Annotated in this window: 55 protein-coding genes and 2 pseudogenes; 34 read left to right on the top strand and 23 right to left on the bottom strand. The window is 65.6% G+C overall.

From position 1 onward, the window contains the following. Positions 1–103: 103 nt before the first annotated feature. The 5 genes from MCHLDSM_RS05285 to MCHLDSM_RS05305 form a co-directional block, all read right to left on the bottom strand. Positions 104–922: a hypothetical protein gene (locus MCHLDSM_RS05285; protein WP_048469162.1), complete on the bottom strand. Its 819-nt coding sequence runs from the start codon at positions 920–922 to the stop codon at positions 104–106. Between the two features lie 115 nt (positions 923–1,037). Next, a complete protein-coding gene (locus MCHLDSM_RS34910; protein WP_234713874.1) occupies positions 1,038–1,949 on the bottom strand; it encodes a transglycosylase SLT domain-containing protein in 912 nt (303 codons plus the stop codon). Positions 1,950–2,084: 135 nt separating this feature from the next. Then, positions 2,085–4,496, bottom strand: coding sequence for a hypothetical protein (locus MCHLDSM_RS05295; RefSeq protein WP_168440028.1), 2,412 nt, complete (start codon positions 4,494–4,496; stop codon positions 2,085–2,087). A gap of 21 nt (positions 4,497–4,517) precedes the next feature. Continuing rightward, entirely contained in the window at positions 4,518–5,546 is a 1,029-nt protein-coding gene (locus MCHLDSM_RS05300; protein ID WP_048469163.1) for a hypothetical protein, read from the bottom strand. Continuing rightward, entirely contained in the window at positions 5,546–5,854 is a 309-nt protein-coding gene (locus MCHLDSM_RS05305) for a hypothetical protein (RefSeq protein WP_015298059.1), read from the bottom strand. The genes MCHLDSM_RS05300 and MCHLDSM_RS05305 overlap by 1 nt, the downstream gene beginning before the upstream one ends. A 264-nt stretch (positions 5,855–6,118) precedes the next feature. On the opposite strand from MCHLDSM_RS05305, the gene MCHLDSM_RS05310 reads away from it, so the two are divergent. The 3 genes from MCHLDSM_RS05310 to MCHLDSM_RS05320 all read left to right on the top strand — a co-directional run bounded on the left by MCHLDSM_RS05310 (position 6,119) and on the right by MCHLDSM_RS05320 (position 7,347). Then, the gene (locus MCHLDSM_RS05310) at positions 6,119–6,430 is read left to right on the top strand and encodes a hypothetical protein (RefSeq protein WP_048469164.1); all 312 of its coding nucleotides are present in this window, start codon (positions 6,119–6,121) and stop codon (positions 6,428–6,430) included. A gap of 46 nt (positions 6,431–6,476) precedes the next feature. Then, a complete protein-coding gene (locus tag MCHLDSM_RS05315) occupies positions 6,477–6,770 on the top strand; it encodes a hypothetical protein (protein ID WP_048469165.1) in 294 nt (97 codons plus the stop codon). 220 nt (positions 6,771–6,990) lie between these two features. Further along, positions 6,991–7,347 carry a hypothetical protein gene (locus tag MCHLDSM_RS05320; RefSeq protein WP_048469166.1) on the top strand — a complete coding sequence of 119 codons (357 nt, stop codon included), beginning with the start codon at positions 6,991–6,993 and terminating at the stop codon, positions 7,345–7,347. A gap of 191 nt (positions 7,348–7,538) precedes the next feature. On the opposite strand, the gene MCHLDSM_RS34915 is transcribed toward MCHLDSM_RS05320, so the two are convergent. The 5 genes from MCHLDSM_RS34915 to MCHLDSM_RS34925 form a co-directional block, all read right to left on the bottom strand. Further along, positions 7,539–8,369, bottom strand: coding sequence for a DUF2637 domain-containing protein (locus tag MCHLDSM_RS34915; protein ID WP_053082901.1), 831 nt, complete (start codon positions 8,367–8,369; stop codon positions 7,539–7,541). 146 nt (positions 8,370–8,515) lie between these two features. Continuing rightward, a complete protein-coding gene (locus MCHLDSM_RS05330; RefSeq protein WP_048469167.1) occupies positions 8,516–8,911 on the bottom strand; it encodes a hypothetical protein in 396 nt (131 codons plus the stop codon). An 8-nt stretch (positions 8,912–8,919) separates the two neighbouring features. Continuing rightward, positions 8,920–9,714 (bottom strand): ParA family protein, encoded by a 795-nt coding sequence (locus tag MCHLDSM_RS05335; protein ID WP_048469168.1) that lies wholly within the window; start codon positions 9,712–9,714, stop codon positions 8,920–8,922. 811 nt (positions 9,715–10,525) lie between these two features. Beyond that, entirely contained in the window at positions 10,526–11,425 is a 900-nt protein-coding gene (locus MCHLDSM_RS34920) for a helix-turn-helix domain-containing protein (protein ID WP_234713875.1), read from the bottom strand. Next, positions 11,392–12,666, bottom strand: a complete 1,275-nt coding sequence (locus MCHLDSM_RS34925) for a helix-turn-helix transcriptional regulator (protein ID WP_234713876.1) — start codon at positions 12,664–12,666, stop codon at positions 11,392–11,394. Before MCHLDSM_RS34925 ends, MCHLDSM_RS34920 begins: the two co-directional genes overlap by 34 nt. A gap of 858 nt (positions 12,667–13,524) precedes the next feature. On the opposite strand from MCHLDSM_RS34925, the pseudogene MCHLDSM_RS39040 reads away from it, so the two are divergent. Both MCHLDSM_RS39040 and MCHLDSM_RS05355 read left to right on the top strand, forming a co-directional pair. Continuing rightward, positions 13,525–13,821: pseudogene (locus MCHLDSM_RS39040) on the top strand (WhiB family transcriptional regulator); the annotation flags it as partial. 1,168 nt (positions 13,822–14,989) lie between these two features. Then, positions 14,990–15,343 (top strand): DUF4031 domain-containing protein, encoded by a 354-nt coding sequence (locus MCHLDSM_RS05355; protein WP_048469169.1) that lies wholly within the window; start codon positions 14,990–14,992, stop codon positions 15,341–15,343. 146 nt (positions 15,344–15,489) lie between these two features. Here the strand turns inward: MCHLDSM_RS05355 and MCHLDSM_RS38050 are convergent, their stop codons facing one another. Then, entirely contained in the window at positions 15,490–15,636 is a 147-nt protein-coding gene (locus MCHLDSM_RS38050) for a hypothetical protein (protein WP_156455031.1), read from the bottom strand. 509 nt (positions 15,637–16,145) lie between these two features. Here MCHLDSM_RS38050 and MCHLDSM_RS39045 point away from each other — a divergent pair. From MCHLDSM_RS39045 to MCHLDSM_RS05380, 5 genes are all read left to right on the top strand, one after another. After that, a complete protein-coding gene (locus tag MCHLDSM_RS39045) occupies positions 16,146–16,595 on the top strand; it encodes a DUF1643 domain-containing protein (RefSeq protein WP_234713877.1) in 450 nt (149 codons plus the stop codon). A gap of 110 nt (positions 16,596–16,705) precedes the next feature. Further along, a complete protein-coding gene (locus MCHLDSM_RS05365; protein WP_234713878.1) occupies positions 16,706–17,068 on the top strand; it encodes a hypothetical protein in 363 nt (120 codons plus the stop codon). 623 nt (positions 17,069–17,691) lie between these two features. After that, the gene (locus MCHLDSM_RS05370; RefSeq protein WP_053082914.1) at positions 17,692–19,014 is read left to right on the top strand and encodes a hypothetical protein; all 1,323 of its coding nucleotides are present in this window, start codon (positions 17,692–17,694) and stop codon (positions 19,012–19,014) included. Beyond that, positions 19,011–20,411: a replicative DNA helicase gene (gene dnaB / locus MCHLDSM_RS05375; RefSeq protein ID WP_048469172.1), complete on the top strand. Its 1,401-nt coding sequence runs from the start codon at positions 19,011–19,013 to the stop codon at positions 20,409–20,411. The genes MCHLDSM_RS05370 and dnaB overlap by 4 nt, the downstream gene beginning before the upstream one ends. A gap of 335 nt (positions 20,412–20,746) precedes the next feature. Next, positions 20,747–21,553, top strand: coding sequence for a hypothetical protein (locus MCHLDSM_RS05380; protein ID WP_234713879.1), 807 nt, complete (start codon positions 20,747–20,749; stop codon positions 21,551–21,553). Positions 21,554–21,653: 100 nt separating this feature from the next. Here the strand turns inward: MCHLDSM_RS05380 and MCHLDSM_RS35735 are convergent, their stop codons facing one another. Together MCHLDSM_RS35735 and MCHLDSM_RS05390 are read right to left on the bottom strand one after the other, a co-directional pair. Next, positions 21,654–21,947: a hypothetical protein gene (locus MCHLDSM_RS35735; protein WP_082168726.1), complete on the bottom strand. Its 294-nt coding sequence runs from the start codon at positions 21,945–21,947 to the stop codon at positions 21,654–21,656. Positions 21,948–22,520: 573 nt separating this feature from the next. Beyond that, entirely contained in the window at positions 22,521–22,991 is a 471-nt protein-coding gene (locus MCHLDSM_RS05390) for a hypothetical protein (protein WP_082168727.1), read from the bottom strand. 337 nt (positions 22,992–23,328) lie between these two features. Here MCHLDSM_RS05390 and MCHLDSM_RS05395 point away from each other — a divergent pair, with 337 nt between their 5' ends. The 3 genes from MCHLDSM_RS05395 (at position 23,329) to MCHLDSM_RS05405 (ending at position 24,522) form a co-directional block, all read left to right on the top strand. Next, positions 23,329–23,568: a hypothetical protein gene (locus MCHLDSM_RS05395; protein ID WP_048469175.1), complete on the top strand. Its 240-nt coding sequence runs from the start codon at positions 23,329–23,331 to the stop codon at positions 23,566–23,568. 176 nt (positions 23,569–23,744) lie between these two features. Continuing rightward, complete coding sequence (locus MCHLDSM_RS05400; RefSeq protein WP_234713880.1) at positions 23,745–24,134, top strand: hypothetical protein; 390 nt, start codon at positions 23,745–23,747, stop codon at positions 24,132–24,134. Between the two features lie 148 nt (positions 24,135–24,282). Further along, positions 24,283–24,522 carry a hypothetical protein gene (locus MCHLDSM_RS05405; RefSeq protein WP_048469177.1) on the top strand — a complete coding sequence of 80 codons (240 nt, stop codon included), beginning with the start codon at positions 24,283–24,285 and terminating at the stop codon, positions 24,520–24,522. Between the two features lie 447 nt (positions 24,523–24,969). Here MCHLDSM_RS05405 and MCHLDSM_RS37675 read toward each other — a convergent pair whose 3' ends face one another. Next, positions 24,970–25,203: a hypothetical protein gene (locus MCHLDSM_RS37675; protein ID WP_131722600.1), complete on the bottom strand. Its 234-nt coding sequence runs from the start codon at positions 25,201–25,203 to the stop codon at positions 24,970–24,972. A 343-nt stretch (positions 25,204–25,546) separates the two neighbouring features. On the opposite strand from MCHLDSM_RS37675, the gene MCHLDSM_RS05410 reads away from it, so the two are divergent. From MCHLDSM_RS05410 to MCHLDSM_RS05430, 5 genes are all read left to right on the top strand, one after another. Further along, a complete protein-coding gene (locus tag MCHLDSM_RS05410) occupies positions 25,547–25,864 on the top strand; it encodes a hypothetical protein (RefSeq protein WP_234713881.1) in 318 nt (105 codons plus the stop codon). Positions 25,865–26,027: 163 nt separating this feature from the next. Next, the gene (locus MCHLDSM_RS05415) at positions 26,028–26,297 is read left to right on the top strand and encodes a hypothetical protein (protein WP_048469178.1); all 270 of its coding nucleotides are present in this window, start codon (positions 26,028–26,030) and stop codon (positions 26,295–26,297) included. 171 nt (positions 26,298–26,468) lie between these two features. After that, the gene (locus MCHLDSM_RS05420) at positions 26,469–26,702 is read left to right on the top strand and encodes a hypothetical protein (RefSeq protein ID WP_048469179.1); all 234 of its coding nucleotides are present in this window, start codon (positions 26,469–26,471) and stop codon (positions 26,700–26,702) included. Between the two features lie 231 nt (positions 26,703–26,933). Beyond that, positions 26,934–27,173: a hypothetical protein gene (locus tag MCHLDSM_RS05425; RefSeq protein WP_060937633.1), complete on the top strand. Its 240-nt coding sequence runs from the start codon at positions 26,934–26,936 to the stop codon at positions 27,171–27,173. Between the two features lie 30 nt (positions 27,174–27,203). Then, positions 27,204–27,425, top strand: a complete 222-nt coding sequence (locus MCHLDSM_RS05430) for a hypothetical protein (protein ID WP_060937634.1) — start codon at positions 27,204–27,206, stop codon at positions 27,423–27,425. 55 nt (positions 27,426–27,480) lie between these two features. Here MCHLDSM_RS05430 and MCHLDSM_RS35745 read toward each other — a convergent pair whose 3' ends face one another. Next, positions 27,481–27,726, bottom strand: coding sequence for a hypothetical protein (locus tag MCHLDSM_RS35745; protein WP_082168728.1), 246 nt, complete (start codon positions 27,724–27,726; stop codon positions 27,481–27,483). A 775-nt stretch (positions 27,727–28,501) separates the two neighbouring features. Next, positions 28,502–28,573: pseudogene (locus tag MCHLDSM_RS40305) on the bottom strand (hypothetical protein); the annotation flags it as partial. Positions 28,574–30,426: 1,853 nt separating this feature from the next. On the opposite strand from MCHLDSM_RS40305, the gene MCHLDSM_RS39055 reads away from it, so the two are divergent. Then, positions 30,427–30,810 (top strand): helix-turn-helix domain-containing protein, encoded by a 384-nt coding sequence (locus MCHLDSM_RS39055; protein ID WP_234713882.1) that lies wholly within the window; start codon positions 30,427–30,429, stop codon positions 30,808–30,810. A 358-nt stretch (positions 30,811–31,168) separates the two neighbouring features. On the opposite strand, the gene MCHLDSM_RS05445 is transcribed toward MCHLDSM_RS39055, so the two are convergent. Continuing rightward, positions 31,169–31,450, bottom strand: a complete 282-nt coding sequence (locus MCHLDSM_RS05445) for a hypothetical protein (protein WP_234713883.1) — start codon at positions 31,448–31,450, stop codon at positions 31,169–31,171. 313 nt (positions 31,451–31,763) lie between these two features. Between MCHLDSM_RS05445 and MCHLDSM_RS05450 the strand changes: the two genes are divergently transcribed. The 6 genes from MCHLDSM_RS05450 (at position 31,764) to MCHLDSM_RS05480 (ending at position 35,980) form a co-directional block, all read left to right on the top strand. Beyond that, positions 31,764–32,108: a hypothetical protein gene (locus MCHLDSM_RS05450; RefSeq protein ID WP_048469184.1), complete on the top strand. Its 345-nt coding sequence runs from the start codon at positions 31,764–31,766 to the stop codon at positions 32,106–32,108. Between the two features lie 1,606 nt (positions 32,109–33,714). Continuing rightward, complete coding sequence (locus MCHLDSM_RS05460) at positions 33,715–33,996, top strand: hypothetical protein (RefSeq protein WP_048469186.1); 282 nt, start codon at positions 33,715–33,717, stop codon at positions 33,994–33,996. A 52-nt stretch (positions 33,997–34,048) separates the two neighbouring features. Next, on the top strand, positions 34,049–34,435 hold the full coding sequence (locus tag MCHLDSM_RS05465; protein WP_048469187.1) for a hypothetical protein: 387 nt from the start codon (positions 34,049–34,051) through the stop codon (positions 34,433–34,435). A gap of 109 nt (positions 34,436–34,544) precedes the next feature. Then, positions 34,545–34,889, top strand: a complete 345-nt coding sequence (locus tag MCHLDSM_RS05470) for a hypothetical protein (protein ID WP_048469188.1) — start codon at positions 34,545–34,547, stop codon at positions 34,887–34,889. Positions 34,890–34,891: 2 nt separating this feature from the next. Continuing rightward, the gene (locus MCHLDSM_RS05475; protein ID WP_048469189.1) at positions 34,892–35,128 is read left to right on the top strand and encodes a hypothetical protein; all 237 of its coding nucleotides are present in this window, start codon (positions 34,892–34,894) and stop codon (positions 35,126–35,128) included. 81 nt (positions 35,129–35,209) lie between these two features. Continuing rightward, complete coding sequence (locus MCHLDSM_RS05480; protein WP_048469190.1) at positions 35,210–35,980, top strand: helix-turn-helix transcriptional regulator; 771 nt, start codon at positions 35,210–35,212, stop codon at positions 35,978–35,980. Positions 35,981–36,026: 46 nt separating this feature from the next. On the opposite strand, the gene MCHLDSM_RS05485 is transcribed toward MCHLDSM_RS05480, so the two are convergent. From MCHLDSM_RS05485 to MCHLDSM_RS05510, 6 genes are all read right to left on the bottom strand, one after another. Then, a complete protein-coding gene (locus MCHLDSM_RS05485) occupies positions 36,027–36,305 on the bottom strand; it encodes a hypothetical protein (RefSeq protein ID WP_048469191.1) in 279 nt (92 codons plus the stop codon). 86 nt (positions 36,306–36,391) lie between these two features. Further along, entirely contained in the window at positions 36,392–36,661 is a 270-nt protein-coding gene (locus tag MCHLDSM_RS05490) for a hypothetical protein (protein ID WP_048469192.1), read from the bottom strand. A gap of 222 nt (positions 36,662–36,883) precedes the next feature. Beyond that, entirely contained in the window at positions 36,884–37,612 is a 729-nt protein-coding gene (locus MCHLDSM_RS05495; protein ID WP_048469193.1) for a hypothetical protein, read from the bottom strand. Position 37,613: 1 nt separating this feature from the next. Continuing rightward, a complete protein-coding gene (locus MCHLDSM_RS05500) occupies positions 37,614–38,480 on the bottom strand; it encodes an RAMP superfamily CRISPR-associated protein (RefSeq protein WP_048469194.1) in 867 nt (288 codons plus the stop codon). After that, positions 38,477–38,965, bottom strand: coding sequence for a hypothetical protein (locus MCHLDSM_RS05505; RefSeq protein ID WP_048469246.1), 489 nt, complete (start codon positions 38,963–38,965; stop codon positions 38,477–38,479). The genes MCHLDSM_RS05500 and MCHLDSM_RS05505 overlap by 4 nt, the downstream gene beginning before the upstream one ends. Before the next feature lie 5 nt (positions 38,966–38,970). Next, positions 38,971–39,657 carry a hypothetical protein gene (locus MCHLDSM_RS05510; RefSeq protein ID WP_048469195.1) on the bottom strand — a complete coding sequence of 229 codons (687 nt, stop codon included), beginning with the start codon at positions 39,655–39,657 and terminating at the stop codon, positions 38,971–38,973. Positions 39,658–39,857: 200 nt separating this feature from the next. Here MCHLDSM_RS05510 and MCHLDSM_RS05515 point away from each other — a divergent pair, with 200 nt between their 5' ends. The 9 genes from MCHLDSM_RS05515 (at position 39,858) to MCHLDSM_RS05555 (ending at position 51,389) form a co-directional block, all read left to right on the top strand. Next, the gene (locus MCHLDSM_RS05515) at positions 39,858–40,742 is read left to right on the top strand and encodes a hypothetical protein (RefSeq protein ID WP_048469196.1); all 885 of its coding nucleotides are present in this window, start codon (positions 39,858–39,860) and stop codon (positions 40,740–40,742) included. Beyond that, entirely contained in the window at positions 40,742–41,164 is a 423-nt protein-coding gene (locus MCHLDSM_RS05520) for a hypothetical protein (protein WP_048469197.1), read from the top strand. Before MCHLDSM_RS05515 ends, MCHLDSM_RS05520 begins: the two co-directional genes overlap by 1 nt. Further along, entirely contained in the window at positions 41,161–42,003 is an 843-nt protein-coding gene (locus tag MCHLDSM_RS05525) for a phosphoadenosine phosphosulfate reductase domain-containing protein (RefSeq protein ID WP_048469198.1), read from the top strand. The genes MCHLDSM_RS05520 and MCHLDSM_RS05525 overlap by 4 nt, the downstream gene beginning before the upstream one ends. A gap of 237 nt (positions 42,004–42,240) precedes the next feature. Beyond that, entirely contained in the window at positions 42,241–43,098 is an 858-nt protein-coding gene (locus MCHLDSM_RS05530) for a hypothetical protein (protein ID WP_053082906.1), read from the top strand. A 254-nt stretch (positions 43,099–43,352) separates the two neighbouring features. Further along, positions 43,353–43,961, top strand: a complete 609-nt coding sequence (locus MCHLDSM_RS05535) for a hypothetical protein (protein WP_234713884.1) — start codon at positions 43,353–43,355, stop codon at positions 43,959–43,961. 452 nt (positions 43,962–44,413) lie between these two features. Beyond that, positions 44,414–48,991: a helicase-like domain-containing protein gene (locus MCHLDSM_RS05540; RefSeq protein WP_201780358.1), complete on the top strand. Its 4,578-nt coding sequence runs from the start codon at positions 44,414–44,416 to the stop codon at positions 48,989–48,991. Between the two features lie 290 nt (positions 48,992–49,281). Beyond that, positions 49,282–50,175, top strand: coding sequence for an amidoligase enzyme (locus tag MCHLDSM_RS05545; protein ID WP_082168732.1), 894 nt, complete (start codon positions 49,282–49,284; stop codon positions 50,173–50,175). A gap of 84 nt (positions 50,176–50,259) precedes the next feature. Beyond that, positions 50,260–51,030 (top strand): class II glutamine amidotransferase domain-containing protein, encoded by a 771-nt coding sequence (locus MCHLDSM_RS05550; protein ID WP_060937636.1) that lies wholly within the window; start codon positions 50,260–50,262, stop codon positions 51,028–51,030. Positions 51,031–51,149: 119 nt separating this feature from the next. Further along, positions 51,150–51,389, top strand: a complete 240-nt coding sequence (locus tag MCHLDSM_RS05555) for a hypothetical protein (protein WP_048469200.1) — start codon at positions 51,150–51,152, stop codon at positions 51,387–51,389. Positions 51,390–51,690: the final 301 nt, after the last annotated feature.

Consider the following 51,690-nt stretch of genomic DNA (forward strand, 5'->3'; position numbering starts at 1 on the left):
GGGCCGCCGTACTTCGACGGCGCCTGGGCGGGCTGGGCGCCCGAGCCACTTCGGGCGGCCGGGCGCGGCCGGATGGCACCCCCGTTGGCTTGTGCCCGAGCCCTTACGGGGTGGGTGTCGCCGGCGACGATCCAGTGGTGGTGGGCGTGCCGGCCGGCGGTGCTGGTGGTGCGGGGGCGGTGAGGGTCCAGCCTCCGGCCGCGGTGCGTGAGAGCGGCGCGCCGGGGCCGTGGTCGGCGCCAAGTTGGGTTGCGGCGGCCAGGACGTCGGGCGGTTGTGCCGCGGTCACGTCGACGTCGACGTCGTTGACCGAGTAGTGCGTGATGTCGGAGGCGTTGGTGATGGTCGCCGAGTTGGGTCCGGCGGTGTAGCGGCTGCCGTCTAGGCGGGCGGCTGGCGTCGGTGTGAGCGCAGCCGTCCACTTCGCCGGTGGGTAGAACAGCTTGCCTTGCAGCAGATCACCGATGTTGACCCAGCCCGGCGGGGGTGGTGGCGTACCGGTGACACCGAGGGCTGACCAGAAGTCGGTGTCACCGCGGAGGTAGACCGTGCCTTGGTCGAGCAGGGCGTCGCCGCGAGTGCCCCCGGCGGTCATCACACCGGATCCGGCGGTGTTGTCGTCGAGGTAGGTCAGTTGTACGCCGAAGGTGTGTCCGTTGACGACGATCGTCCCGGACGCCTTGTGCGCACCGGAGCGCTGTCGAGCCAGCAGCGTGGTGATGCCGGTGATCTCCAGCTGGCTGAGGGGGTGTTCGGTGGGCAGGGTTGGCGGCGGAGGCGGGGGCGGCGGGTCAGTGCGGGTCAGGGCCCAGGTCACGCCTGCCGTGGCGGCGACGAGGGCGACGAGGAGGACGGGGATGATGACGTTGCGCCATTGGAACGCCTTCGGGGCACGCCAGTTGGTGTTGCCGGTGGTCGTCATCGCGGTGTCTTCACCGTCGTCGGGTACATAAACCGGAGTTTACGGTTCAGGTAGGGGGGTGAGTCGCGGCGACACTGGTTGAGGGGCCCGGAATCCGGGGTTGGAGCGTGAGTGGTCAGTAGCCGCCGTACCCGGCGGCGACCCGGCGGGCATGGAACTGCTGGAGGCCGGTTCCGTCGGCGCTCACCTTGTATTCGCTCATCATGTAGGCGACGCCTGCTGAGCCGCTGGCTACGGGGTCGAACATGTTTCTCGATGTTCCTGCGACGTGGTAGGCGGCGAAGGTGGATGGTTTCATCTGCGCGATGCCGCGGGTCGCTTCGGCGGGGGCGCCGTCGCTGCGGGGCGGCCCTGGAATGCGCGCATTGTCGTCGTCTCGATTGACTGCGTCGGGGACGTAGCTGCTTTCCTTCCACCACTGGTTGAGCAGGATCTCGCGCCAGCGCGCTCTCACCTCGGGGTTGGTGCTCACGCCGTTGTTGTCCAGCGACCGCTCGATGACCTCCATGACCTGCGGTCTGGTCAGCGTCATCCCGGTGGGCTCGGTGACGATTTCGTTGTTGCGCAGCGGTTCCCGGCCACCTGGCGCGCGGGCAGCCGAGGTGCTACCGGAGAGCGATTCCGATCCCTCGGCGCCGGCGAGGAGCTTGGCCAGCGCAGCGGGGGCAACGTTGAACATTCCCGGTGCGGCCGTGGGCATTTGGGGAGCCATGGCGGGCATCGGGGGTGGTGGTGCAGGCATTGGCGCAGGTGCGGGCATCATCGGTGCTGAGTTGGCGAACGGATTAGAGGCACCAGCGGGGCGGGACAGGGCGTCACGCAGGGCAGCCAGTCCCCCGGGTTCTGTTGCGCGGCTGGTACGTTCGGCGCTTCCCTTATCAGTGTCATCGAGAGCGTTCGCCGCGCCCTTACCCTTGCTCAGCGACGTGTCGGCATCGTCGATGTTGCCTTTGGTCTTGTCGTTGTGGTCTTTGAGCGCCTGGGAGATCGCCGGATCTTCCAGTCCGCGCCCGCTGGGGTCGGGCACACCGCCGCGGTGATCCCGTAGCGCCGTCTGCGACTGACTGTAGGTCTGCTCGGCCGTGGGTTGATCGACGGCGATCTGATTGGGTTCCGGTGCCATGGTTGAGGATGCCTGCCAGGTCCAATACTGCTGCGCTGGTTAGTTGTTCGGCGGGACGGTGCGCGGGTTGAGCCCTTGCACGCCCGTGTTCTGCCCTGGGATCACACCAGGATCGGTGGCCCCTGTGGTCGGCGGCAACTGCGTGGGCGGCGCGACGGGCGGTGCCGGTGGCGGTGCTGCGCCGGTGTCGGCCACGGGTTGCGCCACTGGCGTCGCCGGGGCGCCGTCGTCGGCGAGGCGGAAGAAACCCTGGTGTGGACCGTCGAACTGCGCGATGTCCGACAGGGGAACCACCTTGCCGGCCTCGTTGATCGCCATCGCTTGGTTGTCAACGACCCCGAGAAAAACCCCGTTGTGGTTGTTGGCTCCCATGACGACGTCGCCTGGCTTGAGCTGATTGACCGGCACGTTCTGGCCGATGTCCTGTCCCGGGGGCGGCATCTTGAACCCAGCCTCTTCGGCGGCCTGGTAGATGCTCTTGTGGCCTGGCCCGTCGGTACCCGTAAGCCCGTGAGCGAGGTTCGCGAGCTTGGGATTATCGAACGTCCACTTACGGCCGCCGATCTCGGTGGTATTCGACGCAGGGTTCACCGGCGGTGCCCCTTGCGGCCCGTTGTCGCCGTGCCCGGCGGGCGTCGCCTTGACCGCGGCAGGTCCGGCCACCGCCGGGGCGCCCGGAGGCGTGTGATCGCCGGGACCGTTGTCTGCGGGGGCCTTCTTGGCGTCGTCGCCGTCCTTGTTCTTGAGGCGGTCGTCGAGAGCCTTCTGCAGCGACGCCTTGTCGATGGGCTTGTCGGCCAAGTCCATCGGTTTCGGTCCGCCGGCACCGAGGCCGGGGATCTGCGGCATGCCGCCCATACCCGGCACCTGCGGCATCCCACCCATGCCGGGCATGGGCATGCCACCGGCAGGCATGTTGTTGCGCAGCAGCGATGCCAGGTCCTTGGCCGGGTTGTCGGCCGCATTGGGCTCAGAGGCAGCGGGTCCACCGAAAGCGGCCGGAGGAGTCGCCGGCAGCGGAGTCGTCACCGGCGGTGCAGTGTCGGCCGGGGCCTCGGACTGCGGTGTGCCACCGGTGCCACCTGACGGGTCGGTGGTCGACCGATTGGGTTTCACCGCGAAGTTGTCCGCGGCCGCGGTAAGCGACTGCGCGATGCGCTGCATGTCGTCGACGGCAGTCTTGAGTTCGCCCGTCGAATCCGACATGTGGGCTTCGTTGACGTGGTTGGCCCGAAACGGGATCAACCCTGACGTCGAGTTGTTGATCTCCTGTCGGTTCTTGAGGTTGACCCCGCGGAACGCCTGGTAGGCGTTGTTGGCGCTGTTGGCTCCAGCCATCAGTTGCGAGGCGATGGTCGGCAGCATCGTCGACTGGAAGTCCCCGAGCGCCTCGACGCCGGGCTTGGTGTTCGCCCAGCTCTGCACGACGTACGGCTCGTTGGTCTGAGACTGGTAGATCGAGGTCACCGAGTCGACGAGGTGGGTCAGTTTCGCGTTGAGGGCGTTGACCTTGTTCGCGACGTCGGCGAAGTTGCTCGTCGTCTCGATGTTGGGTGCGCTAGTGGGCCAGACGTCGTCAGGGTGGTAGCGGAAGGCCGCGTCGTTGGTGCGGCTCATCCCCTGGTCTTTGCCCTCGATGATGCCGTCGCGGTTGCCGTCGTTAGTCAAGGGCAGGAAGTGGGTGCGCGGCGGGGACGGCGGCGCGTCGATCGCCGGCGCCTCGCTGCCCCCACCGAAGACCGATGCGATGAGGTTGTTGAACGCCTTCCGCCCGTCGGTGTCGACCATCCACAGCACGACGGTGATCGCCGTGCCGAGACCGGGCACCGACAGTGCGCCCAGACGCAGAAGCGACATCGCGGCCAGTCGGCCTCCCAGAGCAGCTCCGCGCTGCGCCGCGAGCACGGCACCTTCTCGTGCCGCAGCGCCGGCACCGCGCTCAGCGAAGGCCCGAGCCATCGACCGCTGCGCGGCCTTGGCCGCATCGGCCCCGGCGTCCTTGGCCGCCTGCCGGCCCGCGGTGGCGGTGGCATCCGACGCCGCGGTGGCCACCGGGCCCGCCGGCTTGGGTACCGCGGCGGGGTCGACGGTGGGCCTCGGCGCGCTTGCCGGGGTCTTGACCTCTGCGGTCTTGCCGTCCATCGGACTGGGGGCCGAGTGATCCAGTGAGGTCTGCGGAGCGTCCTGCGCCGGCGGTACAGCTGCGTCAGGTGCCCCTTCCGGGGTGCGCCCGGCGAACCTGTTCAGCGTGTCGTTGACGCGGTCGTTTCCCACGACTCGGTTCAAGGCGAAGGCCGCGCCGAACGCGCCCGCGGGATCGAGGCCGGCACGAAGAACGTCACTGAGTACGTCGGACTGGCCACCGGAAACGGATGGCAACGAGATGAGGTCGGGGGCGAGCATCGGCGATGCTCCTGACCCATTGCCGGGTGTCGGTGTCGGTGTCGTCACGGTTGGCTCATTTCCCCCTCGCTAGCGGTGTCGCTCACCGCGACCCACGATTCCGCTGGTGGCGATATCGGCGTCGATGTCGGCTCCGGTGAGATCGGGATCTCGTCTGATGATAGTTTTCTCGCCTTTTCCCTTCCCGGAGGAAACGCCAGATCCGCCCATTGGTGCCATGGGGGCCATCGGCGCCATGGGCATCCCGCCGCCAGTTCCGGGAGCGCCCGCCCCCAGTGCGGGGGATCCCGAGGCGGCGACGGTGAAGGGGTTGGCGGGCCGGCCTGAGACGTCGGCGGCCGTCTGGGCACCGGACAACGTCGGCATCTGCGGGGGAAGCTCGTCAGCTGAGGTGTGTGTCTGGCCGGCGCCGGGTGCGAAGTTCGGGTCCGTCAGCCCTGACGGGCCGCTGCTGTTGCCGTCCGGGCCTGGTTGCAGGGAGTCCAGCAGGGAGGCGACGTCGGGGTCAACGGAGTCCTCGGGAACGCCTACGGGGGCCGTGGCGGCGTCCCCGGCGGCCGGCGACCCGGTCATCGGGGCCGTCGGTGGCCGCAGCTGGCTCAGGGTGGACAGTAGGACCGGCAACACACTGGCCGAGCCCAGGGGCGACGATGCAGGGTCGGTAGGCAAATCGGTGGTGGCGTTGTCGAGTTTTTGCGCTGAGGTGGCTTCGCCGGTGGAGAACTTCTCCTGTGCGTCCTTCTTCTGGGCCAACAGGTCAGATAGGCGGTCGGTAGCGGCCCGAACGTCGTCGGGACTGCCAGTGCCGTCGGCAGCGGCTGATGCGGCGAGGATGACCGCTTCCTGTGCAGCGCGGATCTCGTCGTCGGTCGGTGTTTCGGCGTCGCGGGTGGCGACGAGGTTGGCGCGATCATTGGCGGCCTGCGCGACCGCGCGGGCAGCGTCGCCGATGGCGTCGAGGTGACGTCCGTGTTGAGCCAGGGCGCGGCGCACGGCGTCTGCGGCATCGCCACTGGCGGTGTCGTCGAGGCCGATACCGGCAAGGGTCTCGCGGATCGCGGCCAGGTCGGCGGCCACGTTGTCGGGATCTGTGGGCATTAGAAGGCGGGTCCTGCGGTGACTGTCGGGGGCAGTGCCCTGCGGGTGTAATCCATGTGCCAGGCGTTGAAGGCGTTGATCAGTACGGCGTTGATGAGTTGGGCGGCAGTGGGCGGCGGGAGCTGGCAGACCTCGTCGGCGATCTTGAGGTCGGCGAGGCGGCCGCGCCAGACCAGGGCCATGACCGACGGCGATACGGGGTCGTCGGAGTAGATGCCGACCGCTTCGGAGAATGCTGAGTCCTGTTGGGCGTCGACGGCCTCGAGAGCGGCGATACTTGCTCGGATGTCTTCGAGTTCCGGGTACATATGTCGGGCCCCCGCCTGTGGTCTGCGCTTGCTCGGATGGTCGTTTCCAGGGTAGGCCGGTGGCAGTGCCGGTGCCGACGTACCGCGCCGCGTGCGGGCGTCTCGTTTGCCAGCAGCATGTTCCAGTCTCGAATTGGTGGGAAACGACGCGCAGATAGCCTTTGCGGGTGCGCCAATCCACGTTTAAACTTGCGGGCACAAGGGGGTGTCCGGGGTACTCAAGAACCCCTCCCACCACATAACGAGGAAAAGGGGTTCACACTCATGCCTGCAGGTGTCATCAAACTCACGAACGAGGAAATGCTGCAGATCGCCCAGCAGGGCCAGTCGCACTGCGACAGCTACTCCGCCCAGACCCGGGCGCTGGTGAACGTGGCCAACGAGTTCGCCACCATGCACATGCGCGGCGCTGCCGGTCTGGCCGTGTTGAACAAGACCACGGAGCTGCAGCAGACCGTGGACCGCATGACGCAGACGTCCAGCGAGAAGTACCAGGGCGTCGGACAGTTCGCGCAGGCCGGGCTCAACTCCACTCAGGAAGCCCAGTCGCGCATCATGGCGATCGCCTCGGCCTGACCACCAGCACACGACCTCACTTTTACGATTCAAGGGAGCACACACGATGAGCGGCGAAATCAATTACGACCTGGTCGGCATCCAGGGTGGCCTGGCGACCGTCATGGGCATCCACGCACAGAAGCAGGACATCGGCAATCAGATGGTTCAGCAGTACACCCATCTCGATTCGATCGCTTCGGGCCGGGCTACCGACGCCGGCATGGAGTTCTCCAACATGGCGAGCCACGCCCGCGCCCAGGAGGCCGAGGTCATCCAGGCGCTGCACCAGGGCGCGTCGCAGGCTTCGGATGACCTGCAGCATGTCGACAGCACCTTCATGGGACTGATGGGCACCTAGCCCACGATTCGACGTCGACCCCCTTCGGGATTCGGTGATCAGCCCCCGGCTTCTCAGCCGGGGGCTGATCCGCGTCTGGGTGCCACCTGGCTCACGACCGCCGGGGCGCAACGCCCAGAAGTTTCCCTACCTGGAGAAGTGTCACGCTCCGCGCGTCGTGAGTCCGCTGCTAACGTTGCAACTTGACTTTAAGAATACGAATTTGCTGGAGGAAACGGTCATGGCGATCCCGGTACTGCTCACCGTCGAATTGTTCCCTTGGAACGACCTGAAGGGGAACGCCTTCGAGGAGTCCGTGCGCGACTTCAACGACGAGGTCCGCGAGTACTTCGTCGACAAGGTGGAATTGCTCGACGTTCCGCATGACATGTCCAACCTGACGGGAACCGACACCGTGTACGGGACCGGGACAGAGAACGTTCCCTACGTCGCGGCGACCATCGTCGTGGGCTTCAAGGGCGTCGCAGTCGAGCAAGCCAAGGAGTTGGCAGGCCAGTTCACCACGGCGAAGTTCAACCACGTCTCGGTCGAGGTACTCGATCCCGGCAACCTTTCCGCCGCCGACGCTCAGGCCTAACACCTGACGCCTCCCCCGCGCTCGACAGATGTGAGGCCCGTTCGGCGGCGCACGCTATCGATCGATGATGTGGCCGGAGAACCCACCCCTGGGTTCTCCGGCCTCATCGGTTTTCGGCGTTCAGCGCTCTTGTCGTGCGCCTCGATGCGCTGGCAGGTGTACGCATTGCTCGGCGCCGCTTGCCACTACCGCTATGCAGGGCTGGCAACGAGCTCCATCGAGTCCACCTTTGTTTCGTCACGTGATGGTGCGGCCGCGTTCGGCTGCGGCTGCGGGCATGACGGGCAGTAGTCCCGCCGCTGTGCGCCACGATTATCCGAGCGCCAACCGCGTCGCCGCCGCGCTTCGGCGTCGCGGCGAGGGTCGGCCTCGTCGGTGACCTCGGCGGTGGCGCATCCATCGCATTCGATGATTGTCACGGCGTCGTCGTCTCCCCCTTCCACCACAGGGTTCCTCTCCCCCGCTACCTCACCGTCCTGAAGTTCGGCCTCACTTAACGGGTCGCCGTCGACGGCGCCCCCGGATTCGACGGGCACCGGATGGACGGCGGAGGGGTGCTGTTGGCCGTCGTCTCGGGCAGTGCCCGGGGCGGCGGGGTCGCGGCGGGTCAACGCCAGGAGCGCCCACGTGGATTGAGCGATGGACAGATCGATGATGAGCGGCCAGATCCATGCGAGAGTGCTGCGGATACCCGCAGTCTCGGCCAGAGCGCGCAGCGCATCAAACGACAATGCGAACGCGCCGCAGGCAAGCAAGACGGTCATGACCATCGCCGCCCAGTAGGCGGGACCCGAGCCCCTGCTGGCCCGAGCGAGAGTGCCCAGGCCGTGGATGCCCGCCAACAGGATGATCGGAGGGACGGCTGCGACGGCCGCGGAGACCGCCGCGGTGCCGGGCGCGGCGTTCAGTAGGGCGTGGGCGACGTTGCCGCTGACCGAGGCGAGAGTCGCAATCGACAGCACGGTCCAGAAGAACCGCTTGGCCTTGCGGGTGTCGTGGGAGGGCATGGTCGAGTGGGGCACGGGGGTGCCAACACCCGATCGTCGATCGTCGATCGTGATCACTGGTTGTCCATTTCGCGGAGATGGAGAGGGTTGGGCGGCGGCGTGGCGTTGTGGCGCATGAGGCCTGGTCGGGCGCCGGTGAGGCTCTTCGAGCTGCAGATGGTTCAGAGGTCGAACGGTCCGTTGGCATCCAGCCACTCGCGCAGTGCTGTCTCGACGATCTGGTTCTGACTGATCTGCCGACCCTGGCGGTAGCTGTGCACCAGGCTCGCCTTTTTCAGTTCGCTGATCAGGGCGGGGTCGAGGCGGTAGTTGACCTGCTTTTTGGAGGCGTGCTCTTCCGCCGTCTCGGCAGCGAGGGGCGTCCGTGGTGCCGGTGGCGCGGTGGGGGCCGGCGCGGCCGGCGCCGGGGCTGGGGCGGCCGGGGCCGGATCGGGTGTGGCGACGTTGTCGGCGGGCGGCGTGGCGGTGCCGTCGGCCTGATCGATCAGCCCGATTACGGGGTGCTGTTCGCCGGCGGCTCGCAGAACGCGTTGGCGTGTGATCTTCGTCGTGCTCATGGCGGGGACTACCTTCCTGCGGTGACGGGCTCGGTGATGGGAAGTTCGAGGAACAGATCGGTGAAGGCCGTGCTCAGCGCGCGGGCGCCGGCGCTCCCCCGCATCGAATGGATCGGCGTGGCGAGGCCGTTGGCGTCTTTCCACGCCGCCCGCTTCGGAATGACGGTCTTGGCCACCAACTCGCCGTAGGCGTCGCGGATCTCCGCCTCTCGGAATTCCTCCTCGCCGTTGTTCTCGCGCTTGGTGATGACGATGCCGGCGATCTCGATGGCGGGGTTCACGCGTTTCTTGACGAAAGAGGTGGTGTCCTGCACGTTCTTGATGCCACCGAGGCTGTCAATGCTGGCTTCGGTGACGTAGATGACCTGGTCGGCGGCGACCAGCGCTCCGACGAGGAGACGGCCCACGCTGGGTGGGCAGTCGAAGAGGACCGCGTCGTAGGCGCTCAGGTCGCACCCCTCGAAAGCTGCCCGGAGGCGGAAGATGACGTCGTTGGCGCCGTCGAGGTCTCGATTGGCGAGGTCGAGCGTGGCGGGGATGACGTCGATCCCGGGCCAGGGCGTGGCCACGGCGGCATCCAGGGCGGTCCCCTCTTGGAGTTCGAGGAGCAGTTCGTTGGCTGTGGCGGTGTCGTCGCCGAGCTGGCTGGCGTCCACGCCGAGCCCGCGAGTCAGGTTTCCCTGCGGGTCGAGGTCGACGGCGAGGATCCTGTGGCCGAGGGCAGTCGCTGCGCTGCATAGACCCAGGACGGTGGCGGTTTTGCCGACGCCGCCCTTCTGGTTGGCGATGGCTGTTTTCTTCATTGGTTGCTCCTCCGTGTCGAGCGTCTAGCAGTGGTCGCGGCGCTTTCGCCGCTATCAGGTCTTCCACTGATTTATATGCTTGCGTTCCTAGGGATGCTATACATGCGGTGTATAGCACCCCTAGCGGTGCATCGCGATTGTTAGTGTCGCATCGTGGTGCACCAATCCGCAGTACGACGCGGCGTGTCGCATTGCATTTCGACGCACCGCAGAACTACGCGATAACGTGCACCGTGGTGCGGAACTATCGGATGCATTCGCATGCAGCGTGCTGCGATCTGCTGCATCCGGCAGCACTGCATTGTTGTGCGACGTGTGGTACTGCGGTGCATTGCTCTATACAGCGGTACTTTCGTAGTACTGCACCGTAACGCGCAGCACCGTGTTGCACAGCTGTCCTGCTCATCGCTGAGCGATGCACCGCACAGTCCAGCTCTGCAGTGGGTCGCTGGATATAGCGCCGCAGTACTCAGGGGCGCACTCGACAGCGCTGCACTGCGGGACATCGCGGGGCGATCCTTTCCACGCGGGGGAGGTATACGCACAGCATCACTCCGCAAGGCACCCCACACAGGGCAAGACACACGTTTGCGATGCGGTTACTTAGTGCGCACTGCGCAGTTTCTCGCAGGTCAGCATGCAGAATCAGGGCATCGCTTTACGTCATAGCGATGCTATACATCGTTGCATGTAACGCGGGAGGACCCCACAAAGCGCCGCTTGCAGCGCTATACGCGCTGGTAACCAGCTGGAGCAGGGCGGCGTGGGTGCCGAGCGCGGTGGGGGAGGGGGGAAGCTGTTGCTGCGCGACCTACCCGGAACCCCACGATCCCAGCTCGGGGAGCTTCAGGGCCGGCCGCGGTTGCACGTTGTCGCGGGCCAGTTTCTCGAACACTTCCCGGGAGGTTGATTCGTCGCGCGCGAGCACGCACCAGCCGGACACCACCGAGTTGTTCGCCGCGACCCCGGTCCACCGGCCGTATAGATACTCTTCGCTGGCGGGTAACCAGAGGAACACGGCCTGGCGGCTGCGAGTGCTCATTCCTGGCGGCCGGTACCAACCGATGAGGACCTCGTTGGAGAAGATGCGCAACTCGCCTCTCCATGCGTTGTCCAGCAGCAGGGTGTCGCCGGCGCGGAGCGCGTCGACGGTGTGCAGGTCGGCCTGGTCGTGGTGGCCGAATCCTCCTTGCCAGGTCGCCCACCATTTCCCGTTGAGTTCGATGGGCCGTGGGTCAACACCGGCGAGGGTGGGCAGGCTGATGTCGAGGGCGGAGCAGATAGCCGCTGCGGCAGCGAGCGACGGCTCTTGATCGCCGGATTCGTACCGCTGGTAGGCCTCCAAGGCCAGCCCTGCGGTGTTTGCAACACGGGTCTGGGTCAGCCCGAGCTCGCGACGACGGGCCTGCATGACCTCGCCGACAACGGAGAGCCCAGGCGTCTCCACTGGGTCCTCACCGGCGGGTACCTGACCTGCGAGTTCGGCGAGCGACACGTCGAGGGCTTCGGCGATGGCGCGTGCGACGGACAGTGGCGGCTCGCGGTCGCCGGTCTCATAGCGCTGGAAGGTGCCCTTGGGAACGCCGGCCAGGCGCGCGAGTTGAGCTTGTGAAATGCCCAGCTGGTCGCGGCGGGCCTGAATGACTGCCGCCCAGGTGGGTGGATTCGTGTTGGCGCTCATGCTGTTATCGCCGTGACGGTCGTGTTCCACTGAGAGAGGCGGTCATCAAGTTCGTGCACCGCGGTGCTATCAGCCCATTCGTCGAGCATCGTGCGGACCGTGTGAATGCGGCGGCTCAATGCGGCCGAGGATGAGGGTCCCATCTCGTCGAGTGCGGTGGTGAGTAGGGCTGCGGCTTGTTCAGGTTCTCGCCCGACGGCGTGGACGGCGGCCAGGTCGCACAACGTCAGTGCTCGCGTCTTCACATCGTGGGTGGGTAGTTCGTTGAGTGCACGATCCAATGCCATCCGGGCATCGGTGAGCCGGCCGGCCGACAACAGCGTGTTGGCTTTGGCTATCGCCATCCGATGTGTGGTGAACCAGTCGAGCCAGGGGGGCTGCCCGTCGGCTCCACGCAAGGACTGCTCGGCGTGTGCGATGAGTGTGGCGGCGTGTCCATGGTCGCCGGCGCGTGAGGCTATGTCGGCCTCGATGGTGTCCAGCCATGCTTGCAGTCGCTGCGGGTTTCCTCCGCGCCGTGAGAAGGATCGGGCGGATCTGATGAGTTCTCGTGCTTGGGGTAGGTCGCCGTCGTTGTCACGCGTGGTCGCTAGCGCGAGGTGACCGAGGGCGGCCGCGCCCAGCGACTCGTCTTCGGTCAGGCGGGCGCATTCGAGCGCTTCGGTGAAGCAGGCCCGAGAGTCGCCGGGTCGATGTAGGTCGAAGAGCAGTACGCGGCCGGCGAGCATCCAGGCCAGGGCAACAGGGGTTGCCAGCTCAGTGGTATCGGTGCCGGTGGCCGCAAGTAGCGACGCCCCGAGTTCCGCGTGTCGAAATATGGGCTGCTGCAGCATCTTTGCTGGGACGTGCCAGTACATGTCGCTGTAGAGGGTCGTCATCTGCGCGTACCGGGCGGTGGCCTGAGCGGATCCCATCTCGTGGAAGTGCGGCGGGGGAGCGGGGCCGTCCGGGGCTGGGGGAAGTGTCGGGCCCGAGGGTCGACCACCGCGTTCTGCTGCGGACAGTGCCGTGCGCTCCGAGCGTGGCGTGAAGCCCAGATCTGTGATGGGCAGTCCGAACAGCGCCTCGAGCGCCTCGATGTGCGGTCGGTGAGGCCAACCTGGATTGTCGGACTCCCACCGCCGGACGGTGCGCGTGGTGACCGAGAGCGGGACGAGGCCGAGTTCGGCAGCCTTCGCGGTGAGAGCGCCGACGAAGTCCGCTTGTGAGGTGAGGCCGCGTTCACGACGGGCGGCGCGTAGCCGGACATTTCCGCCGGGCGGTGCGGTCATGGCCAACATCATACGTCCTGGTCAGCGGCGGACCTAGCCCGATGAGAGGACATAACTCCGGCGCAGAGCATCGTATTTTGTCCGCTTCTCGCGTCGTGATGGCCGCGCTCCTCCGCCACTGTGGATGAAATGCGTCCAAATGACTCCGTTCAGCTGTTGACGGCGTCTCTATTCGGGGTTTACAGTCAGTCCCATACGGAGACGCCGAGCGGACCCATTCGGAGTCATCAAAAGCGGAATCGAAGGAGGCGGCCCCACACGCGAACCTCAGAGCGAGCCGGCGAATGGCCACAGACACGCACCCGCGGGTGGTGGAGGAAGGTCCGGCGCGCGGCCCCGAAATGCGACAGCCCTCGGTGACCGGGGGGTCGTCACCGAGGGCTAGTCCTTGCTATCGCCGATCGAGCCACGAACTGGATCGGCATCCACCCGAAGGGGGAGATCGCTTTGAACGACGTCCAAGAGTTTACCGCAGCACCAGTCACCATCACAGCCACGACACTGCCGCCGCACGACCTCGTGATGGGTGTGGCCAACGTCCTCGACGGTGCACGCACCATTGCGCTGCGCAAATGGGACAAAGACCGCTGCGACCTGTACCACGTGGCCGAGCGCGCCTGGCGCGCACAAGCAATGGTTGTGCCTCTCGCTGCCGTCACGGCGCAACTGCGCCGCGTCGTCCCTGACGGCAAGCTGCTCACCTACCAGGATCAGGAAGGGCGCACCCGCGCCGACGTCGCGGCCAAGTTCACCGAAGCACGCGAAGCGCTACTCGCCGGCAACACCGCCCTCGCGCGTCAGACCGGTGACGTGCAGGCCCCTCAGCGAGAAGACTCCGCTCGCGCCGCGGCGCCACTCATCGTCGGCGACAACGAAGACGAGCCCCCCACCACCGCAGTGACCAACATTTCCCTAGCCCACCTCCTGGGCTTGGACCTCTCCGACGACCAGTGGCAGCGCAAGAGCTTGTGCGCCCAAACCGACCCGGAGGCCTTCTTCCCCGAAAAGGGCGGATCAACCCGCGACGCGAAGCGCATCTGCCAGCGCTGCCCCGTCATCGGAGATTGCCTCAACGCCGCACTCGCCAACGACGAACGGTTCGGGATCTGGGGCGGCCTGAGCGAGCGCGAGCGTCGGCGCCTCAAGCGCAATCTCGAGGCCGCCGCCAATGGCGCCGCCGCCCCTTCCGACGTCGACGAAGACCTCGACGAGCTCGACGAGGACGGTCTCGACGTCGATGACGACAGCGATGATCTCGACGACGTCGATGACGACGCCCTGGGCCTGGACTTCGACCTCGACTCGCTCAACGACTTCGACGACGACATCAGGAAAGCCGGATGACCGCGGCGAGGCGACCCCAAGTCGGGCCGGCGACACGCACAACATCAGCTGCCCGCCAGGCCAACGCCATATCGGTGGCCGCCAGCCACGTGGCGGGGCATCACGCATTCGCACACCGGGTGAGGGGTTCGGTGAGCGGAGGGTCCCGGTGGCGGTACCGGCATGAGATCGGCGCGGACCCGCGCCGCATCGCCGGTGATCACCACCGCGACGGGCATCAGGCCGTCACGTCACCGCACCGGGGGACGGCGACGAAGGGGAGACGGTTCTGATGTCTCGTCACAGCTATCCCGGATCGGGGCGGACGTGGCGTAACGCAGAGTCTCTCGGTGCCGCCAACGAGAACCGGCGGCGAGATGCCGCGTCGCGACAGTCAGCGCGCGCCCGGGCCGCCCTGGAAGTCCTTACCTCGGTCAACCTCTCCACGTCACCGGTCTGGCGACGGCGCTGGTTGGAGGTACTCCAGCGGCGCGCCGCAGATGACCAGGCATCTTTGGCCGACCTCGCCGCGAGGATGTCTCCACCGATGACGAAGAGCGCATTTAGTTGCCAGCTCGACCGAGCCTGTCTTTTCGCCGAAGACCTTGCCGCTGCCGCGAATCGGGTTCCCAACGACAGTTCGTCGACGGCGTCGATCGCTGTCCACTCATCCGCTCACCATTCACTCGCAGCCGCAGCGCCGGTGAGTGCGTCGGTCGCCGCGGCCTCGCCGATCGGAGGCGGCCGATGACTACATCGCGATCTCGAGTTCCCGCCTGGCGCGTAGTGCAGGTGCGAGCCACCCACCACGGAAGGGCAGCTGATGGCATCTCCTGAGATCTCCGATGCGGTCGGTGGCGGGAAGTTCGTCATGGCCACCTTCGTGCCGCGGCCGCCTGCCCGCTGCTCCATCTGTCGACATCCGGCTCCCGCTGGGGTCGACACCTGCACGACATGCCTGGCCGACTACGGCTTACCTCTGCCTGGGGTGGCGTAGCGCATGACCGTCTATGTCGACAACATGCGGCTATCGGCACAGGTGGGCACCATCTCGGGCAGGTGGTCACACCTGATGGCCGACTCCGACGATGAACTCGATGAGTTCGCCGCCAAGCTGGGCCTCAAGAAGGCCTGGGCGCAGCATCCCGGGACGGCCCTTTCGCACTATGACGTGACCGAATCCAAGCGGCAGCAGGCGATCGCCCTAGGCGCGGTACCCATCGACTACGGCGGGGACATATCGATAGCCCTCATCCGCCGTGAGAGCGCGGCTTCACTTGTCGCGCAGCAGCTTACGTTGGCGTTGGACGCGGACGAAGTTGCCGAGGCGTCGATCTCGGAGGGGCACCCATGACCTCGATGTTGGAGCGCGCGCCCTCGGCTCACCCTTTCGTGAGTCAAACCGTGCGTGTCGGCGAACAGTGCGTTGACCTCACGGCGCAACGGACGACCTGCCCTGATTTGGTCATCACTCCGCGCATCGACGCGTCTGAATTGGGTTCACTGCGCCTTGTCGACGGACTGGCCCTGGTTCATCGCTGCACCGGGACGATGATTGCGGCGGGACGGGCCGAGGTTCTTCACGACCTTGCCGAGCGCCTCAGCACCGTCGACTGGGTCTCCGTTGGTGGCGACGTTGCCGACCACGCGCGTCGGCTCTTTTCAGACCTGACACCTGCGCAGGCAGTTTCGTCGGAGGTGGTGGGCGTGGCCTTCTGCGATATGGCCCTGCTCGAGTATCGGTCACCAACACAGACCGCAGAGCTATCCGGATCAATCCCCGCCGAGGCCATGTGGTCCGACCACACTCAGCTGCCTCACCGCGCTCCCGCGGCCGCCCCGGGACACCTGCCGAACGGTGACCATAGCCACGCTCACGCCTCCTCGTGGAGGCGTCCGTGAGGAACGACGCGGCATGGATGAGCCGGCGCAGGCCGGGGCCTGGCGTCCGAGTCACGCCAGCATCGCAAGGTGGAGCGCTTGTTTGGGACACCGTCACCCCGCCGCCGGACCAGGACGGGCACGTGCAAGCTGTGACCCTGCAGCGTGCCCGCCGGCAGGTCTGGCCCATGTGCGGAGTGTCGTCCCGCGACAGGAGCGGTCCTCAGCGGCGGATGGTGCGCTGCTGGGACTCCCGGCAGCCACTGCTTGGGTGGGTGCTGTCGGCGCAGAATAGCCCCCATCACCGCGCCGCGGCGGTTCATCGTCGATGTGCGCTGATTGCGCGCGGCCTGGGTTACGGCGGAATCGACATCGGCTTCATCAGCCCGCCGGCGGAACCTGCTGGCGGTGGGCCGAGCGCCAGTGCTGGCCGACTGGACCCGACCGCGCTCCGTTCACTGGCTCACGATCGCGATCTGGTGGTTCTGGCGTGGGGGAACGCCATTGACGTCCATTGCGGCGCAGCTGCGGCCCGGCTTCTACAGCAGGAGTTGGCCCGCCACTGCGGCTCGTTGGCGGTATTGGGCTGGACGACGGACGGCCGGCCGCTGGACGTCGACGGCGCGAGCCGGGCGCCGACGCTGAGCTGTTTGTGCTGTGCGCCAACTGGCTCTTATGACCATGACGCCCGGTTCGACCGTTTAGTGATGGGGGCGGTGTCGTGACTCTCGATGGCTTGGTGTCGGCATCTGAGTTCGCGTCGGTGACCGATATCGCCCGGCATCGGCGTCAGCGCGGGGCCAGTCGCGATGTATCCGCTGACGGAGTGGCGGTAATGGCCGCACTGCGCGATCACGAGTTGGTCGGTGAGGCGAAGTTGCTCGTCGTCTGTTGGATCACCACACACACGGATCGGGCGCGCGTCGATGACGTTGTGGAGCCGCCAACGATTTTGGATGCGGCGCGAATGGCCACGGGGCTACGGGGGACGGCGGCGTTGCGCTGGGTGGCCTCCGTGGTGGCAGCGGAGGCCAAGCGCTCCGACCCGGCGCTTGCGCGCTACATCGACGTCGACTGGCCGCGGTTGTGCCAGTGGGCAGTGCGATACCTCGCCGAGGCTCAACGGGGCCCTGAGCAGCCTGTTGGCGCGCTCCATCGTGTCGTTCCACAAGTTTCCCGCGGTGACATGTTGCGATGAACCGGTGGCGCGCGTACGCGCGCATCCACGGGAGTGTCATCCGCGGCGGCAATGAGGAGGTGCAACAACTACATCGCGCGACACTGCGCGCCCTGGGAACGGGGCGCTGCTGAGTCGACCTCACAACTAAATCAGTAGGGGCACATACGGCAGTCCCCCCGTAGGGGGAGTTGGACGCTTGAAGCATGCCACCGGAGCGGTAACTCCGGGCCGTTTGAGAGCGAAGCGTCAACTTCGATCTCGTGCCCCTCGCGAAGCGAAGGGACTTTCACCGTGCCAGGTGAGTTCCAGGGTAGAACACGCCCTGATAGCAGTGCAAGCACTCCAAGCACATTCCTTCGATGCATTAGCCAGAACCGCGCCCATGGCGCCGGTTCGAGGTTGATGTCGTCGCAAAACGTCGCGCTGATCGAGGTCGGTGGCGGGTGTCTGCGTCGGGCACCGGCAGGATCACTGACCTCGCAGCGAGTCGCTCGTACACGTCGTGAGCGGGGCCAGGCCGCGCCAGCAGACTGTCGGCCGGTCGGCAAGCTCTGCCTCAATGGCGTGCACTTTGCCACCCGCGCACTGGCCTCGGCGATCGAAGCCCAGCCGTGGACCTCGCCGAGGCGGGGTGCGCAGCGATGACCCGCCTGACGACTTCCTTGCCGTCGTCGCGTCGCCGGCGCGCTGCCACCGTCGGTCCGCGTCCGCGCGTCGAATTCTCCGACGCCGCAGCCGTACGGGAACGCGTCGAATCCAGCGCAGCTGAACTCCGTCTGCGTGGCGCACGTCGACATGCCCTGACAGCCGTGCTCAAGCTGCTCTGCGGCTACAGCAGGCTTACCGACGACCGTATCGGACTGTCGCAGATCGTCGACCTGATCGCAGCGGCCGGGCGGCGTCGTTACGACGTCAAGACAGTCGGACGCGCACTGGCATCCCTGGCGGCCGACGAGTTGATCCTCTACCGGCCCGCACAAGGCCGCGGGAAGCACGCCTTGGTCGCCATCCATACCCGGTTCACCGAAGGCATCGAGGTCCTTCAACGGGACCGCTCTGGGCGCGTAATCGTCGATTACACCGGCCATTCCAAGACCGATTCCGTCACCTTTTCCGAGCCGCTTCCTTATATAGACCAAAAGAATTACCTCCCTACCCTCCGGAACGACAGGCGGCGCGAGACTTCTCGACCGATTGGGGTGAAGGTTCCCCGAGGAGAACTCAAGACCGTCATGGACGGACTGCCTGAGCCGATGGCTCAGCTGCCCAAGCACCTGCGGTGGAAGCTCGGAAGCGAGATCCTGCAACGACTCAAGCGGGGCTGGCGCGCCGACCAGATCCTTGATGTCCTCAACGCTGAAATGCCTGCTCAGGTGCTGCGCCCATACAAACTCGCCATCTGGCGGCTGCAGAAAAATGTAGTGGGTTCGGGTCCTCGGCTGCGCCCGCTGCAAGCCGCGTGGGACGCCCGCGCCGCAGCCGCGGCACGCGCCGAAGCCGAGGACACCAAAGAACGCCGCTTCGCCGATCTGGCGGCGATGACCAGCCCAGAGCTGCGCGAGCAGGTGCTTCTCGCTGACGAAGCGAGGTTCGGGCGGCGATCGAAGGACCCGTTGGCTGCGTTGGGGGTGGCCGCCCGCCTGGTGACCTTCATGTTCCCGGAAATGCCGCTGGCGGAGGCGTTAGCGCGCTGGGCAAGCGACGTCCTTGCCGAACACGAGCCGCAACCTGTTGCAGTTCAACCTGTTTCGGCGGTGCCGTCGTTGAGCGAGGAACTCCTGATGGACCTGGCGATCACCGGTGGTTGCAACTGCGTGGTGTGCGGATCCGACCACGGCACCTACCGCCCGGAGCTGCCGCTGAAGGCCATGGCAACGGTGTGTGACCAGTGCTGGCCCGACATCGCTGCCGATCTCGCTGGCGGTGGCGAAGAGGACGAATTCGAGGAGGTGATCTCGGCATGACCGATCTTGACGACGCACCGACACGCACCTCTCGTCGCCGGCAGGTGGAGCCCTATGCCGACCTCGACAACGACCGGCAGCCGCCGCAGGATCTAGCCGCTGAGCAGTCGGTGCTGGGCGGGATGATGCTCAGCAAGGACGCGATCGCCGACGTTCTCGAACGGTTGCGGCCCAAGGACTTTTACCGGCCCAACCATCAGCAGATTTACGACGCGATCCTGGACCTGTTCGGGCAGGGCGAGCCGGCCGACGCGGTGACTGTCGCCGCCGAACTCGACCGGCGCGGGGTGCTGCAGCGCATCGGTGGGGCGCCGTATCTGCACACCCTGATCGCCACGGTGCCCACCGCCGCCAACGCGGGCTACTACGCCGGCATCGTCGCGGAGAAGGCCGTGCTGCGCCGCCTGGTGGAGGCCGGCACCCGCGTCGTGCAGTACGGCTACGCCGGCGCCGAGGGAGCCGACATCGCCGAGGTCGTCGACCGCGCCCAGGCCGAGATCTACGACGTCACCGAGGACCGCGGCAGCGAGGACATGGTGGCGCTGGAGGACCTGCTTCAGCCGACCATGGACGAGATCGACGCCATCCAAGCAGGCGGCGGCCAAGGCCAAGGAATCCCGACCGGGTTCGCCGAGCTCGATGAGGTGACCACCGGCCTGCACGGAGGCCAGATGATCATCGTCGCGGGCAGGCCAGGTCAAGGAAAGTCCACTCTGGCATTGGATTTCATGCGGTCATGCTCGATCAAACACAGACGGGGCAGCGTGATCTTCAGCCTGGAGATGAGCAAGTCGGAGATCGTGATGCGGCTGCTGTCCGCGGAGGCGCGCATCAAGCTGGCCGACATGCGCGCCGGCCGGATGAGTGATGACGACTGGACCCAGATGGCCCGGAGGATGGGCGAGATCAGCGACGCCCCGCTCTACATCGACGACTCGCCGAACCTCACCATGATGGAGATCCGCGCCAAAGCACGCCGGCTCAAACAGAAGGCGGATGTGCAGCTGATCGTCGTTGACTACCTGCAGCTGATGACGTCGGGCAAGAAGGTGGAGTCCCGGCAAACGGAAGTAGCGGAGTTCTCTCGCAGCCTGAAGCTGATGGCCAAGGAACTCGACGTCCCGGTGGTCGCGGTCTGTCAGCTCAACCGCGGTCCGGAACAACGCGTCGACAAGGTTCCGCAACTCTCTGACCTACGCGAGACCGGCCAGCTGGAACAAGACGCGGATCTGGTGATTCTCATCAACCGGCCCGACGGGTACGACCGAGACAGTCCGCGCGCCGGCGAGGCTGACCTGATCCTGGCCAAGCACCGCAACGGCCCGATTAAGACGTGCACCGTCGCGTCCACTCTTCACATGTCCTCGTTCCGCGACCTTGCGCGCGGCTATTCATGAATTGTGGAGGCTCATTTCACGTGGCCAAATCTCAACCGAGATGGCCACTGTCTGGCCAACTGGTAGTCGCCACGGCCAACGCCGGATAACTCGCTTGGTTGGCAGAACCCGCAAGAGAGGAAGTATCCAGTCGGACAGTTGACTTCCCGTCGCACGCGAGGCTGGCGGTGTGATTGTCGAATCCAGAAACTAGAAACTAGAAACTAGTATCCCGGCAGCAGCGTGTAGGTTCTGGTGAGAGTCCTGCGGCCTCACATTCCGGGGGGGGGGCGGGCGAGTAGATCTCTGGGGGCTGTCCGGTGGGGAGCTATCACTGCGTCTGCATGTTGACGGGAATGAGTCTTCGCCCGTCTGATGCCGTCGCGGTGATATTGCGCCAGTGCCGCGACAGGTCCTATGCGCCGATCGCGTTACCGGTTTTCGGAACCTTTGATCAGATGGGCGGAGTGGACTGCATCGTCGAGGACGCCAACGCAGCGTTGATCGTCGAATTCTTTGTGGCGCAGCTGGACACGGGACGCCTCGTCGCGAACAACTACTTCGCCGGCGACTCGATCTGGCCGGAACCCGGGTGGCATTCCTCCGCGATTGATGCGTTGATCGCGCTCGTAGAACGCAACACCACGATGTGGCGCTTCTGGGGTGAACACGGCGATCCCGCTGCGCAACCGGTGGTGCCGCCCGCGCCGTTGGTGTCGATCGATGCAGATCCCGTGGTGTTCGCCTTGCTGGCTCGGTCGACATGGGACGCGATCGTCGTAGCCGCCGGTGAACCGGACGGGTCCATTGAAGCGGTGTTGGACCGTGCCTTCGGCGGTGACGTCGTCGCGCGTCAGATCTATGACGGGCACCTCGATGCGGTCGGGTCGGCTATGCGGTCTCTCGCTGCCGTGAGCGACTTCTTGGGCGCGCACAACCGGTCGTGGACACCACCTGGGGCCGGTCCGTACAGCGGTGATTACGACCAGCACTACGCCGAGGAGATGGTGGCGTACCTGAACCGCGCACGCGCCGACTGGCGGCACAATGCCTCCATCCAGGCGGCGATCGATCGCCAGGCAGAGCCGACCATGGAGTTGATCGCGGAGTGGGAGCGCGACGAACGCGCTGCGCTCAACCGAGGAGATCCGGATCCGAACTGATCTGTGCGTCCGGTGCCCTTCCGCGTATGCCTATACCGCAATGCACCGCTTGCATTGCATGCGTGTATAGCACCGCATGCCTCGTTGACGAGGGCGGAGATCAGATGTGTTCGTTGAGTGCACGCGCGTAGATTTCTCGAGCCGCCTCTACGGCGGCTTCGACGGAGCTCGCGTGATGAAACTGAGTTTCTCCTGCGGCATGCCGAATCGCCGAAGCATGTTGCGGCGCTGGGAAGTACGTGGTCCTGTGACCGTCGTGCTCGGGGGTTCCGGTGAACTGCCAGACGTATCGGTGCGGTTCGGGGTTGGGGAAGTCATCGGGGATGTCCAAGGGGGTGGCGTGAACCCAGACGCCTTCGGCGATCTGCACTGGATCGTGTTCTGGTGCGCGCATGTGGGCGTTTCCCCCTGGTGTTAGCCGTCGTGTGCGAACCAGCCCGCGCAGCCTGCGCAGCCGGCCCAGTTGACGTACCGGTGCACGTCGATCTGGGCCAAGAGACTAGGCCGCCGCGAGTGAGGCAGCGGTAGGCGCAGCTCGTGTCGGCAATCTTTTGATTCGCGGGGCGAAATGGCATGGGCCGACGCCCGGGGGTGCTGGTGCGGTAGGCGAATCGCGTCGCCGGTTAGGCGCCGATGGAATAGGGAAGTATGGGGCGCTCGGGGGGATTGGCGCACTGTGCCTGATCAAGGAGTTCCTGCACCGCGCCGGCGAGAAGGGAAGCCTCGTACTCGCGATTGCCGCTGGCTGATTGGAAGTTTCTCAGCTCGCGGCGAACGTCGACGAGTGTCTCATCGTCTATGTGGGCCATCGCGCCAATCCCCTCCACCCGCCGGTCAGTGGCTCGCCAGCTCGCAGGCGTGAGCAAGACGCGCTCTCGCGGGTCTGGCGGCATCGTGTCGTCGAGGGTATCGACGCGTCTCAGACGTGTCCACCGTTGCAGCGCGTGTTTGTCGGCGTCGGTGGTGGTCAGGGCTCGGTCAGAGCACTCGCATCGTTCGGGGTGAAAAACTGGCTGACGATATCGCGGTAGTTCTCCAGGATGTCGGCGAAGCTGTCGGCGGAATCCCGGTAACGTTGCGCCGCGCCGGCATGGCGCTCGATGATGCCGCGATAGTCCTCGATGACGGCGCGGTAATCGTCGGAGATCGCGTTGATCTCGTTACTGGCGTTCCGATACTGGCTGAGCGCCGTGAGCAGCATCGCTTGGCTGGCCAGGATCAATCGGTTGGATTCGATTGCCTGAGCGGCTTGTGCCTTGGCGGCCGCGACTTCCTCCCGCAGTTCCCTGATCTCCGACGACGCTGAAGCATCGACCGGGGGTGATGTATCTGCGGGTCGGCGAATCGGCGCGGAGAGCTGGTCGGAGTAGACGTACCACCGGGCCCGCTGCTGAGCGGAGGATTCGTAACCGCCCTCGAGTTCGCCGTCGCGGACCATCCGCTGAACGGTGCGCGGGTCTCGGCGCAGAAGACGCGCCGCCTGACGCAGAGATACGGTGGGCCGTCCAGGCTGAGGTGCCCGCTGGATGCTCGTCAACGGCTCACCTCCGCCCCTCCTCGCTCGACTAAACCCGAGCGCATCACCCTAGCGAACTGCTGGCTCGCAATACAGTCTGAACTGCGTTGATGATACAAAATGTAACACGCGCGTACGCGCGACACGCCCCGCTGATAGACACGCGTTGTGCCGCACCCGCCAGTATGATGGTGACACTGCTGCAAAACGCCGCAACGCCGCTGGTAAACGACTACAAATCATAACTCGGAGGACCGCCATGACCGCCGTGATGGAACAGATGATCGATCAGCCCGTCGCCGCCGGTGCTCCCAAGCGGAAGGGGCGCAGCGGTTCGGCCAAGCGGCAGCGCACCGAGCAGGTCAAGCTGAACCTGTTGCCGGGCGAGCGGGCGGCGCTGGAACGTGCGGCCGCCGACGAAGGACTCGAGGGCGCCGGCATGCTGCAGGCCTTCATCCTCAAGAGACTCGCGGGCGATCTCGCAGCCACCGCCGTCTGACCACCGAATTCCACGGCACGGACAGTCCTCCCACCAAGCCGAGGGGTAAGAAAGCGCCGCGACACGCACCGCAACGCGTGCGTCTGAGGGCATAGCCGTCACCCTTGACTTCCAAGTCGCCTGGGCGTGGCGTCACGGTGAGGCCGGAAGTGCCGGCGATTCGAAGGGGCAAGCGGGTGGTTGACACGGGTGCCGAATCGGGTCGCCAGGGGCGCGAAGGCACACCGACGTGTGACGCGGAAGTGGTGCCAGCGGTCGAGCAACGCTACGTCGTCGGTATCGATCTGCACGGCGATTGTGCCTCTGTGGAGCTGGCCTTGACCCTGGCTCAGTCCCTGGCGTACGACAACGGAGATCACTCGCGGGCAGTCGCGCTTGCGCGCATGAGCATCCATCAGGAGTTTGCGCGGGTTTCCGTCAACTTCCTCGCCGGGCCCGCGCCGACGCGCATGGTCGCGGTCGAGAATTTGCGAACCGACCTCGGACAGGCCGCACTCGACCTTGACGGCCGGCGCTGGAGTGAACAGGCCCAATTACTGCGCACTCTCTCCGCTGCCGCAACGTAGAGCCGCGGAGCGGAAATGGGGGCCGTCCAATGGTGTCGGTCACGACCGTTATGCCGGCGGTTGCCTAATGTCGGCCTGTCAGACGGATCGATGCTGCGGCATGGACACAGGGCGCCTGGCGAAACTGCTTGCATGGTAAGGAGAGTCAGTGTCTGATCGGTACAACTACCTTCACACCGATGCTAAGAGCGCGCTCTATCAAGGTCTGTCCACAGTTGAAGCGCGCACGGAGTGGGGAACGACCGAGATCGCGGGGACCCACGCCCTGGGCCTGTTCAACGCCGGCGGCGACGGACTGATCATCGACGGAAGGCCAGAAGACCTACTCCACTTCGTGGACCTCCTTTACGCCCACGCGCACGCGGTGTTCGACAGCGCCGGCCGTTAGCCGAGCTGTTCGGGCGTGAGTGGCGACCTCGTTGTCCGAAAACGGCCTTCGAGTCGCTACATGCAGGTGCCCCCGGTAATGCAAACCAGATGGGTACACAACGCGGTACGCCAGAGCCCCTCCGGCACAACAAGAGTCACCTGAACTAGACGAGTGGCGTCATCCCATACCGGGGGAAGGAAACGACAGCGAGGAACGGGTATGAAGCTGAAGCCATTGGAACGGGTTGTGGTCCAACTCTCGCCGGGCAAGTTCATCATTGGTCACTACCTCAGCGACAACAGCCAGGGCGATCCGCTGATTTCCTATCATGACCACCCAGCCGGAGAAAGCTGGGGACGCCACGCACCCTACGAGGTCACCGCCAGCAGTGAGACATGCACGTGCGATTCGGCTCGCGCCCGAGGTTAAGGTGGCGGTGACGGGGCGACTGGTCGTCGGCGCTGATCAACACCAGGGCGAGTCGGCTGGCGGTTCATCGACACGCTCGAGCACCTCGGCGACCTCGTCGAGACCAACCAGATGGTCCTCAGAGCTCCCAACCCACACGAAGTGACGATGGGCGCCGTCCCAGCGGGCGAACCTGTGACTCCGCGGATGGCGCAGCAGGATCGAATACCATTGACCATCAACCAACTTGGTGCGGTCGTCTACTGACAGGCCGTTCCGATTCTCCGTCACGGTGAGGATTGTGGTCCCCAGGAGAAGCAGCGGACGGTTTCGGCGCGACTGAGCGACAACAATTAGTTGATCTCCGCCCGGACGCCACCGCCCTGGGATGAGCGACGCGGATTGTCGCGTCGAGATGCCCGGCCAGGGCGTGCGTCGCGCGGTCGAGACACCGCGGTGCTGAGTTTGGAGGAGACGGCGCCAAATCACAGATCGGTTGCGTACTAAACCCGCGGCCTGCCAGAAATGTAGGCGACACCGGGGCACGTCCCCGCCGAGGCGCCTAGCGGCGGTGAGAATCGCGACAATGACGCACCAGCCCGGGCATCGACGGGCGGTGAATACACCCCTGGGAGTGATCGTGATCAGTGTCTACGCGTGGCGAATCGACGAAGACCACCTGGTTTCGGCGCCGCCGAACGCCGTCGGCGTTGCGGGACCACGCGACGCCCGCCTGGATGATCAGGGCAATCCGACGGGCTACGCCCACCGCCACCAGTTCCGGATGTATGACGACGACAACATCCTGTACGTCACCGGGACCCTGTTCTGGAACGGGGAGAGTGAACCTGCGGAAGAGTTCGCGTACGCACCGTTGCGGGACTACGGGACGCCAGGCCTGGGATGCGTGCTCGTCCGCTACACCGGACGACCGGACTGGGATTGTGGCTAGACAGAGCCCGGCGCCGGGCCCGGCGATCAGAGTTCACCTCAGAACCGGAGGGGCTCCGCGGAATTCCCCGCCGTCGGAGCCACGGACCGCGACGTCCGGTCCCAGATCCGACCGAACACAGTTCTGAGCGACAGCACGGCGACGAGACCGATGAAACAGCACCGTGACGGTGTGGAACAACATGCGCGGATTGGCACAACATCACCTCGATCACTCGGAGGAACTCATGAAAACCATCACACGGCAGGCAAACCAGCTCAGCACCGGCGACGTCATCATCGACCCCAACGGCATCCGGCATGAAGTCACAGCGATCACCATCCACGGGCTGAGCGCAGCCTGGCTGACGTTCACCACCGACACCGGCTTAACCATCGACAAGACCCAAGACGCGGCACGTCTCGATACGTACGACGTCATCGCCGAGGAGTGACGGGCCCGCTGTGATGGCCGAAACCAGCCGGGCCTGGCAGTCCCGGTCATGGACGGTTACAAGAAATCCGGCCGGCAAAAGTGTCGGTCGTCCACAGTCGGCTCGCCACGCGTGAACATGACCCGCGAACCGCCTCCCAATCCGCGAGCGGCCACCGCAAGGGGGAAGACCATGTCCGCTGACATCGCGACCATCGCAACGCAGATCCCGTCGAGCGCCGCCCAACACGCGGTCGCCAAGATCATGGCCGCCTTGGGGTCTCAGAGTAGATGGAACTACGACACGCTCGACAGCGTCGCCGAGGCCGTGCGACCGGTGATGAAGGACATGGAGGGTTTGGTGCCTAGCGTCTTCGATCAGAGCCCGGCCGCAGTCGAGTTCTGGGAAGCCGTCAACTCGCGCTGAGTCGGTGACTGGCTACGGCTTGCTGCCGAGGTGAACGACCACGCCTGCGTTACTTCGGGTAGTCGATCCGAGTGTTGCGGCTGGGATCAGAAAAGTCCTTCCTGATTCGTGTCGTTCGGCGGGCTGGCGCGGCCATTGAGGTGTGGTGGCACCACACGCCACCAGGGCACGCTCCCAACTGCGCCAGCGGGCCCGTCTGGTCCCGACGAATGGAAAGGGAGTGGTTTGGCCATGGGGATGACGATTCGGGTCGACAACGCATACTCCGACGGACATGAGTCCCAGCAGACGATCACCGACGTTGATGAGTTCACCGGTGACCCAACCGACGAGGACGCCCTGCGTGATCACCTCTTCGAGTTCACCGGTGACGGTCACGGCGACACACATCGGGTCGACGGGTTCCACGAGGTCACGATTCTGGCCACGGCGAATGAGGCCCTGATCGGGCGCACCGTGGAGTTCGGGTGAGGTGGGCACCGTGGGAGAAGGGGTGCGGCGATGACTGAGGTAGACCCGTTCGCGGGATGGGAGATGCGGTCGGTCGGTTGCTATTGGACCCGGCCGATCGGCGATGGGCGCACGGCGACATTGTCGACGTGGAGCCGCGGGGGCGAGAGTGGTTACGCGCTGACCGTCGACCGCGTGGAGACGCAGTTCCCTGGTCTCGACGAGGCACTGGCGGCATACGACGAGCTTGCCGCCGCGGCCGCAGCTCGTTGAGCGGGGCGATCACTTAAACCCCACCCGCCCGTTGCCGCGGGGCCTGGGGAGGTTCTCAGGTGACGGGGGGAAGCGGGAAGCGGCGCATCGCGTCGGCGTAGTGCTCGAGCAGGAGTGGAGTCACCTCGTCGACCATGGGCGTCTTGGTCGCGGTGGCCTGCATACGCATGGCGTGGTGCAAGTTCGCGGGAATGTCGAGGGTGAGCCGACTCTCGCGCGGTGCGGACGGTTGTGTAGGAGCAGCCTGATTGGCGCCACGCGCCCGCGCGGTCTTGCTCTTGTCGGGACGACTGTTTGTCATCGAACGAGCCTTTCCTGTCAGCGACGTTCCCCGAGGGGGCCGTGGCGCTAACGTCATGCGAGTCATATGGTTTGGCGCCGCGCTCGGGGCTGAGTGTAACCACAACGAGCTGTCATACGGGTATGTGAGTATGTGGGCGTGTTGCTGCACGACTATACGGGCGCACGTGTGATGATCTGTACGTCAGTATGGCTGTGGATACAGAAAGGATGGTGTCGTGGCCGAGCATCTGATCACCTCCGGAGGGCAGACGTACCGGGTGTCCGCCGACGGCCACGACGGGGCCGATATCGACGGCATCATCGAGTGGCTATGCCAATTCCACGGCGAACCGACGACACTCAACGCGCTCTCCCGCCCGCAGGTGATCAGCCGCATCGGCCGAAGCTCCATTCCTAGTGACTTCCCCGAGCCCGGAGTCGTCATCGGCGACGAAGGCCGGCAAAGCGGCGGCAGAACCCGGGGCTGGCTGCCGGAGGCCGTTCAGCAGTGGGAAGAAGGCGCGAACGCACAGCGAGCGACGACCGCCCAGTCGGAGCGGCCCGCTGAGGTCGCGTCGTCTGGCGGGACGGAATCCGCCGGCGTCGATGCCGACGAGACCACCGAAGGAGGCAGTCGTCGCACCGACGCTGATGTCGAAACCGGGAAGTGGGAGCTCGGCCAGCGCCAATGGTCGGACACCCCCGCCAGTGGCGACCGCATGGTGGTCATCTTGAGCAGCCGCGGCGCCCTCACCCCGTCCGGACTCGCTATCAGCCGCGGACCGCTGCGCACCGCCGCCGACCTCGTAGTCCTTGCCCACCATGTAGCCGGTGGTGTTGTGCAGGAACAACAGTGGCGTGTCGGANCCGACGAGACCACCGAAGGAGGCAGTCGTCGCACCGACGCTGATGTCGAAACCGGGAAGTGGGAGCTCGGCCAGCGCCAATGGTCGGACCCCCCCGCCAGTGGCGACCGCATGGTGGTCATCTTGAGCAGCCGCGGCGCCCTCACCCCGTCCGGACTCGCTATCAGCCGCGGACCGCTGCGCACCGCCGCCGACCTCGCCCGGTTCGTCTGGCATCGCTGGCCGAACAAGCCCGATGCTCGCGGAGCACGCGGCGCTGCGGCACACCCGCAGATCTGGATCACCGCGCCCGCCTTGCAGGCGGCGGGAATGACGCCCCCGAAGAAGGCCATCGAGCGTTCCGAGGATCTGTCGCCCACGATCGCAGCGCTGTTCGACTGCGAGATCACCAGCGCCAAAGCCGGATGGTTCACCGCCGCGTTCCGGTCGCCGAAAGGCGACGGCGAAAGCCGCCGCGTTCAGCTCGTCTTACTGCCGTTCCTCTGGCTCGACCCCGCCCCGCAGCGGCCCAAAGACGAGGGCCTGGCCGGAACACGGGGTACCGAGACCGAATTGCCCGACGATGAAGACCAGGCCGTCGAAACGCTCGGGCGCCGCATCGCGTGGCTCACCAGCATCTCCGAGGGCGTGCTGCCGGCGGCGCGACCGGCCTCGATTGGGGCCGCGCTGTTGGACTCGGTGCGTGCGCGGGCCCGTGATAAGAAGCGCGTTGAAGCGTGTCCTTTGCCCGACACGTTGCACGCCGAGACCCCGAGGCTGGATCCCAACCTCGAGGCCTGGAAGAACATGCCGCACAACGCGAAGGGCGATTCGGTCGACGTCGAAGTCGACCAGCGAGCGGCCTATCTGGCCAGCGCTGGCCAGGTCGACCTCGGATATGGCGTGCCCGTCGAAATGGAGAAGGTGGATCCGGAGGTGTTCGTCGAACGCAATCCCTTCGGACTGTGGCGCATCACCACCCCGCCGGCGGGAATGATCGACGGGTTGACGCAGAAGCTACCTCTTCCCCACGAGCACATGCACTGGACGGAATCGCGGACGTTCTGGGCGACGACGCGTGCGGTGACGCATCTGATGGAACCGGCCGAAGAGGGTGGAGGGGGTCTGGGCCTAGCTGAATTGCAGTTCAGCCGAGCGTGGGTGTGGCCTCAGAAATCCCGGTTGTTGCGCGGGTGGGCCGACATCCTGCGCAGCAGGCTGATAGAGGCGATTGCCGAGGGGCGCAAGGACCAAGAAGACCTGATCAAGAACATCTACAAGTCGTTCATCGGGCGCATAGTGGGTAGCCAGCATCCCGCCGGCCAGCGCCACTACCAGCAACCGGCGTGGGCGGCCACCATCCATGCCGACACCCGGCGCCGGGCCTTGCGTTACGCCGCGACGATCGTCGCCGATCATGGGCTATACCCCATCGCCGCCCGCGACATCGACACCTTCGTCTACCGGCTTCCCGCCGACGCCGACCCCTACAAGCTTCTCGAGGAGAAATCCCCCGACAACGGAAAGTACCGCGTCAAAGCCATCCGCTCCGGTGAAGGCTGATGGAGCGCTGGGGTGTTCCGGATCCGCCGGCCCAACCGCCACGACGCCCTTCGGCGGGCTCGCCGAGGGCCACCAATTTCACGGCGTCACTGCCGTCCCCGGGCTTCAGTGCAGCGTTCCAAGCGCTCACCGGCCGCAAGCTGCGTGAACTGGGAGGGAGGTGGCTGCAGCGGCCTCAACGCGAACGGCAAGCCGAAGCCGCCCGCCGAGCCACCACCGAGATGGCCAACCGAATCGAGAAGCAATCAGGGCGGCGCCCCGCCGATTCCACCATCCGACGCAGCGCACGCACCAACCGGACACCGCGTGGCTTGGACCCCACAGTCAGCGATCGCCAGACGAGGATCGACGCGGCCGGCGGAGTCAAGGCCCTCGCCCAGCTGCTAGGTGTGAGCCAGTACGCGGTGCGGCGATGGCGAGACCTCGGGCGACCACTCGTTCCCGGCGCCCTGACCGTCATCGCCGACGTCGAAGGAGTGCTGGTAGTGAACGGGGAGGAATACCCGCGCGACTTATCCGTGACGATCGACATCTACCCGCCGGCGGCCGACGACATCCGCATCGCCTACGCCCTGGGCGACCTCGACTACATCGCCGAGCTGCTCGGCCCCGAGATCGCTGAACAAGTCGACTGGGAAGGTGAAGCCGATCGCGAGTACGTCGTCACCGGCATCACCGACATCACCCTGCACTGAGACGAGATGCGGCGCCTGAAAATCCGGGCCGAGTGGACGTGTCGGTCACCGCTACCGAGAGAACGGCGCCGATAGCATCGGCCCCCTCACGCGACAGGTGATCGGGGGAACGTGGCGGCGGTATGCGGATGGAATGGATGCACTGCACCCGGGGATGAGGACTACTTCGGCCGGTGCGAAGACCACGAATGGTCGCAGTGTCGAACCGAAGGGTGTACCGAAGACGCCGACGACGGTGAAGGTTTCGACGGATTCTGCGGGAACTGCGCCGATCGCGAAGAAAGAGCCAAGCGGTGGGGCTGACAGCTTGCACCCGCGAGGGGCTGACCCCAGCGATGGTGCGTCGTGATTGTTGCGATCAGCGCGGAATCAGTGTGAACGGCACGCCCGCGGCGGCATGCGCGCGACGAAGTTGCGCGGCAAACGCTTCCTTCGTCATGGGCGGTGACATTGCGGCGGACAACTCGGCCAGGGACGCCGACGTGTCCAACATGCGGGCGCGCAGAACGTCCAGGTAAAGGCGATAGGAGGCCTCACCGAGGTTTGATGGTCTGCTCTGTTCAAGGGCTGCGTATGCCCGCCGCGCGTCGTTGGCTTGCTCCTTCGGGCCCCGCCGTTGATATTGCAGCGGGCCGCGCAAGGAATCCCATCGTTGCATTGGTCAACCCCATCACTCAGACCTTGGCAAGGTGCGAACGCCGGAATAATGCCACCATCTGTGCCCGTCCGGTCGAAACTGGCAGTCGTGGCGGCCAGATTCGTCCCCACGAAGGAACCTAGGTCACCCTTCAGCGGAACTCGCCGACCGCGAGCCGGGCGCGCGCATTTCGGACACATCCGCGGCTACGGCAGTGCGGTGCTCAAAAACGTTGGCCGCCAACGTGTCGGAAACTCCCACCGCCGAAGCCGCTTCATAGCATCTGGCCCGACGTCGAGAAAAGGGGAGCGTAACGATGTCGGACGATCAGACACTCGAAGAGCTTGTGAAGCAGCGCGAAATGAGTTCCGTGATAGACCTGCCACAGCTCAACCGCGCCATCCATCGACAGGCGGTCCTCACCGTTCGATGGTGCATACTCTTCCATCGCCTCAACGGAGTGGTGGACGTCGACCCGGACAACGAGCCGCCCACCCACGCGATCAGCGTGGACGATCGAGGTCTTGACTATGCGCTGCGGTGGCTACCCCCAGAGCTGATCAGGGCAGAGGCCCCCCGAACTCGCCGGGTGCACCTGGCGGATCTCGACAAATACCTTGCCGAGCAAAGAAATTCGGACGCGTCACCGATGGGCGGGTGATCGCGATGGGCGCTTATCTGCAGAATTGCACGTCGTCTCCAAGCATCGTCGCGAGCAACGTTGCGACGCTTCACCTCCAATGTCGTCACCGAGCCGAAGCCGAATGTTGATCGGCCTGCCCACCTCAGGATGACCACCTGGGCTCACTTGGCTCCCCCGAGGTGGTTAGCAAGAGCGGCGAGGGCCGCGAGCTTGGCGTTGCGTGCCCGTACTCCTGACCACAGGCGATCGGGCCGACGCGGTTGTCGTCGTACACAGCCCAGTCGCGCTCGTTGATGCCGGTGGTCCACGTCGCCAGCATCCGCCCGCCGCCGCCGCCTATCCATCTCTTGAGACAGCACAGCAAAGCCATTAGTGGGCGGCGGCAAAATGTGCTGAAGGTGCGAGCAAGGCGTCGACGACCTGGGCTAGTGGAGCTAGCCGCGTTCGACGCTAGATGCCTGCAGCGCAGCGAGAGGCTTCGGTCTAGCTTGCGGTGGAGTGCTTACGACTACTGAAGATCCACCCTATGACGGTCGGGCACAGCACGGACTCAATCTCCCGTGAGTCCGAGAACTTGAGTTCGCAGTTCATGTCGTGCAGATGCGTCGGGTCCGGCGAGGGTCCAGTGAGACCTAACGGATTGTCTTTCGGGAACTTCGTGTTCGGGGCAAGCTCGGCGGTAAACAAGCACTTCGCGGCGTAGGGGAGTGATTCTTCGGAGCTCGGTCCGGTCTCGGAGCAGTAGACGCTCGCCACCGACACGTACGGGTAGGTGTTGTCCGCGAGCCAGGACGTAAACCTGCTCGCCGTCTCGTCCGCGCTGAGCACGGTCGAAGGGGTGGCGGGCACTGCCTGACCCCCACATGCAGACAGCAAGGCTGCCACTACCGTGGCGACGGCCGATCGGCCCGCGATGGACGTGCCCTTCATCGAAGGGTTGCAACGATTCATACGACGAAGTTGTCGCAGGATCGAACACCACGGCACCGTAGCGTCAGCCTAGGCCTACGCATCCGCGTAGGCCGTACGGGGATCGCCATAACCTTCTCCTCCAGCAAATCGTATTCTTAAAGTCCGATTGCAACGTTATCAGCGCGCTATCAGTGCGCCCCCCACGACACTTTTCGCGGCCGGGAAAGTTCTAAGACCGACAGATGACGAACTCGACTGGAGAAGGGGTGGACCAGCAAGGCGGCGTTCACGGGGCACTGATGGGAGGCCATAGCTGGAAGTACGAAGCGGTTCGCCTAGCCTCGGCATCCGGCGCTGTCTTCGTGGCCGGGCACCCCACCGTTGCCAACGATGAACCAGCGGAGGACCGTGGAAGCCGGCGAGCCCGCATTTCGTGTCACCAATGTCCTGAGAAACCACACTCTCCAATGGAAGCTGGGTGTACCGCAGGCGGACGTGGGTGCGCGGCCCCTACTGGGCCCCAACGACGAACGAACTCTTGTCGCTGCACGAGGTGGTCGGGCGGATGCGACGCTGATCGTCGGTCCTGGCCCAACGGACGCGCCTCCTGCATGGCTAAAACGTGGCGATCCGAACGTGTCGGTCCATGCCAGCCCCGCGGCTCACGGGTAAGGGTGACCGCAGGCGCCCCGTCGACTGAAAGGAGGTCCTGGTGTCTAGGACCTACGAGAGCATCTCGCCGCACGACTTCAAGCTCGGAGACGTCATCTCGCACTACGGCATGCGCCTTCGGATCGCGACCGAGCCGAGGGAGAGCACCATTCACCCGATCGACGAGGCCAGCCCGACGATCTCCGCCCAAGCGGTAATCGAGAATTGGGATGAGGTAAAGGATTTCGTCGGCAACCTCGCCGAGGTCGACGCCAACGGCAATCGGATGGTCACCGTTCAGGGGAACGGTCGGGCCCGGTACTCGAGGGAAGTGCCGGCCTGAGCCGTCGGTCAAAGACCACCTCGACCGGTTCGGAGAAACAGATCATCCAAACGTGTCGGTCGACGTCGGGCACCGGGATCACGATGACCATGACGGCATGCAATCAGACGACGCGACCTGGCCGATCCCCCACGGACTCTCCCCACTCGGCGTCCGAGCAGCCGAGGTGATTCGCAGCTTCCTGCACGACAGGGGCATCCAGGATCACGGCGGCGGGGGGCGCTTCTACACGCCCGAAGAATGGGTCGACAGGGGAGAGCTGTACGGGCGCACCTCCCTGCTGCTCGTCACCCACGACGGCGGTAACCACGCCGGCGCGTTCAATCTCGACTACGAGCAGTACGCGCTGCACGACGAACTCGAAAAGGCTCTCGAAGCCAACGGGCTGTGGATGGAACTTTGCACGAACTGGTACACCGCCGTCTACCCGCGCCCCTGACACACCCAGCTCGCGTGCGGATGCGTCGGTGGCCCTGAAAGCCGTAGCCACACAGTACGTTCGCGCCGCTGCAGTCGAGATCTCGCACTTCGAAAGGTTGCATCAAGACATGTCGCTCTACCGTTGCACCATCGCCTACGACGGGGCCAACCGCCAGATCGTCGTCCACTGGGACGACAACGACCCCAACCGCCACATCGTCGCCCCCGTCACCATCCCGGCGAGTGAGACCACTGAGGATCGGCTCGTCCACGAACTGGGGCGCATGGGATTTCGCGTGGTGTCGACCGATTCGGACAACATCGGCCGCGGATGGGCCGTCGTGGCGCACACCCGCGCCGACTGGCCCTTCTACAACCCGCTGACGCAAGGGTGGTGCGCCCACCTCGACGACACGGCCAAACAGGGCATTCGAGCCAGGTGGCCCGAAGCTGACGTCCCCGGGGTGCGGTAGCGATGGCCACCAAGTTCACCCGCGGAGATCTCGTCCAGCTGAAGCACGAGTACGAGGTCGGCGGTAATCCCAGCCTGTTCCGGATCCGGTCCATTCGCAATGGTGAAGCCGTACTCGGGCAGCTGGGAACCGACGACGATCACTATCACGGAGTCGACACCTTGGTAGCGCTCGACGACCCCGAACTCATCGAGCCACACCCGGAGATCCTGGCCATGTATTCGCGACACGTGCGATAACGCTGCGGCTCAGAGATCGCCGGAGGGTCGATTCGACCGCACACATTCGTATTTACACTCGAATGTGGCACACTGGCTGGTGTGGAGCGCTTCCTGTCAGTTACCGACATCGCCGACCTGATGCAGGTCTCGGTCAACACCGTCAACGGACGTATCCGGGCCGGCACCTTCCCCGCTCCGGACGCCATGATCGGGTCGCGCTACCAAGGGTGGAAGGCATCGACCATTGACAGCCTGTTGCCACCGCACGCCCACCAAGCCCCTGATGGCGAGCCGTATGAATTTGCGCGTGGCGCAACGATGTTGAGGCGTATTGCCGAGGAGATGAGCGCGTACTCCTACGGGTGGCGCAATCTGGCAGGAGAGTCGAGGCGAACCGACCGGATCGACGCCGAGAACCGGCTACACGCGCTGGCGTCCAAACTTGACCGTTGGGCCCGGTTGCTCACCGTTGCCGGGGCCTGGCACGTTCGACTCATTGCTGATGTGGCCGATGGATCGCCGGCCAGGGGGGACGCGTCAAGCAGCGCCTTCGGCAAGCCGGTCAACCACACGGAGGTCGGTGGCGACGACGGATCAGCCACGCTGGAAACGCTAGATATACCGGGGCTGGAAGTTGTCGCGGCCCTGCTGCCGCCCCAGAACCTGACCGTGGCCGACGCCGCGGACGCGTATCGGCGGCTAGCCGATGAACTTGAAGCGGGTTCCGCTCGACTCTGCGACGCCTGCCGCGACCAGCAGACGCGTGACAAGATCCGCACCGAAATGCAGAGCGTCGCGACGGTGCTGCGCACGCTCGCCGAATCTGCCGTTGCCACAGACGTGAGTTCCGCCGGCGGCTTGACGCGATAGCCGACGGCGTAAGTAGTTGCGTCGTCGAGCCCGATCTGAGAGATGGCTAGGCGCGGAATCTCAGAACGGTGTCGATGGGGATGGGGCGTGGATCGTCCTCGCCGTCGATCAATACGGTCAGGGTCTCGCCGTCTGCGGCGAGCAGGGTACCGATGATCGGCGTGGTGGGCTCGCTCGTAGTGATCGACACGGGACCCCATTCGCGGCCGTCGCTGAGGATGTCGGTCGCTGTGGTGCGGACCGTGGTGGCGAAGGTGCCCAGCCATCCGTTTCCGGAGGACATGAGGTCGATGTCGTAGTCGTCGTCGCGTGGGTAATTCGGCATGGGAGTCTCTTTCTCGACTGGTGAAGTGCGGCTTGGCGGCTAAATTGGGATTGCGGGGCAGGAGCTTTCGCGTGCGGGCCGTTGCTCTACAGCGGCTCCTGCAACCACGTTTGGACGTCGAGCAGGCCCACCGCACCCTGCGTGCGTATCTCGTTCGCGTTGTGAGGGTTTTTCACGACTGAGGCGGCGCCGCCCTGCGGTGTCCATTCGACGAGGATCTGAGTCGCGAATCGTTCGTATGCGACTATCTGGTCGCCGTTCGGTCGTTGTCCACCGTGGAACGCGGAGCAGCCGGGAGTGACTGTCCAGCCGTTCTTTTCGGCGATTCTGTCGAGCTGGCGAGGATGGTCAGTCATGGGGCGTAGCCATTCCTTCAGGTGAGCGAGTCGAGGGGCCGCACGGTGATGGGACGGCCTTCGCTTGGCGACCGAGTATGTCCGGCGCTGCAACCGCCCCTGGCGTATCGACACGATGGGGAGGGAACTTTTTGGGATGGACGTGTGTGATGACGCTGGACCTAATGCGGAATGGCGGCGGTCATGGCCGATTGTGGGATCAGTGGTGGCCGGTGCGCCCAGCTAGCGATGAGGTTGGTACGTCGGTGAGACGCGGCTGGTGGGATGCAGGTATGGCGGCCGGATGGCGTGGGAGCCGGCAGGTCCGGTAAGGGTGTGATGGTCGGTGAGGCAGCGTTGGGGAGTCGGTCGGCCGAGGACGCCGGGTTCGTGTTCGTGGGCTGCCGACCAGTCGGTCACCTCGGGGGTTGAGGTGACCTCCCAGTGGGTCACGATGCCCTCTCCCACTCCGCGGTGCTTCCCGATCGCCGTCAGGTCGGAGAGTAGGTCGCGGATCTGGTTGCCGTCTCCGACGGCCCGCCAGGTCAGGGAGGTGGTGGGGGTGGCCATGACGGGTACGACGCGGCGTTGGTAGCGGCCGATGCTGTCGTGAACTATTCCGCGGCCGATGACTGGGCTGAGGTGTTGTAGTCGGGCTCGGTCGGTGCGGGAGAACCGCCAGCGGATGTCCGGTTCGGCGGCGTCGACGCGGAGGGGTTGTTGGTCTGAGAACGTGGCCATCCAATGCCAATCGGCGTCGACGGTGGGGTCGCCGCAGGTGGCCAGCGGTAAGGCGATGACGTCGGGGTCATCGGGGGGCGAGGAGGACACGTGCCTGCCTTCGGCGCGGGCGGCCCATTTGTGGCGATGCCATAGAACCGATGCCAGCAGACCGTCCAAGGCGATGCCGTGGGGCCGAGACAGCACGATCCCGTGTGGCGTGGTTGCCGTGATGAGGAGGGGCTCGTGCACGTCAGCTGAGTCGGGTCAACGCGGCGATGGCTGCGTCGCGGTCGTTGCTCAACTGGTCTGCCCAGTCCACGGTGGCGCGGGGGAGGTTGCCGCGTAGGGCGGTGGCAGTGAGGGTGGCGGTGACCTGTCCGTGGCCTGCGGCGCTTCGGCCGCCGAGGTGGCCGTGTGTGGCGAAGGTGGCCAGGACGTTGTCGAAGAACGCCGCCTGATGCTCAGTGGCGTTGTCCAGTCGAGCCCACGTCTGTAGACGGGTGCCGGCCGGCAGCGTCTCTACGGCGAACCTGCCGAGCGGGCTGCCGTCAGCATGGTCGGTACGTGGGGCGCTCCCGGTCGTGGGCCGGTGGTCGGGCAGGTGGGTGAAGGATTCGTCGGCGACGCTGAGCACGGCCGGGAGCAGAGGCGTCGAGTGCGGCGGTCGGGGTAGCAGGTGAGCCAGTTCGGCGACCTCGGGGAGAACCTTGCTTACCGACAGCAGTCCGGACATGACGCGTCCGGAGGCGGCTCCGCCGAAGACCGCGATCTGCGGGAGCAGCGTTTTGAGGTGGCGTTCTTCTTCGTCGGTGAGTGGGTGCGCCGACTTGGCGAGGCGGCCTCCGTTGGTGAGCAGATGGGCGGCGGGCACCGGTAGTGCGATGTCTTCATAGCCGAGCACGTCGGCGGTCAGGGCTTCCCCGATGCGGCGCAGGACTCCTCGGAAGCTGCTTCCCGAAATGAGGGGAATCTGCATGATCTGGCCGTCGGGTCCGATGACCTTCTCGCGGCGAAACAGCGTGAAGGTGTCACTACCGACGGACGTGTACTCGTCGCGGTGCACGATCGATGACTGGGCGACGATGTCGACGTCCCAACGAATGGTCGATAGCGTCATGCTGGTCCGTCGGGGCCGGCGGCATCCGTCGCGCTGGAGCCATTCATGCGTTGTGCTGCAACAGCTTCAGCGATAATCCGGACCCTTAGGAGTAGTGCGGGCAGGCTATCGCGCAACACGGTGATGACCGGTACGGCCGGTTCGCGAAGCAGGGTGGCGAGTTCGAGCCGGCGGTCGCGGTGTCGCGGCGCCGGCGCGCCGAGTTGTCCGGCAACCTCCGACCACCAGCGATCCAGCGTGTCGGCGCGGTAGGCGGCACGGCGGACGCGGCCGGGCAGCAGCTCATCCCAGTAGGTTTTGCGGTGCTTCGGATCGGCGACCCAACTGGACTCCCAGTCGATGCTGTAGTGCAGCAGAAGCAGGAGTCGTTCAGCTGTGTCGGCCGCGCGGGCGGTAGTGGTCCCGGTGTCGCCGGCCTCGTCGACCAGCGGCGGAAGTTCGGGAACAGTGGCCCGCCACACCTGGGTGGGTGTCGGCGTCGTCATGAGCGTCACAGTAACGACTGGTCGTCGCCACGCCGTGGAGACGCCGCTGTGGGGGTGTCGGATGTGACGGGGGCGGTGAGCAGGCGTGCGCACGCCCACAGTGGTGGTATGCGCCGCCAGGGTTGAACGTCGCTCCACGCGGCCAGAAGCTGCGGCCAGGTGTGTGATGGTTGGGCTTTGAGGGCCTTGGCCGGAGGAGCGGGGTTGCTCAATTGCGGCCAGGTGAATCCGAGGTCGAGGCGCAGCATTCGGATCGACCGCAGGCGCTTCGCCGCGGCGTCATCCCAGCGCATGACGAGTCCGTCGGTGGCCAGGTGTGCCCATTGGGCCGTGGGCAGGATGTGCCGGCGGCGAGTGGTGGGGACGACCGCGGATGCGGTGTCGCTCAGTGCGCCGGCGGCGAGGAACTCGGCGATGGGAGAGGTCGTGGGGTATTCGGTGACACCGTTGGCGGTGATGAGCATCGTGGGTTGGGAAGTGGGCCGGCGGCTGTAGGCCCAGGCGCATGCTGCGCACAGACGGCGTGAGCCATAGGGCCAGGTGTCGAAGTCGGTGAATCGGTTGGAGATGATGCGCGAACTGGCTGTCGTCGGGCCGTCGTCACCGCAGCGGCCACATCTGCCGGGGCCGGCCACCTGGATGCCAGGGGTGCCGGCAGCTCGCCAGGCAGCAGCGGCAGGATCGGTGAGCATCGTGGCCGCAAGACTACGACCGATGTGGACGCGGGCTGTCATATACTGGCGACACGAAACACGTGCAAGGGTTGGGTGAAGGCTTGCCCAGGGGCGGCGTCGGACCGATTGATCGGTTCGGGGCCGCCCCTCCCGCGTTTTTCGCCCGAGCACGGCTGTCAATGCGCGGGCCGTGACGTGCTGGCTCATACACTCCGGGGGTGGGGGCTAGATCGGCGCGACCCAACCGGGAACGGGTGGTCCTCGACATCGAGGGCGGCGCGATCACCGCACGCGACATCAAGACAGCCCGCGAGGTCGCCGAATCGGCGATGAGCGACCGGGACTTCCGGCGGTTGGCCAATCGGATCATCGACGAGGCGCGGGACTCCGATAGGTCGCTCACCCGGGCCAGGCGTGATCGCGATCGCGCCTCACCTCGAGACGCCAGCCACGTCGACTCCGACCGGCTACGCAGAGCCCTCCCTCCTCCGGCCGAGTTCCGGCGATCCGTCAGCGGTCGGCAGCGCAAAGTGCGTTCCGCGGTGAAGAACGAGGTCCTGGCCGCCGCGCCCGAGTCGCAGCGGGTCGCGGCGCGTGAGTTGCTCATCGACGAGGACGCCGGCAAGTGGAACCGGGTGAATGCCGCGTTGCATCGGGGTGCTGGTGACGTGCAAACCCTCGATGACGGTGACCGGGCGACGGTGCAGCGTCTGGACCGTCTCATCCAGTCCTATGAACGCCGTAACGACCGGATGCACAAGGTGTACGTTGCCGTGAAATTGCCGGACAACCAGCCCAACGTGATCAGAGTCGAGGACATGCCGCCCAATCTGCGGCCGGGAGCGGTACTCGAGTTCGATCAGTTCACCCTGGCTCGACACGACCTGAGCGAGGCCCCGGGCCACGACAGCTACCGATACGTGATGTTCGAGCTCGTGACCAGCCGGGGGATGTATCTCGGCCAGTCCGGCAGCGGCACGGACACCACGCACGTTCTGCCTCGGGGCACATCGTATGAGGTGGTATCGGCGGAGTTCGTTACGTACCAGACTCGGCCGCGCGGATTCGGTGAGCGCCTCGTCGTGCAACTAAGGGAGCGGTGATGACGGCGAAGAAGTGGGTGGTGCACCCGAACCGTTCACAGATCGGTGTCGACGAACCCGGTCGCAACGGCCACTACCGCCCTGGGCCACGCCGCCGGCGTCCGGTGACCGAGTCGACGTGCACTGCCCGAGTGGTGCTGCCCCGTCGACTCCGTCCACTTGCCGACCCGGATGGTTCCCTGACCTTCGGTGGGCAGGACTGGTGGTTCGTCGTCGGATCCGCCCGGGCGTTCGCCCGTGCCTACACCAACATCGAGGTCCCGCCACCCTTCGGTTTCATGGACCGTGGCCGGTGGTGGTGGTGGGATGACACCACCACCGAGGTGTCGATCCTTGAAGGCCCCGAGGCACTTGGTCACGTCGAGGCGTATCTGAAGCGCCTGTTCCCACGCCGCTCGATCACATTGGCCGATCGCCGGTGACAGCGTCGCAGCCGGGGCTGGATCTGCAGCAGTTGAGGGCGATCGCCGGCCGCCGCCGGACAGCGACGGCACTTCCGGGCCTGCTGGATCGGGTCGCCGAACACCTCGACGATCACGACGGCTACGTCTCCTGGAGCGGCGGCAAGGATTCCACTGTCGTCGTCGATTTAGCGCGCCAGGTCGACCCGCACGTACCGGTGGTGTTCTTCGACAGTGGCTTGCAGTTCCCCGAGACCTATCAGTACCTCGAAGACCGGGCCCTGCAGTGGCGCCTGAACTACCACGTGATCGCCGCAGAACCAGATCTTCTGACCGTCTTGATTGCTCTCGGCGGGTTTGACCATGACGCGCCGGACCGTCGCCTCGGTGGTGTTGAGCTCGCAGACTTGATGATCAAAGGGCCTGCGGCGCAGGCGCATCGGTTGCACGGGCCGGGCGCACTGTGGGGTGTGCGCGCCGAGGAATCCTCAGGGCGGCGGGCCCTGTATCGGCAGCAACTGGCGGCCCGCAGCGCCCGCCATCCTGATCTCGGGCGTGGGGCGGCTCGCGCGTCGTTGGGTGGAGTCATCGAACGCGCTGATGGCACCGTGACCTACGGGCCGATCTGGGACTGGCAGAGAGCCCAGGTGTTCGGGTATCTGGCCGCGCGCAGTATCGAGCCGAACCCGCTGTACGAGAAATTCGCCAGGTTGGGGATGCCGGACGCCCAAATCCGGGTCGACTCCATCATCGACGCCTCGAAACTGTCCAACGGGCACGTGGCGTGGCTGCAAAGGGGGTGGCCGGACCTCTTCGACCGACTAGCTTTCGCGCTACCGCGGCTGCGCGAATACACCTGATCGCGTCGCGACGCTGATAGGCTGAGAGTACGCGCGGAACATGCTCGGAGCCGAAAGGCGTCTCAGCAGAACCAAGCAGTGCGGGCACCACCACCCCTGGCGGACCCGAATCTCCACGGAAGGGAGCTACCTGCGATGAGCGTTGGACTTCTACGCCGAGACACCGGTGCCAACCACCTCGGGGTGGTGGGGTGCCCGAATCGGTCGTCCGCTAGGCGCCGTCAGTACGGTGAAGCTGTGGACAACGACGATGCCATCGTGACGGCAGCCCGCTCGGCGGAGTTGGGCGACTCCGTTGTGGAGCAGCTCGTCAACAGCTGGTACAGCGGTGCGGACCTCGCGGCCGCACGTAATGCAGTGGGGCTGTCCATCCACGAGCTGACCACGGTCGTGCGTGTCGACGGGGAGAATTACAAAGCCCGTGAGGCCGACACCAAGGACGTACAAGCACACCTGGTCGCCGAACTCACCGCGATGAATGCCTTTGTCACGGGCTTGGCCGATCAGTTAGCCGCGGCGGTCCCCGCGGCCGGGGTCGTCGTGTTAGAGGCCGTGCCCGACCAGGCGTCCTTCGAAGCAGTCTTCCCCCTGGCGAAGACTCGCCGTGATGGGGTGCCGTACCCAGTGGGGCTGCAGCACAACGCCGTTGGACGAGTGGCCTGTGAGTTGCAACGGCAAGGTCGGACTGTAGAGGTCCACCGCGGTAGTCGCCGCGCCGACCTGCTAGTGCGTCGCCGCGCGGTTGGGTTGTCAGGCAAGGAAGCGGCGCTGCTATTCGGCCTCAACGAGAAGACCTATCTGCTAGGTGAGCAAGGAAAGAAGCCCCTCAGCCGCGTGCTCGCAGAGTTACAGGCCGTTGAGGACTTCATCGCCGCCGAGGCCGCCAACGTTCGCGTCGTCGATGTCGGGAACATCAAAGCCGTTCTGATGGGCGGTGGGGACGCCGGAACCCGGGCTCGACGCGCCGCGGCCGCGGTCACTCTGCGCGATCAGAAGCCCTATCCGGCCAGCGTCCATTACGCCGCCGCCGGCCGCGCCGCACAAGGGCTCCGAGACGCCGGCCACGACGTCCGCGTCGTCATACCGGCGCGCTGACAGCACCGCCGAACGCACGCACAACCAATGAACCCCAGCCTCCACCCCACCCTGCTCGGTGCAGGGTGGGGTGGAGGCTGTCCTCGATGATCGTCAGCACCGAGCAGCAGCAGCAGCACCACCACCGAGCGAGCACCGGCGGCGGCGCTCGGTGATCACGAAGACGTGTTTGTCCGTGTCGCAGAGTAGAATTGAGATCGAGAGTCAACCAATTCGGCAGACTCCGAACACCCATCGAAAGGGGTGCATTCCTTATGGCACAGACCAGGGTTAAGCAATCGGGCGCGACCGCCGCGGTGTTGGGTTCGCGGGTGGTGGAGCGCATGCCCATTCCGGCGGGTTTGGTGACACGCACGATGGTGTTGGTGCGGCCAGTGGCGGGGCATGTGTCGGTGCAGGATGCCCGCACCGACTTGGCCGTGGTGTCGGTGCAATGGGGGGACATCTTCATGCGTTTCACCTCAGCTGCGCAGGTGTCGGCCGTGCTGGCGGCGTTCGGGGCGGTCCGGGAGGCATTACGGGGGGCGGCAGGAAGCGCGACGTTGGAGGCGGTGAGGGGGGATGAGTGGCCAGGCGTATCGGTGGTGTCGGTGACGTGGACCAGGCCGCCGGAGTGGTCGGTGGTGAACCAGGCCTGCTATGACGAGCGGCGCCGCCGCACGGTGTGCTGGGTGGATGTGCACATGGGGCCGGTGCAATGGCGGGTGGTGGATTGGGCGGGGTATGAGGCGGCGTTGACGTTGCTGCGCAACGTGCACCGTACGGCGGTTGCAGTCTTTCCGGATGGACCCAAGTTCCGCGCCGATCCGTCGAAAACAGACTCCTTCACCGAGACAGCGTTCAAGGGCGCGGCATCGGCGTAAGTCAGTGCCCGCGGTGCTGCCTGGCAAGCGGCACCGTGGGCTGCCATCCTTCACGACACCCCACCCTGCTCGGTGCAGGGTGGGGTGTCGGCTAATCCGGTTGACCATCGGCGCCGGCCGCCGCCGCCGCGGCCACCGTCTGCTCCTCCGCTGCGTGCCAACAATCGTGCAACACAATCGGATTGGCGCGCCTGAATGTGCAGATCTGTCGGGCGTCTCGGGTAATATCAGTCTGGTAGGGCCAACCACATCCGGCAGGCCCCGGTATCCCATGGAGAGGGGATTCATTCGTGTTGTCCATCCATTCTGCGACCGATCCGGCTTCATCTGAGCGTTCGGCAACACCAGCCCGACGTGCCATCGCCGCAATCCGCACTCTGACAGCCCTCGGGTCCGCAGCCGCTGACGAGCGACAGCGCCACGTGTTGGCCGGCTTCCCAGGTTGGGGACCCTTGGCCAAGGCGTTCGATCCTCGCCCCGAGGGGGTGTGGGCGGATCTCGCCGACGAGCTCGACGACCTGATCGGCGACCTGATGGGGCAGGCGGCGCGCGTCGTGGACACGTCATTCTTCACCCCACCGGCGTTGGTCGCTCACGTCTACGACCTGCTGCGGGCTGCAGGATTCGCGGGCGGGTCAGTCCTGGACCTGGGATGCGGGGCCGGTGCGTTCCTGCATCAAGCCCCGCCCGATTTGGTGTCGTCAATGACCGGCGTCGAGGTCGACCCGATCTCAGCTCGGATCGCCGCTGCGTTGGTGCCGCAGGCGAACATCATCGCCGGCGATCTGCGCGAGGTCGCGCTGCAGTCCGGGCGATATGACGCCGCAGTCGGCAACGTGCCGTTCTCGGCGGCCCGCGTCCATGATGGCGCTCTTGACTTCTGGGGGCCATTGCACGAGTACTTCGTGCTGCGCGCGCTGGCAGCGGTCCGCGCCGGCGGTTACGCCGTATTGGTGACCTCGCGCCATACCCTCGACGCCGGCGAGGGCTTAGCGGCGTCAGTCCGCGAGCGGGCAGACCTGATCGCCTCGGTGCGGTTGCCTTCCGGCTACTTCGCAGCGTCGGGGACCGCGGTCGTTGCCGACGTGCTGGTGCTGCGAGTGCGTGAGGATGGCGCGACTCCCCGTGGGTGGCTGCCAGTGCGGGGTGCGGAGTCGACCGTGATGTCTGCGACCGTGAATGGCCGGTATTGCCAGGAACGGGTGAGCGGAATCTGGACAGCACATCCGGAGTTAGTGGCCGGGGCAATGCGGCTGACCGGTTTCGACCGGCTGCCCCTGGCGGTCGACGCGGAAGATCAGGACGCGGCCGTAGCGGCTGCGTTCGCGAGCGTCACGCCGCTGCTGATCCCCTACGCGGACGCCGGGACACTTGCCGAGGAGTGGGCCGACGTCCGGCTAATCGACGATTGTGGGCGCAAAGAGGGATCGCTCCACATCGTCGACGGACAGGTGGTGCGCGTCGTCGACGGCGAGCTGTCGGCAGTGAACAGGCCAAGCGCGGAGTTGCGGGCGTTGATCGGGCTGCGCGACGCCGCGGTGGCGCTAGTAGAGGCGGAGTCCGATTGGGACCGCCCCGACGCCGAGATCGAACCACTGCGGGTGCAGTCCCGGGCGCTCTACGACGCCTACACGGCACGCTGGGGTGTGCTCAACCGCGGGACGAGCACGGAAGGTAAACCGGACCCCGAGACGGGGTTGCCGCGGCTCGGGTGGCGCGTGGCTCCGCTGGGAGGGTTCCGGACTGACCCGGACGCCCCTTTGGTTCTGGCGCTGGAGACCTTCGACCAAGACACGGGAGAGGCAGCGGCGGCGCCCATCCTGACTCGCCGGGTCAACAAGCGTCCCCGCCCGGCCGAGCGTGCCGGCTCTGCGGGTGAGGCGTTGGCGATCTGCCTTGGCGAGGGCCGCGGATTGGACCTCGACCGGGTTGCCCAGTTGTGCGGCCTGCGCGACGCGCAGGCCGCGTTCGAGGCCCTGGGGGATCTCGTGTACCGCGATCCCGCCGATGGGCGGGCCGTCAACGCCCGTGACTATCTCAGCGGCAACGTCCGCGACAAGCTGCGGGAGGCCCTGGCCGGTGCAGCGATCGATGCGGACTATGAACGCAACGTGGCGGCGTTGCAGGCGGTGTTACCGCCGTGGCTGGGGCGCGAGGAGATTCGGATCGAAGTCGGATCGCCGTGGGTGAGTGCCACGGATGTCAGCGATTTCTGCGCGGAGGTGTTCGGCGCACGGGCGCGTGTCGAGCACATCGCACCGCTGGCGGCGTGGGAGGTTGCCGGCGGCACGCGGCGAAGCATCTCCGCCGATGCCCAAATCGCTTACTGCACAGCCCGCCTCGACGCATTTGAGCTGTTGCAAATCGGCCTCAACGGCGCGGCGCCGGTGGTGTGGGATGACGTTTACGATCCGGAATCCCGCTCTTACCGGAAGGTACGAAACGCCGACGCCACCGAGGCCGCCGAACAAAAACTCGCCGCTATCGGCGAGCGATTCTCGCTCTGGGTGTGGGAGGACCAAGCCCGCGAACGCCGAATCGTGGAACTCTACAACCACACCATGAATGCGCGGGTGTTGCGCCAGCACGACGGGGCCCACCTGACGTTTCCTGGACTGGCCGACGGTATCGAGCTATGGCCGTGGCAGGCTGATTTCGTCGACCGGGCAGTCAGTACGCCCGCCGCGTTCTGCGCACATGAAGTCGGGCTCGGAAAGACGTTGACGGCAATAGGTTTGGCGATGACGCTACGACAATTCGGGTTGGCAAACCGGGTCGGGTTCATCGTACCGCAGCACCTCATAGAGCAAGCGACACGGCAGTGCTACCAGGCCTGGCCCTCGGGGCGGTTTCTGATCGTCACGCGTGCCGACTTGCACGGCGATGCGCGGCGCCGTTTCGTCGCGCGATGCGCCACCGGGGATTGGGATCTGGTCATCATGACGCATGAGACATTCTCATCGATTCCGGTACCGGCCACTGTGGAGCGGGCCTGGTTGGAGGATCAGCTGGGAGAACTCGAAAGCTACACCCGCAGTGTCGGCTATGGCAGCGGTAAGCGGATTGCGGCGGCGGTGCGATCTTTGAAGGGCCGTATCGAGCGGCTACGCTCGTCGTTCAACGACGCCAGCGCCATCAACTTCGCGCACCTGGGCTTGGATTACGTCATCATCGACGAAGCAGATAAATTCCGTCGACTGCCCGTAGCAACTCGAGCCGATGGGTTCAGCCTGGGTTCCTCGAAGCGAGCGCTTGATCTGTTCCTGAAGGTGTCGCTACTCAGGCGCGCCAATCCGCAGCGGCCTCACGCCTGCCTCATGACCGGTACCCCGTTCACCAACACCCTTGCCGAGGGTTTCGTCTGGCAAAGCATGCTCACGCCAGACCGCCTGTCCGAGACAGGATTGGCTCACTTCGACGCCTGGGCGGCGCAATTCGTGCGATACGAAGTGCTGATAGAAACCAGCCCCGACGGTTCGGGATTCCGGTCGAAGCGGCGCCCATCGGTGATCCAAAATGTGCCCGAGATGCGCACGATGCTCTCGGAGTTCATGTCGATGGTGCGAGCTGACAGTGTCGGGCTGCAACGTCCCGAAGCTATCCGGCACACCGAAGTCAGCGAGCCGACAGCCGGACAGCGCGCGTTCATGGCCGAGTTGGTCTGCCGCGCTGACGCGCTCCGGACGGGCCGCACGCAACCGGGGGCGGACAACATGCTGGTGGTGTGCGGGGACGGCCGCAAGGTGGCGCTGGACCCCAACCTGGTCGGTATCAACGAGGACGCGCCGAAGCTGGCGCAAGTGGCCGAGAGGGTGGCCGAGGTTTACCACCAGAATGTCGACCGCCTGTATGCGGGTTCGGAGACGCCAGGGTCCTTTCAGTTGGTGCTCTGCGACCTCGGAACGCCCAAGCCGGGCGATTCGAGCAGCTATGGCCGACTGCGGGCGGCCATGATCGCTGCGGGGGTGCCGGCAGGCAAGATCCGTTTCGTGCACGAGGCGACCACCCCCAAGGCGCGTGAAGGCCTGTTCGCCGGATGCCGTGATGGGCGGGTCGCGGTCCTGATCGGCTCGACGTCAAAGGTGGGCATTGGCACCAACATTCAATCGCGGCTGGCGGCGCTGTTTCACGTCGACCCAACGTGGACGGCCGCGGCGTGGGAGCAGCGCAACGGTCGGGCCATCCGCAACGGCAATCAGAACGATGTCGTCGACATCTACAGTTTCGTGTCGCGGGGGACCTTCGACGCCTATATGTTCGGCACCGTCGAACGGAAGTCGCGTGGGTTCGAGCAGCTGTATCGGGTCGATGGGCAGGCCCGGGAGATCGAGGACGTCGGCGGGGACGGAACGCTGACCTTCGCCGAGTTGAAAGCAGCCGCCGCCGGCAATGATCTGCTGCGGCGCCAGCACGAACTGGCGCGCCGCGTGCGGACCCTACGACTGGCCCACGTCACCGTCACACAGAATGTCCGGACGCTGCTCACGCAGGCAGCCAGTGCGGAGGCGTCCGCTACGGCCGCTGAGCGGCGCGTGGCGGCCCTGGACGACCTCGCCGAATGCCTCCCGAGCCTAGGAGAGGTCGACGCGGCGCAGATCGCCGAAGGGGCGTGCTCAGAGGGAGCGTCGCTCGGCTGGAGGGCCGCGCGGGGGGAGTGGCGACACGATCGAGTGTCGGTGCGCATCGTCGACGCCGATCCCGGCCAACGCCTGGAGCTGCTGTTTGACTACCGCACCATGTGGAGCGAAGCGCTGCCGGGCAAGGTGCGGCGGCGAGGCGCAGCAGCGGTCGCCGGCTGGGTCTCGGGGTGGGTGGCCGCATGGACCGGTGGCGTAGATGCCGAACGCGCCGACACAGCGGCGAGCATGGCGCAGTGGCAACACCGTGCCCAGGACGCGCGCACCACCGCCGAGGACGTCGACCTGTCCGAGCCCGCCGACCTGCTGGCGGCGCGAGCCGAGCTCGCGGAAGTCGACGCCGCGATCGCCGAGACCGTGCGAGCCGACACCGGCGGCGCCGCGGCCGCCTGACCGGGCGCCAACCGCCGGGTCGGCGTCGGTCCCCCGTCTGCTCTGTGGGTAGGGGGATGGGCCGGCGCCGGCCGGCGGTCCTCGCACACCGCGTCGTGCGGGTGCGTGAGTCGGTCGCGCCTGCACCCCACCCTGCTCGGTGCAGGGTGGGGTGCAGGCTATTTCGGTGAAAAGCCTCGGGAGACAGTTCGTTTCGGCACTCACTTGTCGTAGGTAATTGATAGAATGAATGGCGAGGGTCAACCATTCCCGGCAGACCCCGACCACCCATTGAGAGGGGTGCATTTCTCATGCCATCAACGCTCACCGAAACCGATCTACGGTACTGCGACGCCTGCGATGACGAGTTCGATTATGAGCAGTTCGGCTGGTGCTGTGACAGCTGTTCGGCCGTGTTCTGCGATGACTGCTCATCGTGCAATAACTGCGCTGAAGTGTCCGACGACGTCCGACCCTACGACTACCGGCCGCCATCTTTTCGGCCCAAGGGGAACTATCCCGGCGAGGTGTTGTTCGGGGTCGAACTTGAGGTAGGCGGCCAGGAGTCGCGAATCGTCGATGTGGTCCAGACCTACGACCCGAGCGAGGACCACCTGTACATGAAGCATGACGGGTCGATCGATGGCGTCGAGATCGTCACCCATCCGATGACGCTGGCCTGGGCGCGCCAGTACCCGTTCGAGAATCTGCTCGCCGGTCTACGTGCACAGGGCTGCGATGTCGGCGACGAATACGGCCTGCACATCCACGTGTCCCGCAACGCATTTCGGCGACACGGGAGGCAGTCGTGCGCGCACCAGATGATGTGGCTGCTGTTCATGTACCGCAACGTCGATGACCTGACGCTGTTGGCCAGGCGGGAGTCGGACAAGTGGGCGTCGTTCACCGCACCGATGCCTGGCGAGCTGGCGCGCAAGGCGACTGAGGTGGACAACGGAGCGCGATACGTGGCAGTCAATTGCAGGAATGAGAAGACGTTCGAGCTGCGATTTTTTGCAGCGACGTTGGACGCCCGGGAATTCCTCGCTGCTTTGGAATTCGCCGACGCGAGCGTGCAATACACGCAAGATCTGCGGATGAGCGACGTGCTCGGTGGTGGCGCGCTCACGTGGAGTCATTTCGCGGAGTGGCTCGAAACACGGAATTACCCGAACCTGTCCGCCGAAATCGAATTTGCGTCCTGAAACTAATTGCGCTCAAGCGCTCGTCGTTCGCAAGTTCTCCCGTTTAAGCCAAGTCCGTCGCAATTCGCAAAGGAACACAATTTCATGTGCATTTTAAGTTTTCTGCCCCCGGAGGCCACCGTCGACGTAAACGGCCTGTGGAACGGGGGGATTAACAACCCACACGGTCATGGCTGGGCCATCGTTGAGACAGACCGGGTCGTCGTGGGCAAGTCGCTGGACTTGGCAGAGGCCCTGGAGTCGTTCGTGGCGGCGCGGGAACGGCACCCGGCAGGTCCTGCGCTGTTCCACAGTCGGTGGGCCACGCACGGCAGCGTGAACCTCCCGAACGTGCATCCCTTCGTGGTGGGTGGCTCGGAGTTGACCGTGGTCGCGCACAACGGCATCCTGCCCACGGAGGCGCACCCGGCTAAGGGGGATGACCGCTCGGATAGTCGGAAGTTCGCTGACGAGATTCTGCCGACCCGGTTTCGCCGTCTTGATCGCCGCCGCGCGCACGATGCGCTGTCACGGTGGTGTGGGAGGGCCAACAAGCTGGTGATCCTGACTGCCGACCCGCGTTACCAGCGAAACTCCTACGTGATCAACGAGAGCTTGGGCCGGTGGGACGCGGAGTCCGGGATGTGGCACAGCAATGAGGACTATCTAGGCGGCGTGTGCCAGGTGGGGTCGTCGTCTGTTGGTGGTGGTGTGGCTGGTGGGCATTGCGATCTGTGTTGGTGGGGGGAGGTCGACGAGCAGGGTTACTGCGGTCAGTGCCGTTCGTGCACTGATTGTTATGAGCACATTCGTGACTGCCTGTGTTGGAACCGTGAGGTGGTGCGAAGTGAGCGTTGGGGCGAGTTGGTGCTGTGACGCGAGCTGCCGGAGGGCATGACCCTCTGGTGTGGGGTCGTCGGTACCTCCGGTGCGTTGGACCGGGGGTACCGACGGAGACCGGCATTGTGTACCGGTTATCGAGAGGGGAGCTTGATATGAAGATCTGGCTCGAAGTTACTGAGACAGTGAACTACACGGCAGAGTTCGAAGTGCCCGACGACTGGGAGTTCGATTACTCCGAGGATGAGCAAGAGGTGACGAACTACGGCAACCGGGGAGAAGAACTTTGGTGCCAGGAGGATAATTCCGACCGCATCCTCTTTCAGTATGTCGATGAGCGCTCGGTCAGTTACCGCGTAATCAAGGGACGCGCCGTGCCTTGTTTTAGGGCGTAGCCCGGTGGGTGGCGGTGGGTTGGTGGGTGTGTGTCATGGTGGGGGGAGGGGGCCGGCGTGAGCCGGCACCCCGATAGCAGTGTGGATCGGTGATAGTCCTAGCAAACACTGATAGGATGTAGTCATGGGTGAGGGTATGGGCGCGGCGCAGCCGGCGCACAGTGTTGCCTCCGTAACCCGTTGCAATACAGTAGATTTGGCTGTAAGCGCACGGCGGAACCGTGAGCGGACGTGGGGGTTGAGAACCGTTCCATTACAGCATAATTCAGGTATGGCACATTGGGCGGAGCCCAATACCCGT

The sequence above is a fragment of the Mycolicibacterium chlorophenolicum genome, assembly GCF_001044235.1.
GTDB classification, from domain to species: Bacteria; Actinomycetota; Actinomycetes; order Mycobacteriales; family Mycobacteriaceae; genus Mycobacterium; species Mycobacterium chlorophenolicum.

Bases quoted from the DNA above. Each gene is read 5' to 3' on its own strand.
- MCHLDSM_RS05315 (WP_048469165.1), top strand. From the start codon at position 6,477: ATGAGCGGCGAAATCAATTACGACCTGGTCGGCATCCAGGGTGGCCTG.
- dnaB (WP_048469172.1), top strand. From the start codon at position 19,011: ATGACCGATCTTGACGACGCACCGACACGCACCTCTCGTCGCCGGCAG.
- MCHLDSM_RS05505 (WP_048469246.1), bottom strand. From the start codon at position 38,965: ATGACGACGCCGACACCCACCCAGGTGTGGCGGGCCACTGTTCCCGAA.
- MCHLDSM_RS05510 (WP_048469195.1), bottom strand. From the start codon at position 39,657: ATGCTCACCGATCCTGCCGCTGCTGCCTGGCGAGCTGCCGGCACCCCT.
- MCHLDSM_RS05380 (WP_234713879.1), top strand. From the start codon at position 20,747: ATGAGTCTTCGCCCGTCTGATGCCGTCGCGGTGATATTGCGCCAGTGC.
- MCHLDSM_RS05320 (WP_048469166.1), top strand. From the start codon at position 6,991: ATGGCGATCCCGGTACTGCTCACCGTCGAATTGTTCCCTTGGAACGAC.
- MCHLDSM_RS05470 (WP_048469188.1), top strand. From the start codon at position 34,545: ATGTCGCTCTACCGTTGCACCATCGCCTACGACGGGGCCAACCGCCAG.
- MCHLDSM_RS34925 (WP_234713876.1), bottom strand. From the start codon at position 12,666: ATGACCGCACCGCCCGGCGGAAATGTCCGGCTACGCGCCGCCCGTCGT.
- MCHLDSM_RS05305 (WP_015298059.1), bottom strand. From the start codon at position 5,854: ATGTACCCGGAACTCGAAGACATCCGAGCAAGTATCGCCGCTCTCGAG.
- MCHLDSM_RS05425 (WP_060937633.1), top strand. From the start codon at position 26,934: ATGGGGATGACGATTCGGGTCGACAACGCATACTCCGACGGACATGAG.
- MCHLDSM_RS05335 (WP_048469168.1), bottom strand. From the start codon at position 9,714: ATGAAGAAAACAGCCATCGCCAACCAGAAGGGCGGCGTCGGCAAAACC.
- MCHLDSM_RS05545 (WP_082168732.1), top strand. From the start codon at position 49,282: ATGCCATCAACGCTCACCGAAACCGATCTACGGTACTGCGACGCCTGC.
- MCHLDSM_RS05520 (WP_048469197.1), top strand. From the start codon at position 40,742: ATGACGGCGAAGAAGTGGGTGGTGCACCCGAACCGTTCACAGATCGGT.
- MCHLDSM_RS05330 (WP_048469167.1), bottom strand. From the start codon at position 8,911: ATGAGCACGACGAAGATCACACGCCAACGCGTTCTGCGAGCCGCCGGC.
- MCHLDSM_RS05310 (WP_048469164.1), top strand. From the start codon at position 6,119: ATGCCTGCAGGTGTCATCAAACTCACGAACGAGGAAATGCTGCAGATC.
- MCHLDSM_RS05500 (WP_048469194.1), bottom strand. From the start codon at position 38,480: ATGACGCTATCGACCATTCGTTGGGACGTCGACATCGTCGCCCAGTCA.
- MCHLDSM_RS05485 (WP_048469191.1), bottom strand. From the start codon at position 36,305: ATGCCGAATTACCCACGCGACGACGACTACGACATCGACCTCATGTCC.
- MCHLDSM_RS05420 (WP_048469179.1), top strand. From the start codon at position 26,469: ATGTCCGCTGACATCGCGACCATCGCAACGCAGATCCCGTCGAGCGCC.
- MCHLDSM_RS05365 (WP_234713878.1), top strand. From the start codon at position 16,706: ATGGCCGCACTGCGCGATCACGAGTTGGTCGGTGAGGCGAAGTTGCTC.
- MCHLDSM_RS05490 (WP_048469192.1), bottom strand. From the start codon at position 36,661: ATGACTGACCATCCTCGCCAGCTCGACAGAATCGCCGAAAAGAACGGC.
- MCHLDSM_RS05395 (WP_048469175.1), top strand. From the start codon at position 23,329: ATGACCGCCGTGATGGAACAGATGATCGATCAGCCCGTCGCCGCCGGT.
- MCHLDSM_RS05430 (WP_060937634.1), top strand. From the start codon at position 27,204: ATGACTGAGGTAGACCCGTTCGCGGGATGGGAGATGCGGTCGGTCGGT.
- MCHLDSM_RS35735 (WP_082168726.1), bottom strand. From the start codon at position 21,947: ATGCGCGCACCAGAACACGATCCAGTGCAGATCGCCGAAGGCGTCTGG.
- MCHLDSM_RS05285 (WP_048469162.1), bottom strand. From the start codon at position 922: ATGACGACCACCGGCAACACCAACTGGCGTGCCCCGAAGGCGTTCCAA.
- MCHLDSM_RS05450 (WP_048469184.1), top strand. From the start codon at position 31,764: ATGTCGGACGATCAGACACTCGAAGAGCTTGTGAAGCAGCGCGAAATG.
- MCHLDSM_RS05535 (WP_234713884.1), top strand. From the start codon at position 43,353: ATGGCACAGACCAGGGTTAAGCAATCGGGCGCGACCGCCGCGGTGTTG.
- MCHLDSM_RS35745 (WP_082168728.1), bottom strand. From the start codon at position 27,726: ATGACAAACAGTCGTCCCGACAAGAGCAAGACCGCGCGGGCGCGTGGC.
- MCHLDSM_RS05355 (WP_048469169.1), top strand. From the start codon at position 14,990: ATGACCGTCTATGTCGACAACATGCGGCTATCGGCACAGGTGGGCACC.
- MCHLDSM_RS05550 (WP_060937636.1), top strand. From the start codon at position 50,260: ATGTGCATTTTAAGTTTTCTGCCCCCGGAGGCCACCGTCGACGTAAAC.
- MCHLDSM_RS05475 (WP_048469189.1), top strand. From the start codon at position 34,892: ATGGCCACCAAGTTCACCCGCGGAGATCTCGTCCAGCTGAAGCACGAG.
- MCHLDSM_RS05390 (WP_082168727.1), bottom strand. From the start codon at position 22,991: ATGGTCCGCGACGGCGAACTCGAGGGCGGTTACGAATCCTCCGCTCAG.
- MCHLDSM_RS05300 (WP_048469163.1), bottom strand. From the start codon at position 5,546: ATGCCCACAGATCCCGACAACGTGGCCGCCGACCTGGCCGCGATCCGC.
- MCHLDSM_RS05555 (WP_048469200.1), top strand. From the start codon at position 51,150: ATGAAGATCTGGCTCGAAGTTACTGAGACAGTGAACTACACGGCAGAG.
- MCHLDSM_RS05370 (WP_053082914.1), top strand. From the start codon at position 17,692: ATGACCCGCCTGACGACTTCCTTGCCGTCGTCGCGTCGCCGGCGCGCT.